Origin of the sequence: Sphingobacterium puteale, assembly GCF_050986225.1 — a bacterium.
GTDB classification, from domain to species: Bacteria; Bacteroidota; Bacteroidia; order Sphingobacteriales; family Sphingobacteriaceae; genus Sphingobacterium; species Sphingobacterium puteale.
The window spans coordinates 4,325,356-4,383,026 of the sequence record NZ_CP158959.1; the positions used below are offsets into that span (position 1 = coordinate 4,325,356).

Consider the following 57,671-nt stretch of genomic DNA (forward strand, 5'->3'; position numbering starts at 1 on the left):
ACTGCTATGGCACTAGCTACAACCCAAGTAATATCCAGTGTGATGATAAACTTGGTCCAGCTGATCGGGATATTTCCCTTCATAGCCGTGGCTAAAACAAATAATGAAAATACAATGAGGAAAACGCCTACCAGGATAAATGGCGTATTATCTCCAGTTTCAAATAACTGTGTAAATACAGAGGGCATGGTTACCAATAAAACTCCTGTCATTCCTGAACTGATCGCATTGGTCAGCAATACATTTTTTAGTGTCATAATTTCTTTTTTTATTACTCAAAAGTACTGTTGTACGGACGGCTTTGGATTATCTATAAGCGACAGGGTATTGACATTATGCGACAATCAGATACAAACTGTAAAACATATCATTAGATTTACAGTATGAATTATAGACAGACCATGTTGCAAGCCTTAATTGCCTTTTGTGGCGAGCGAGGGCTAGATAATGCTAAAATTACTGCATTATCAGGGTTTTCGATCGCCCAGTTAATGAATGGCTCCAGGTTTGATATCTCCGATCAACAGGTGGAAAATCTGTGGAAGAACATTGTTCAGTTTTCCAAAGATGAGCTGATAGGCTTGCATTTTGGAGCCACAATGCAGTTAGCGGCGCTGAATATTGTCGGACAGATTATCCAGACGAGTAGCACTGTGAAAGATGCCCTGCTACAAGTACGATCAATGATGTACCTAGTCACGGATCTTTATACAATGGAAATAGAACTGGGACCTAAAACATGTGTCATCCAATACCTTAAAAATATAGGTTTTGACCATTTCCAGATGACCCAAAGACAATTCGGGTACTTCCTGATAGCGTTTACAATTTATGAATTGAAAGGGCTGTTACTTAAAAATCTGAACCCCACGAAGGTTGGTCTACCAAGCTTTCAGAAAGATCGCTACATGGACTATGAGATAATTTTGAAATGTCCAATAGGAAAAGCAGAACATTATACGGTAGAATTTCCCAAAGAATACCTGGACTTTCCGATCATTACAGCCAACTATGAGGTGCAAACTTTGCTCATTAACCAAATGAACAAATTGCAAAATCCAAACGAGTTAACAGGTGCTCTTTCCAAGAGGATATTCAACTACCTTCTAGCGAACTCTTACCTTTACTCACTCTCGATCGAAGCGGTAGCCGGAAATTTCAATATCAGTGTAAGGACTTTACAACGTAAACTCAAGGATGAGGGAGCATCTTATGTACAAATTGTTGAGGAGGTGCGTAAGTCACTGGCTGTCCATTACATGCAAAACAGTAGTTCTTCCATAAAAGAAATTTCAACCATTTTGGGCTATGCTGAGCCAAGTGCCTTCGTTCGGGCATTTAAAAAATGGACAGGGAAAACACCTACAGCATATCGAACGGCCGGTCTCTAGATTTTCATAACATTACCATCGTTGGGATTATTCCTGCTAAAATAGTGTGGCTTTCAAAAATCATCGGCTTAATATTAAGAGCTTTTACTACAATTTTAATGTCATTGACCATAGAAAGTGATTCCTGATCTAAACAAACTGTTTCTAGCCTTTATATAAATAAACATCGTCAGATAACAAAAGAAAAAAATGAGTATTTACCAGAATATATCAGCCTCATTGTGAGTGAAGCTGATATATCTATAAATAGAATTTAACACTACAGTCCCAACATGTATTTTTGAGGTGATACGCAAACCTATTAGAATGACACCTTGCCATAATTAGCCATAGTCCAATCATCACGCGTCAAACGGCTTATATGTTCCTTACGAACCTCATTCAAAAAGGCGTTATGGCTCCCCTCTTCTGTGTGATGATATCTAAATCCACACTTCTCTTGTGCAATCTGAGATTTGGCATTGCCTTCATAATATCCACTCCAGATATTCACCAATCTTAAATCTTCAAAGCCATGACGCACTACTGCACGGATCGCTTCCGGCATTAAACCTCGTCCCCAGAATGGCACCCCTATCCAGTAGGAAATCTCCCCTTCAGCTTCTGTAATTGGGAAATTGCTGTTCTTCCCCAAAATTAAACCAATCATTCCAATGGCAATATTATCTTCTTTGAGTGCAATCGCAAATACCCCAGCCTGTGCAAATATTGTATTTATTATCTCCCTGCTCTGCTCCACACTCGTATGTGGTGGCCACCCCGCTATTGGTCCTACATTAGCGTCTTTAGCATAATGATATAAATCTGCAGCATCGGTCTCCTTAAATGGTCGCAAAATCAATCTTTCTGTTTCTAAAATCATAATAATCTATTTTTTTATTAGTACGTTGCAAAGATATAGGGACTTTACAGGCTTATATAAACAAAAACTGTGTAAAATGGGTACTTTTGAAAACTATAAAGAAGTATAAGCTGCTAAAAAAATATATTCATAGTGCTTATCGCAAGCCAGCATAAATTATTCGCCAATATGATTAAAGGAAAGGAAATTGTCAGCCTTGGAGAAAGTACCTTGAGAGAAAGTCTCGGTTACCCTTTACCCCTTAGTTACACCAATCTTATCGTTTGCCTTAAAGGTAGCGCGGTGGTGAATGTAGATTTTAAAAATTATCTACTCAAACCCAACGATATCATGGTATTAGCGGAAGACAGTATCACTGTTGTGCAACGTTTATCGAGTGATTTTAGCGCCTTTTACTGTTTTGTAGACAAAGAAATGGCATCGGAGGTCGCTTATGATTTACCAAATGAACTTTTCTTATTTCTGCACCAGTCGCCGTTGTGCCGACCCCAGCCCGAGCAAGCTATTTTACTAAAAATGTGGATAGAACAAATCAAATATATAAAGGCGGCATGTACGCTCCATCAGCATACAATGCTACGAAATCATTTACAAAACATCTTTCTCTATATCGCTGAAGCGATGCCAGTAACGGGGATCAACACAATGCGGCAATATAGCCATACTGAAAGATTGTGTTGGAAATTTTGGGACCTCGTTGGTAAGTATAGTGCTGAGCAACGCAGTGTTGCATTTTATGCCAACAAATTAAACATTACCCCATTTTATTTATCACAAATAATCAAGGATTTCTTGAATGACTCTCCAAAAGGATTGATAGATAGGCAGGTTACATTGAAAATAAAGGCTCTCCTACGTAGCACAGATTTATCCATTAAAGAGATTGCCTACCGTCTCAATTTTGAAGACAGTTCGTATTTGACACGTTATTTTAAGAAACAAACAGGTATGACCTTAACGCAATACAGAAAATAATATAAGGGAACGCTTGATCATTCCCATACCTCCCATTCCCCAAGCTGGAAATCGTACTTTGCGTATTCTCCACTGTCAGTAAATTCTGAAGCGACCATTCCTACTTCAAAAATTGAGTTTTCATTCCAGCTTGCTGTAAAGTAGAGGGCATTTCCTGTTAATAAGGCGGTGCCAAAATCACCATCGGAATGGCTAAAATGTAGACCATGATCATCCTCTCCTGTGATCTTGTAGTTGTAGCTTAAAAGTCGCTCTTTAAGCTCTTGAAACTGTTGTCCAGTAAAAGGAACAAGTTTTTCCTCTTTTTCGAAAAAATCCGCATCATGAGCATTTTCCTCCCTTACCTTTGTTTCAGTCCTGTATAGTGAAATATCGTAACTCATCTGTTTTGAAATGTTTTTATTATTCTTTTTCAATTGGCATATTTTGACAAATGCTGACCGAGTCTTGTGGTAATGTTACTCATAGCCTTTCCAGCAACCGAAATATGCACTTTTAATTTGCTTTATAAATATAGTAAGTAATGATCCTGAATACCAGATAGATTTATGATTCGGGGGGTAGGACTTAATATCTGTCCAAAAGAATCGATTATTTGCAGCATCATTAATTTCAAATTAAGCTTCTTGAATAGACCACACATATCGATTGTAGAAATCTATCGCAACTTGAGGCGAACTTCAATCAATCGATGAGGTTGCGCCTAGAAGTAGGACAAACATCAGCGGTAGAGTTCTTCTCGTAATTCCACCAAAAGTTTTGTCAGCATAGCCTGATCCGGTGCCGCTGGAAGCGTGCTCGATAAAGAAAGATCCTGTATCTCTTTAAAAAGCTGTTGGGAGCGCAGAAAAAGTTCCTCATAACTGTATGTTCCACTTTTAATGAGCAGGAGCTCTTCCCTATTTGGCCGATGTACATGCAATTCACCATTGTACATGATCTCTTTTGCCTGTTCCAACAAGCGGATCGTGTGCATCATGTTTTTGGCATCATACCCCTGACCATGGCCCACTGTACCCTGAAAACGAACCTCATTGCGTTTGGCCACCCAGGTAAAGTACTCATTGTAAGTCTTACAATAGGAAGAATAGGCTTCATGGTTAACAAAGAGATATGCACTGGACGTTTGATCCTTTGCAATCGAGCTACAGGAGACCTCATCGCTTGCTGTGGATGAGATAATACCTTTGTATCCGAACTTTCCTGTCAAATCATAAAACAATGCATACATGCCTTTGGTATGGTCTATCTTTGCCAATCCACAATTTTCCTGTTTCCATTGGCGATTGACCAACCATTGTTTCAACTGTTGACTACCATTCCCTTCGACTACAAAACAGAAATCAAGCAAGCTTTTACGTTCCTTATCCATGGGGTTGTTAATTTTCTTGTTCAATCCTTTCGCCTTATGTACCTGAACCATTGCGTATTGGGCAAAAGTAGTCACCGCCTCGCGAGTCATAAATTCCTGAATCTTAAACCGTTCAAAGATCGGATCTTTGTATAAGAGACATTCATCAGTACTGGCCAGAAGCTCCAATATATTGGGATTGCTTTTGGAAAGGAGTTCCACAAAACGCCCCAATTCATAATAAACCTCATCATTACTCGAATTGGCAATTTGAGCAATATATTTATTTCCAAAAAAATATTCGCGCGGTAAATAAAAGACGCCCTTGATATCGGTATCCGAAGTAGCGGTCGCCAGTCCATAAGCCCGACTTCCGACCACTGCCTCAAACAAGATCAGTCCTTTATCCCTAAGTTCATGTATAGTCATTTCAGTATAGTTTTAAAGTAATCTTCTAGCTCCTCCTTATGGAGCTTAACCATTGGAAGATCATGCACTTCATGTTCCAAATGATTAAATCTTTCTTCCAGATAATCTTTTATTATTTCGGGACAGCTAAAGTTGAAACCTTCGTCTACCTCACTCTTCAATTGTACTAATTTCGCGACTTCGGTCCGTATACCCTTTGGCATTAATCCAGATAAATCGACTAAAGCCATTGGTGCATAAGAACGGTAGGTGATACACCACTCTGCAGCCAGCAAAGATCGCAAGATATAAAACAGGGTCTTGAGTCGTATAGTCCCACCGCAGAGATCGCCGATCTTACTACAAACTATTCCCAGATAATGATGTGCTTGTCTGCGCGCACTAAAATAGTGTTCGATCAATGGCAGAAAACCTTCTTTAAATCCGGAAGTTTCATGATATACAATTGGTGACTGTATCCATTCGAATGGGCTAACATTGCTTTTGTACAACAACGTCAGTACTTTAATTAGATCCCAACCGGATATATCCAGTTCTCCAGTTATCGGATAGCGCAATTCTGTTTCTAACGGAAAAACGCTGGAATAATCTGAAGGTTTCCTTATGTAGAAAAACCGGACATCATAATCACTATCTGTTGAAGGGAATCCCCAACCACGACTCCCCGATTCACAGGCAAACAGTATACTTACACCTTCTATTTCCGCTATTTCATTTAGCCTATTTTTTATCTTTGTTTCCATGTTTGATACTTTTATTTGTTTTTCCTTTTTTGTTGTCACAAATATCAAACTGGGATACTGTAGCCTTTTTGCATATTCAAAAAAATAGATAAAAATTTTTACATCTAACTTATTTACAGTTAGATACTTTTACATAAAAAAAACACGTTACCTAAGCTATTCCTAAAGTACGCAGGTAGAATACGTAATAATGTTGAAAAGAAATATTAGATCATACATTCGCTGACTTTCTTTCCAACGGTATGACGATTTTTATCTATATAATCTAAAAGGGATCGAGGGATCTTACAATCTTTATCCAGCACATCAAATTGAATTTTTAAACATTGGAACAAATAAAATTTTCTATTCTCCAATAGATAGAGAAATGCTACATCTCCAACTTTTAAGTGTCCCTTTTTCTTCGAACAAACCAAGACCCCAAGATCAGTTGTAGAGCCAATACTTTCAGCAATAAGTCGTAAGGTATTTTTATTTTTCAGATAGTTATAATAATTGGAATCTTTAATAAGAGAATTGCTTTTTTTATTCCACTTGAGCGCGATATTATCAGCAATTTTCACCAATACCGTATCAGAGATGAGCTTATTAGCGTCTGTTGTCCCATTCAGATCCTGCTTCGCATAGACATAATTTACGCGAACATCTTTCTTAAAAGAATTAAAAAACAGTAGTGAGCATACAATATATAATAACTTTTTTTCCATCGCGTGATATCTCTTAGTACAATACAGATCTTATTGTTTGACTTGATTTTTTTTGATCACCCATTTTTTTGATCACGAACAACGCTTTTTATATAACTCATTTTCAGCTAAATTACATGGTAGTACCTACAAAAATCAGAGGTTCACCTAGCGTAAATCTGCAAATAAAATAAAAACTATTTTGTACAGATCGATAGCTGCCATAACACGATTGATATCCGCCCCGATTGAGTAAATTTATGTAAGATGCTACTTCCCGAAATCACGATGACAGGCAGCTTACCGTGTTTATCTGAGGCCCAAAGATTTCGAAATGCGTGGTCCCTCATTATGAATTTGGTATGCATTTCCAGCATATATTCCGAAAACAATGAGCAAGTTCCCTTTTATTTAACTTGTATAACGATATCTTAAATAATTTTGGTAAATTAAGAAAAAGAAGGCTCAGTCAAGAAAATGTCTACATTGAAATTTATAAATCACTGGGCATCGTAACCAATTGCTGCTTTCCACAAAGAACAATACAGAAACCAACTCAATAATTGAGAAACGGAGGGAAATTAATGAATATAAAAATTATTGGGTCAGGCAGCTATCTTCCGGACAATAAAATCAATAACGCGAATTTTGAAGATCGTATTTTTTTGGATGAGGCCGGTGAGCCTATCAAATACCCTGAATCCATTATCGGTAAGTTTAAAGATATTACTGGCATTGAGGAACGTCGTTATGCAAATAATGATCAGGTGGCTTCTGATCTAGCGTCTATTGCCGCAGAGCGGGCAATCGTTAACGCTGACATCGATCAAGAGACACTTGATTATATTATCGTCGCACATAACTATGGCGACGTACCCTATGGAAAAGTTCAATCGGATACTGTTCCCAGTCTGGCAACACGAGTCAAGAAAAAATTACGTATACGAAATCCACATTGTATCGCCTATGATCTTTTATTCGGCTGTCCGGGCTGGAATGAAGGCGTGATACAAGCTAATGCGTTTATCAAATCAGGCATGGCTAAACGCTGTATGGTTATCGGTACCGAGACTCTTTCCCGTGTCGTAGATCCATACGATCGTGATTCAATGATCTATGCTGATGGTGCTGGCGCAGTTATCGTAGAAGCGACAACAGAGGAGGCAGGATTAGTATCTTTTGAAAGTGCAACTTATGCATTTGATGAGGCCGACTATCTTTATTTTGGAGGCTCCTTTAACAGCCAACATGAAGAAGGCACCCGTTACATTAAGATGAAGGGACGAAAGATATATGAATTCGCTCTGAGTAAGGTTCCTTTAGCCATGCAAGTCTGCATAGAGAAAGCTAATCTTGACATTAATGCCATAAAAAAGATATTAATTCATCAGGCCAATGAGAAAATGGATGAGGCTATTATTTCGCGATTCTATGGATTATATCATATGCAGCCGCCAGAGAATATCATGCCGATGTCCATTCATAAATTTGGGAATAGCAGTGTTGCAACTATTCCAACACTCTATGATTTAATTAGGCAGGGAAAAATTGAAGGACATTCATTCAATAAAAATGATATTATCTTATTTGCCTCTGTAGGTGCAGGGATGAATATCAATGCATTTACCTATAGACTTTAGCAATTCGTCAACATGTCTAGTCAATTTACTTTCAATGAGCGGAAACAAAACAAGCTCAATCTTATGAAAGGAGTTTTTTAACAAATAAGAGTTGTTTTAAATTTTATACTAAAAGAGCGAGCAAAAGCGTGGTCTAATACTCCACTCTTTATACTCGCTCCAAATTAATAATCTACCATTATTAAATTAAGCTAACTTCTACAATTGCTTATTTCTTTTTTTTACGAAAGACATTATCTGTTAGATCTTTTGAAATCGAGTCTTTTTCTTTTTGATATGACGACTGTGTTTTCTCTTTCGTACTTTTTTCCTTTTTTTGATCTTTACTCATGACTTATAATATTTACATTGTGAGGGTGTTTCCCATAACCATGGGTACATGAATTGTGGGGATTAAACTTGAGTGTGGTTGGTTCTAAACAGAAAATTTCACGATGATATAATTGGAGAAATTTAAAGATAAAACGAGAAGCTTTTATCATGTTTGGTTTGTCGAATGGGTTATATGAATAACAAACCTTATTCATAAAGATACAAATAATAACTGATATCCCATCAATCCCAAAGGTTTATTAACAATAGCATAGCTTTATCAGCTCATCTCCTATCCAGAAAATAGCAAGGTATCCGATTTTTGTGTGGTTTATCGCTTGCGGAACTTGTCTTTGATCATTTTGTTACCTTCCTATAAACAGTAATAATGGTATTTATTTCAGTAATTCATATAACTTTATATACTAGCGTATTTCGCAATTTTGAAAAAGATATAATTTCAATAAGATCCTGAAGAAAAGAATGCGTTAAACTTTAGGTAATATTCTGAAGGAAAAGCATTCACTCAGAAGAAACGGATTAATTGTATCGATCGTGTTAGTATATTGGTAATGCATTAACAGGGCGGCGGCCCGGGATGGTCTACGGCAATTAAAAACAGCCGAGTTAAAGCCGTTGCCGCCTTTGAACCGTATAGCAGCTTCATGTTTCCGAAAGGCGAACTGCCACAACCAATCCAATCCACAGGACTTTTTGGTGAGCTCAAAGCTGTTGAAATTCCATTCGCAGATTTCGAAAAACTCACCAAAATTCCTATCGTGATTTATTACGGAGATAATATTGCCAAACAGCCCACCAAAGTAAGGAATATGGATCACTGGCGTTCGGGATTAGAAATGGCCAGAATATGGGCGGCAACAATCAATAAACATGGCGGTGACGCCACTGTCGTCCATCTTCCCGAGGTCGGTATTCATGCAAATACACACTTCCCCTTTTCTGACCTGAATAATATTGAAGTCGCCAACCACCTATCAAAATGGCTGAAAGAAAAAAGGTTGAGCTCTACTGATTAAATTTAAAATTCGACCAACAGCATAGGTTAGCAAAACTATAGGATAATTTTTCTGAGAGTCAAATTACTTGCCCTAGGACAAGTATTTCAAAGTGAATTTCTTGTAGTTTTATATCATAAATCTGCATTTCTATGCCTGTTGTTTTTTCCGTATCCACTTTAGCATGCCTCATTTTATTTGGACTCGCCTCCCCCAATAAAATGGTGGTGATTCCTATTGTGATATGGGCATTTGCACTCTCAGCGGTATCATCCCTTAATATTTTTCTGATTTTCCCACCTACTTTTGTACTTGTCTTGGTGAGCGCGCTCTTACTGAGTATAAGTTACTATAGATTATCAAAAAATTTAAGCTTGAACGCTTATTATCTGCTTGGTATCCATATCATCAGACTCCCTATTGAATTCATTATTTTTCAACTTTTTAAGCATAAAATGCTGCCTATAGAAATGACATTTTTGGGTTGGAACTATGATCTATTTTTCGGCATTACTGCCGTTCTATTTTTAATCTTTAGTAGCTTCAATCCAAAAATACTAACATCTGTATTTTTCAAAGCCTGGAATATTTTGGGCATCTGTTCACTGCTGATTGTCGTGGTCATTGGTATATTATCATCGCCATTACCTTTACAGTCAATGGCATTTGATCAACCTAATATTGCTGTACTACAGTTTCCTTATGTCTTGCTTCCAACAATCATAGTCCCTATTGTTATATTATCACACTTTCATCTGATGGGAAACAGTGCTATTGCTGAACAGCAAGAATAAACTAATGCTAACAACATAGCCTGAAATCAGCATTTTATCGCTTTTGCTGCAAATTGAACACGGTACCTGCAGGGTCGGTAATCCAATGCATATTTTCCGGAAGTTCCTCAATTTCGTCACAGGTTTCCACCCCACTTGACAATAGATAATCGGTCGCTTCAGCAACATTCGGAACAGTAAGCTGCAACCAAGTTTCGGAATGGGTGTAGTTATCCACACAATCCAGCCAAATAATATTGTGCCCAAACTTCACCTCATGTGTCCTGGAGACTGTTGGATTATCGATCGGCTTCTCCTCGACATCCAATTTCAGAATATCCCTGTAAAAAGCTACCGTCTTTTCATATTTATTTTTGGGAATTTTTATGGCGATATTAATCCCAGCTTCAAATTTTGTGTTCATATTTACTATTTTTAACAAGAATACAAGATAAATAAATTATTTAGTCAAGACGCTTGCCCTATGGCAAGATTTGGTTCAGACAAACAAACTTTTATATGATCCCACAGCTATACACTTTCTTAAAAATCATCTTTATATTTCTTCTTTTTGATATTTTAATATATTTAAGGTTATGCAGACTGGCGGTATGGAAATCACAACCATTAACCGCAAATGTAATCTGGTGGTTATTGAGTATTTTCTCTTATGTCTGCATATTCTTGAGTTTATTTTTCGAGTGGAACAATTTTATCGCCGCTTGTTTCATGTTCTTCCCTATTTCATTGCTACTTGCAAAGACAATCCTTCTTTTCTCCATCGGCGTAGATATACTTTCGGTATTTTTTAGAAATATAGGCAGACGACTAACAAACAATAACACAATACCAGATGCAAATAAAAAGACCATAGGAAGATCTGATTTCATCATCAAAAGTGGTCTTTTGTTAAGTAGTATCCCTTTAGTCGCTTTAACCCGTGGTTTTATATCCAATCTCTATGATTACCAAATCAAACAGGTCAATTTGATTTTACCCGATCTTCCAAAGTCTTTCGAGGGCAAGATCATCGCTCAGATTTCCGACATACACGCGGGCAGTCTTTATAATTTAAATGCTGTAAAAAAGGGTATAAGCCTATTGCTTTCACAAAAGCCTGATATCATTTTCTTCACAGGAGATCTGGTGAATGACTTTGCCGATGAGATGGATGACTACCTCTCCATATTTGGTAAACTAACGGCTCCCTTGGGTGTATTTTCTATTTTGGGAAATCACGACTATGGGGAATATCATTTTAATAGGTTCCATTTCAACCATGAGCGTAAGTTGACCAAACAACAGAACCTGAACAATGTAAAAGATATCCATCGCAAACTTGGCTGGCAGCTGCTATTAAACGAATCGAAGGAGATTGTCTTAAATAATGAAAAAATCACGCTTGTAGGTGTAGAGAACTGGGGGGTGAACAACCCGCACAATTATGGCGATCTCGATCTGGCCATGTCCAAGGTTGATCCTTCTTCACCTATCACCTTCCTCCTTTCACATGACCCGTCACATTGGAGGGCTGAGGTATTACCAAAATATCCGATGATCGATGTCACCTTTAGTGGACACACACATGGTGGTCAATTCGGCTTTAGCAATCCAGATTATCAATGGAGCCCAATTAAATATGCCTATCGTGAATGGGCCGGCCTGTATCAGGAAAAACATCAATCACTTTATGTGAATGTCGGTTTCGGTTACCTGGATTACCCCAGTCGACTGGGATTATTACCTGAGATCACGATATTCCATTTAAAAAGTAAGGCTTAATGCTATGTCATGGACTATAGTATTAAACCTTACAGAAATAAACAGATTTTTTTCAAAAAAGACTTAAAACCTTGAAATTAGGGGATTTATTCCCTACAAACAACCTTTACCCAAAAACTTATGGTCTCAAGTGGTATGCTTTGGGCTGAACAAAAGCGCGGATTCCCTGCGCGGATAGGGTTGAGCCCAGCCCTGAATTTTTTCGTCCAGACCAAGGGACATTGGGACTTACCCGATCGCAACAATTCCAATACACTGTTCCGGTGTTCATTTTTTCCAGTATTGCCATTGCCCTATCCTGATCAGCTGAAAATACGGCTGCAGTCAGGCCATATGTGGTATCCTGCATTAGATGGATCGCCTCATCATCTGAAGTCACCTTTTGGATGCCGATCAACGGGCCGAAACTCTCCTCCTTCATCAATTCCATGTCGTGATTGCAATGCTCAAATACTGTAGGCGCATAATAATAACCTGTATCTTCCAGTGTATGCCCCCCCAGGCGCAAGGTTGCTCCCTTTGCAAGCGCATCTTTTACTTGGGCATCAAGCACAGTGAGTTGAGCGGCTCTGGTTAGCGGTCCGATAAATACATCCGGCATCATCGGATCACCAATCTTATAAGAGGCTACTTCCTCGACAAAAGCTTCAACAAACTGATCGTATATTTTGTCCGATACATAAATACGCTCCACAGCACAACAACTTTGTCCATTGTTGTAAAATGCACCTTCTGCTGCTGAAATGGCGGCTTTCTTAATATCTACGATATCATCGGCAACATAAAGCGGATCCTTCCCGCCTAGTTCCAATTGGACGGGAACTAATTTATGCGCTACTGTGGTCGCAATATGGAGACCAGTCTTATATGACCCTGTAAAAAAATAGCCATCCAGAGGTAGCTCCAATAATTGCTGGCCAATCTCGGCATCTCCGACAACACATTTGAATACATCCTGGGGAATACCCGCTTGATACAGATATTTCTCAAACTGTATACCTGTACCAGTAGCAAACTCCGATGGCTTATAAAGCACGGCATTGCCAGCTACAAGTGCATACAGAAATACATTAAACCCAACATTATAAGGGAAATTCCATGCGGAAATATTGGCGATCAGCCCAAGTGGTTCATACACAATCTTTTCGTGAGTTGCCCCAGTTGTTGTAATGAGTTCCTCAGAAAGCCATTTAACCGAATTTGTCCGAAGATGTTCGATACGGTTCTGCGCCCCTACAATTTCGTTTAGCGACTGGGTAATAGGTTTTCCCGTTTCCTTCGTCAGTATTTCGGCAAGTTCTTGTTTATTGGCCAGAATTAACTGTCCAAACGCAATTATGCAGTCTAAACGTTGTTGTAATGGCACTTTTGCCCAAGAAAGTTGTCCTTTTTTTAAAAGAGCGGCCGCTGTATCTAATTCGGATGCTGTGATAACAGGGATCACAGCATCTACCTCCCCCGTAGCGGGGTTTCTAATTTCTATGTTGTTTTGCATGTTCTAGAAAAACATTAAAAATCAATTCTTCATCCAACAGTTCTCCGGCTTGCGTAGCAGAAAACTCCGGATGCCATTGTACACCCATCACTTTACCTGGAGCTGCTTTGGTATATCCAAATGCCTCGATAAAACCATCATCCGAATGAGCGTATACTTCCAAATCTTGTCCAAGCTGTTTGACCGCCTGATGATGTACGGTGTTTACCTTGGGATTAGCAACATGTCCATACAAATCCCCAAGCAAGGTTCCAGGTACAAAGTTTATGGGATGATTAATCGTATCGTATAATTCTGCCGACCGATGGGCTCCTGCTCCAGGTATCTGTGAAGGAATATCCTGATAAAGTGAGCCCCCAAAATAGACATTCATCAATTGAAATCCCCGGCAGATACCCAATATGGGCTTCTCCTTCCTGATCGCATAATCCAATATCTTTAGTTCATACTGATCCCGGTAAGCGTCTCCTCTCCACTTCCCTATGGGATCCTCACCGTATTGCGCTGGAGCAATATCGCTCCCCCCTTGGAGGATGATACCATCCATCTGATCAATAATATCCGTCAACAGCTCCCCCTCTAAATCGGGAAGCAGCACCGGAAGTACACCTTTTTTCCCTATCCAACGGGCCATATCATTTTCCATATAGCTCAGTGATTTAGGACCAAAGACAGTACGTTCCTTGTCAGGATAAAAGAAGCAGGCGCTTATGCCAATTTTGATCATACTATTTTTTTATTAGAATGCTGTTTCATAAATAGCAAGAAAGTCTTCTGTTGTCACCGGCTTCGGATTTGAAGGATGACAGAAATCCGCGTATGCAAGTTCCGACAATGGTGCAAGATGTTGCTTTTGCACACCGATGGATGATAAATGGGTAGGTAAATCCAGGCGCGTATTCAGTTCAAATAAATAGTCTACGACTTTATCGCCAGCGTTATTGCCAATACCGAGCGCTACTGCCATTTTATCAAAACGATCTTCGAATCCCGCATAATTAAATTGCATACCGTAAGGTAGATTAATGGCATTCGCAAGTCCATGATGAGTGTCTAACAACGAGGAAAGAGGATGTGCCAGACTATGGACAATACCCAGCCCCTTTTGAAAGGCCACTGCCCCCATGAGTGAGGCCAAAAGCATCTTCGAACGAGACTGTAAATCAGATTCCTTGGTTGCCTTTTCAATAGCTGTTGCCACCATCGCCATTCCCTCTAACGCTATACCATCACACATCGGATGATATCCTTTTGCTAAATAAGCTTCCATATTGTGTGTGAGCGCATCCATTCCTGTAGCTGCTGTGACCAATGCCGGAAGATCCATCGTGAGGAGCGGATCCGCAAAGACTATTTTCGCCATCAACCTAGGGCTGAACAAAATACGTTTCTTTTTGGTTTCGTCTTCGGAAATAATAGCGCTACGACCGACTTCACTTCCAGTGCCTGCTGTAGTGGGTACAGTGATCAGATGTGGAATCTCATTGGTTACATAAATATCTCCACCGATAAGATCGTCATAGTCAAAGAGATCACGATGATGATGTGCACGCAATGCTATTGCCCGCGCAACATCAAGTGCGGCTCCACCTCCAACACCGATAATGGAATCCCTATTGTTCCCCCGATAGACATCTCCACCTTGCAGCACATCGGATTTAACCGGATTTTTGTGCAAATCATGAAACACAATCACGTCTATCCCTCTGCCCGTCAATTTACGCTGGATTTCCTTAAAAAAAGGAAGTTCGGCAATAGTTGGATCCGTTACCAATAAAGGGCGGTTAAGACCATTGCGCAATAGGTAATCCGGTAATTCATTGATCGCTCCTGCACCAAAACGAATCGGTGTCGGAAAATTAAAACCATAAATTTTGTCTGTATCCATCTTGCAGTTAAATAATTTCAAAATATCTTTTTGTTTCCCAATCTGTTACTTGTTCTGAAAACTGCCGCCATTCCCATAACCTGGATTTACAGAAGTGGTCAACAAACTTTTCACCGAACAATTCTGATGCTATTTCAGACTGCGCCATCCGGTTCGTAGCCTCATAGAGATTTCTTGGTAAAACGCCATGTTGCAAATCTTTATAACCATTCCCCACAGTATACGGATTGTTCAAGGATAGTTTATGCTTGATACCGTAAAGTCCACTCGCTAGGCAGGCCGCTATGGCGAGGTATGGATTAACATCCGAACCAACCACCCGATGTTCAATACGTGTAGCCTTTGGTCCACCATCGATGACCCGCAGGGCCGTAGTCCTATTGTCTATCCCCCAGGTTAAAGTCGTAGGAGCCCAAGCGCCCTCCGTGAGTCTTTTATAGCTGTTAACAGTTGGTGCAAATAAGGGTAGAATATCCCGCAGACAATACAGTTGTCCAGCAAGAAATTGCTTCATCAGTTCACTCATGCCTAACTGATCGTCGGCATCATAAAATAGATTTTTTTCTTTTTTTAGGTCCCAGAGGCTCTGATGTACGTGACCGCTACAGCCCGGTAGTTCTTTCGTCTGCTTGGCCATAAAGCTAGCGACAATACCATGTTTTTTACCGATCTCCTTTACTGCTGACTTAAAGAGTGTAGCCCGATCTGCAGCTTCAAGCGCATTACTGCATTGAATCGCCGCCTCCATTACGCCAGGTCCAGTCTCAGTATGCAAACCTTCCAAGGGAATACCAAACTGTTCGAGCATCGCAAGAAGATCACGAAAGAACCCATAATTATCAGACATCCGCAAGATGGAATAACCGAACATTCCTGAGGTAATCGGTGTCATTTCTTTAAAGCTGTTCTGTGATGCATTGATATCACCTTTAATAAAATTGAACCATTCAAATTCCTGTGCAAAAATAGGTTTGTAGCCAGCCTGTTCAGACTGTGCTATGATATTTTTTAACAGCGCCCTCGGGCACACATTTTGATCTGTAGCATGTGACGATTCAAAGTCAGCCAGAAAAAATGGGACATCCTCCTGCCAGGGTATCTTTCGGAAGGTATTTCCATCTATACGGGCAGGAAAATCTCCATAACCGGTATGCCAGCCAGTAATCTCCACATTGTCATAAACTTGGTCATTGACATCCCATCCAAACACGACGGAACAAAAGCCGAATTCATTGTCCAATGAAGAGATAAACTTATCACGGTGCATAAATTTGCCTCGCAATACGCCATCAATATCTGCTACGGCGACTTTGACGTGCGTACTCGTACTTGCCTTTAATTTGGAAATAATTTCTTTTTTGTCGATCATGATTTGATGGTTTTATCCTTGTCAAGGAAGATTAAGAAATAGAGATATGATAAGATGACAAGCCCAAAGAATAGTAAGGCTGTCAATGGGTTGTAGTAAATCATAGCAACCAGGCAGATCAGGGCGATGATCAGCGCAAGCATAGGAAATAAAGGATACAAAGGAACTTTAAATGGGCGCTCCAATGCGGGTTCTTTCTTGCGTAAGGCGAAAAAAGACCACATGGAAATAATATAGAGACTGATTGCACCAAAACAGGCAATGGTAATGATCCCAGCCGTCTTCCCCGTCAGTAGCGCGACTATACCAACAGCCATATTGACCAATAGCGCATTAGCTGGTGTTTTAAAGCGTGAATGAACTTTTCCTAAGATAGATGGTGCATATCCTACTCGCCCAAATTCAAAAGTGGCACGTCCCCCGGCCAAAATAATACCATGGAACGACGCAATAAGACCCAACAGCCCTACCCCAATTAGTAATTTGTATAGAATATGGGAGCTATCAATGACGTTGGCAATAGCAAGAGGTAAAGGAGAATCCGAGGCCTCGGTACTTCCCGGTGGATAGACAACTGCTTCCCAACCAGCGACACCAACCGCTGATAAAAATGTAATGATACACAACACGACCAAAGTAACGATAGCTGACCCAAAACCGATCAATACATTTTTCTGCGGATTGATGGTTTCCTCAGCCACATTGGCGACCCCTTCAATGGCTAGAAAAAACCAGATGGCAAATGGAATGGATGCAAAAATGCCTGAATACCCATTGGGAAGTGCATTTTGTTGAAGATTAGAAAATTCAAATGCTGGCAGCGTCACACCGGCGAATATCAATAATTCAATAACCGCAAGGACTGTCACAACCAATTCAAACGAAGCAGCGAGTTTCACACCTAAAATATTCATTGCTGTAAAAATCAGATAGGCTCCGATCGCAAAAGTAAGATAGCCTACCCCAGGATGAAGCAAATGAAGGTAAGCACCTATCGCCGCTGCAATGGCCGGCGGTGCAAAAACGAATTCTATATTTTGAGCAATCCCTGCGACAAACCCCAATTGTTTCCCCAGGCCCCTATTGGCATATTCAAAAGCCCCCCCAGCTTTCGGTATGGCACAAGCCATTTCTGTATAACTAAAGGTAAAGGTGAGGTACATAATTATGACGAATATAGTCGCAATGGCTAAGCCTAAGGTCCCTCCTTCTGCCAGACCAAGGTTCCATCCGAAATACATTCCTGAAATTACATACCCTACCCCCAATCCCCACAACATGACGGGGCCAAGGACTTTCTTTAATTGGGGATCACTCATAATTCTTTTTCTAGGTTGGTAACTGATATTAAGTAATATGAATTTACTACTTTAAATTAAATTATAGTGTTAAATACCTGCAATTAAACTTATTTTAGTAAAATTATATTGAAATATTATTATTTTTAGATTTACTATTCCAACGACAGGCTTATACCTCTTTGTTTTTAGATTTAAATTACTACAACAATGAAATTAGATGAAAAAGATCTTATGATCTTGGACCTTTTGCAACAGGATGCCAACATGAGTAACAAGGAAATTTCCGATCGAGTCAACTTATCCATGACTCCTGTATACGAACGGATTAAGAAGTTGACGGCTACAGCTGTGCTCAAACAAAAGGTATATTTGCTGGATCGAAGAAAACTGGACCTGAACCTGATGGTTCTTGTATCGATCAGTATGGAAAAGCATTCAAACGAAAGTGCTTTGCTATTTATGGAAGAAATACAAAAATTTCCGGAAGTGGTCGAATGCTTCCATGTGACAGGAGCTTTTGATTATCAGCTCAAGGTTATGGTCAGAGATGTCGACCATTATCATGAATTTAACTTCAATAAGCTTGCAACGATTAAAGGAATCAGACATATGGAAAGCTATTTTGTCATGAAAGAAATTGTCAACGCAACACGACTTCCACTTTTCCTTTAACGATCTTCATCTGGCAAACTAAAATGTGCTTGCAAATTTTCAGACCGAGATCTGCGTTTACTTTAAGTGTGCTCCAAGCCTTGCTGCTTAGCTTTCCACTCCTTGTACTTTTCCCGCATACAATGACCACATGGTCTATATCCATGGCTGACGGCATCAGCCTCATCCCGAAAGAAAACACGATGTTCGACTTTCATCCGTTTACCCGTGGCACAGTTTAGACGACCGTAAATCTTAGCCTTTTTATATCCGCCCAAGGTAATTTCCCCCTTTCGAATGAAGGAACTTAAGGACTTGGTTCTTTCAGCCGCTGTCCCTCCCAAATCCATATGTCTGATCATATTTCGTTTTTAATTTTTGTTCTATTGTATACATACCTATAATTTAAATGGGCTATTTTTTACCTGCAAGAATCTCCTATCTTAGCTAAGACTATCATGGAATATAATCCCAAGGCTATGCCGGTGCCCCTTGTGCAATGGACTAACACCATGCTTCATATGGACCCGATAATAGCCTTTGGAGCCTTTCGCTGCGCGAAAATTAGTCGTAAAGATGATCATATCGCCGCGCTTGGGTTTTAAGACATTAACCTTAGACTGCGCCCGTGGTATCTGTTCCGTGATAACAAACTCACCACCGATATAATCCTGATCCACCTGATCCAACAGCAATACGATTTGCATGGGAAAGTAAATTTCACCGTATAGATCCTGGTGTAACGTATTAAATCCGCCTGTATTATACTTTAAAATAAGGACGGTAGGTTCCACCTGTCCATGCTGCTGACAAAGTTCTCGCATGGCAGCATGCGAAGCCGGAAATCTTCGTTCCATATTAAGCTCCTCCATCCATTGATTGGCGACTGGTGCAATCAATGCGTATACTTTTTCCCTTATTGTCGTAATCAGCTCGGGCAAGGGATATTGAAAGTATTTATATTCCCCCAAACCAAAGCGATAACGCTCCATTACAATAGTCTTTCGATACCTATTGTCAGCACCGTAAGCTGCTACCAATTCATCACATTCGACTTGATTTAATAGATCAGGTACAATCACAAAGCCCTTATCATGCAATTCCCTGGTGATGACTGTCCAATCCCTGACCAGCAATCTCGATACTATATTTTCCATGACGATAATTTTCAAAAGCTCAAAATTAGGCCTATCAATCAAGGTAAAAAATCCGAAACCTGCTGTTTTTCCTTTTTTCGAGATATATCATCAATCTTGACAAAATGCGCAACAAATTATCACCCATATCGAGCACCATTTTTTGCTAAAACGATCGATAGGTTAAATGGAAAGAGCCAGGTGGAATACCTAGCTCTAGTACAAAAAACTTAATTTTGTTAATCCGTCTAACTTTTGAGCTTCACTTCAATAGTGGACGATTCCTATTTTTTTATGTTGTTGACACTATTTATTTAATGAAGCCATATCAATGACAAACCGGTATTTTACATCACTGTCCAATACACGTTGGTAAGCCTCATTCACATAATCGATGTCAATCAATTCGGTTTCTGGAAGGATATTATGTTCAGCACAAAAATCAAGCATATCCTGTGTTTCCTGTATACCACCAATGCTTGAAGCCGTCAAAATTTTATTTCCTCCCATAATCGAGCGTCCGTTAATTTCCATTGGCGCTGCTGGGATACCAACACAGATGTATACACCTTTGGTTTTTAGCAATGCCAAATAGAGATTATAATCATGAGGCGCCGATACGGTGTCTATGATAAAATCAAAATAGGCTGAAAACTCCTTCAACTCCGAAGACTCATGTGTATTTAAAAACTTCTGGGCACCCAAAAGCGCCGCATCTGCTTTTTTACGGGGCGAATGGCTTATCATCGTAACTTCAGCTCCCATGGCGACAGCGATCTTTACTGCCATGTGGCCTAAACCACCTAACCCTAGCACGCCAACTTTATGCCCCTTGCTAATATTCCATCGTTTCAAGGGCGAGTAAGTGGTGATCCCCGCACAAAGTAAAGGAGCCACCTTTTTGATATCAAGCGATTCCGGCACATGCAAGACGAAGTCCGCATCAGCCACAATATTATCGCTATACCCACCATAGGTGCAAGAGTGATCGTGCATCACATCCGTGCTATTATAAGTCCACACCGTTTTCTTCTCCGAACAAAACTGTTGCTGATCCGATTTACAATTATCACACTCACCACAGGATGCCACCATACAACCAACACCGGCTAGATCACCTTTTTTAAACTTGGTCACCGCACTGCCTACCGCACTGATGCGGCCAACGATCTCATGCCCTGGAACAATTGGATATTGTGTCCCACCCCACTCATCATGCACCTGATGAATATCTGAATGGCAAATACCACTATACAAGATATCGATTAGCACATCATTTGAACCAAGTTCTCTTCTTTCAAATTCCCAATATTCAAGCGGGGAATTGCCATCCTTCGCCGCGTAACCTTTCGATTTAATCATTCTTTTGTTTTTTATAAAATACCAATTGGATCCAAATTATCAATAAATAAGATCCATTTACCACGTTGTGCGAAGTTAATGGGGATTTGCCCGAAAAAAAGAATCTTTCAGGCATTATTTACATTGAACAAACAATGAAAATCGCAAAATGTTCTTGGTCAACCGCTCTGAACAGTCAATTTGATCCCTTTCAAATTTTAATCCCTTTCAAAATCAATCTCATAACCCCTGATCATCTTCATGAGCTTTCTTTAGAAGAACCAATCTAGCATTCTCTAAATACTGGACAGGTAATATACCTTTTAGAGCAAAGAAAAAGATAATAAATCGTGAGATCATCCACAGTGTATCTGCTGGATTTTCCACCTTTTATAGTCTATTCTCCGTTTAGTACGAAGAAATTTATTTACATCAAGTCGATCCTTAAATACGGTAGACTTAATTGATTATTTCCCCATTACTGTCTGCCAAACGGTCACGGAACCGCTGAAGCTCTTCGGGGCTCGGTCTGCCCCAGTCGCTTACTTCACCGATGATTTTCAATGCCATTGTGGAACGATAAGAACGTGTCGGATTACCTGGGAATTTTTTATCTGTTAGATTTGGATCATTTTCATAGCTTCCCATAGGTTCAATAATATAAACGCGTTCGCGACCATCGCCTCTTGCCAAAGCTGCCGCGAGTCCAGCTCCGTTAACTAATGCAGTGAAATAAATATGATTCATGGTAAGTTCAGATTGATAGTTGGAATTACCTCCCGCTGTTAATAACGCACCCACTGGTAACTCAGCTTTTGTACCATGATAAAAAGGACCGGTATCTGATGGTTTTTCACCCAAGACCTCAGCCAGATCAGCATATCCATGAGACTTATCACTATCCCCCAGCGCTTCATAGCATTTGGCCAGGTTCAAACAAAGATTTGGCAAAGCACTCTTAACCGTATCATCATTTAGTTTTAATGCATGGCTCAAGGCGGCCTCCAACCATGTCAATCTGTCGGAAATAGCCTCTTGATTCCTGGCGATATAATAAGCCGCAAGAAAGTGTTCGTGATCGTCTGTGGCTTCGTTCCAAGCTTGCATAAATAAGTTAAGGGCTTCTTCAGTATGCTTGGCTTCTTCCATGCTCATACCCTGAAGACAAAGTTTAACAACGTTGTTGAAAGGTGAAAATTCCATACGCGTATCTTTTTTTATATCGCCGAATGTACCGTTGGCACAGGGAGATTTAAAATCCACATGCACCGGTATCTGCAGGATTAAAGTTCTACATATTTTTATACATTTCCGTATGTTGTTCGTAAATCGTATTGCATCGACCTTCGTACAATTCGTAATTATTCCTAAAAACAACAGATTGACCTAAAGGTTTTACCCCCTTATATTGTCGCAATTGCACCTCATCCGTGCTTCTAAACTTCGCTAAATTTGAATTGATAATCAAACACTTGAAACAATGAGAAAGATCCGAATTTTCGAACACATCTCCCTTGATGGCATCATCGAACACGATGGAGATTACGCCTATGGCGCATGGACAACTGCCTATAGAAGTCCCGCAGGAGCGGAAATGCTCTTTCAGGCATATGGCTCAGACTTCGACCTTCTTTTAGGTCGTCAGACTTATGATATCTTTAGTGGCTTCTGGCCCAATGCGGGAGATTTCCCTATGGCCAATGCCATAAATGCTGCAACAAAATATGTCGCAACACACCGTCCCGACAGTCTAACCTGGGGGCCAGTAAAAAATTTGGAAGAAGACATTGTCGCCGCGATTCATGCCCTCAAGTCAATGGATGGTCCCGATCTGATTGTTGTAGGTAGCTCTACACTGACCTCGCTATTACTTGAGCAGGGTCTCGTCGACGAAGTGGTGCTCATTACCTACCCCGTTTTGCTGGGACAAGGCAAGCGCCTACTCTCAGATAAGGTGTACGCCCAGGAACTTGTCTTCCTCGACTCAAAGGCAACCCCGACTGGCATATTCATCAATAGCTATAAATATATTGGACCGCTTAAAAGATAATATTCCTACAATGGATAAGCTCCCCTCTTAGCCAACTTTATACGGGTTAGGAGCTAATATTTCCTAGTTTTAGGGGATAAATCATGTCATAAAAGTCTACCCTCTTTTTTCAGGAATGGTTAAAATCATTGATTTAAAACTATCGTTTATATAATCATTACCTTACTCATTTGAATATGCCTACTTTCTTGTATATTTGATTTTAAACAAATCATCTCTATGAAAAGAACCTTATTATTCATTGCTATTATTTGCAGTACTTCCTTTGCTTTTGCGCAAAAAACAACCTATAAAGTCAGTACACAATCATCAATAATCAAATGGGATGCGAAGAAAGTCGTCGGTGGTCATGTTGGTACCATTGCCTTGAAAGACGGAACGATCCAAACAGATAAAGGTAAAATTACCGGTGGTGGATTTACCATTGATATGAATTCGATGGCATGTACTGATGCGCCAAAACTAACTGGCCATCTTAAAAATGAAGATTTCTTTGATGTACCGAAGTATCCAACAGCAAAATTCATTATCAGCAAAGTGGATAACAGCAAGGCTACTCCAGTAATCACAGGGAATCTTACCATTAAAAACAAAACGAAAACGATATCTTTTCCCGCAAAGGTAACCAGCACCACTGACGGACTTTCGGCCGAAGCATTAGGTGTAAAGGTAAATCGATTGGATTTTGATATCCAATATCGTTCGGCCAGCTTTTTCTCTGACCTCGGGAATCGGGCGATTGAGGACGAATTTACATTGGACATTCAGATCAAAGCCGCAAAATAGCTATGATAACAAACAATGATGTAGCAAAAAAACTGCGACATCATTGTTTGTCTAAAGCAGCTCGATCCCCTGAGCGATATATTTACGCATCTGAGGGCTCGTTGATTCATGTTCTGTCACAATGATATCAAGCTTTTTGGTTTTATCGATGATAAAGCTTGACTCCGTATCAAATTTATCGGAAGTACACAATCCAACGATGCGAACACTCTGTTTCATCATTGCACGTTTCGTTTCAGCATCTTCCTGATAATTACAGGACAAATTTTCAGGGGTAATTGAACAAACGCCCAAAAAGTATAAATCAGCTTTAAAATTGGCAATGCTTTCCAACGTAGTATTGCCAAAAGTGGTGAAGGCGGACTTATAAAGTCGGCCTCCCAAAAATATGATATCGATAAAAGGATGGTCTTCGATCACACTCGCGACAGGAAAACTATTTGTAATGATAGTGACTTTAAGATCCTTTGGTAAAATTTTAGTCAACTCCAGGATAGATGTACCCCCATCGAAAAAAAGTACCTGATCATCTTTTATTAATGATAAAGCTTTTTGTGCAATAATCTTTTTCTGTTCCAGCCCTGCTTTCTCGCGATCACGATAATGATATTTTTTTTGCACAATGCTGTGAGCTCCCCCCCTTACTGCGCGAAGAAGATCCCGATCATTCAATTCCTTAATATCTCTCCGTATGGTATCTTCGGATACCGAAAGCTTTTTGCTTAAGGTGTGAAATGAAACCGAACCCTCCCTATTGGTGATATCTAAAATGGTTTGTAGACGATCGTACTTTAGCATAGGAACAAATATATAGATTTTACCAGAATAAAATGAATTGCAAAAATTTGCTATAATTGCAATATTTTGCAATTATATAATTACATTTGTGCAATAATAAAGATAAAACTTATGATAAAAAAGACAATTTCCATTGATATGGACGGTGTACTTGCAGACATCCAACGACACTATCTTTCACATTATTTTGAAGAAACTGGTATACGGATAAATGAAAACGATATCATAGGGCTGAAGGAAGCGGATTGTTTACCTGATCAGACGGCAGTCTTACGGTATTTGCATACACCAGGTTTTTTCCGCAGTATTCCTGTTGCACAAGATGCACAAGACGTGGTGAAGGAATTACAAAACTATTATGAGATTTTTGTCGTATCTGCCGCAATGGAATTTCCCAATAGTCTTTTAGAGAAACGGGAATGGCTACAAGAATATTTTCCATTTATTTCGTGGAAGAACATCGTATTCTGTGGGAATAAAGGTATTATCGACACCGATTTTCTTATTGACGATCATCTAAAGAATCTAGACAGTTTTTCTGGAAAAGGGCTTATGTTTAATACATTTCACAATGTCAATGAGCACCGATTTGAACGGTTGAAGAACTGGACTGATGCACATCGTTTTTTTGTTGCTGAGCTGCAAAATAAAACGTTCAACTGAGTATTTATAGCTGGCCAATCAAAAGGGGTAATTGCCCAGCTATAATTTGCAATAATTTATTTTCTAGCCTGGAATTTCCAATAAGTCCAATAAGACACAGAAAGTGAAAGCATAAGAAAAGCAACGACGATAAGCGAGACTGAAATTCCATAAAATTGGGCAACTCCACCCAACAAGGCGGGCCCCAACAACTGCCCCGAGTGCCCCAATGTTGACATAACCGGAATACTTGCTGATGCCCCAACCCCTTTTAAATTTCCGGCATGACTAAATAAAATCGGAACAATATTAGCAGCACCAAAGCCCAATAGGATAAATCCGGCTAATGCACCCCAATAAGAAGGTGATAAAACAGCTACCAGCAAACCGAATACCGCTAAGAGTCCGCCTCCGACCACAACAACCCGATGATCTAAGCGGACAACAAGTACATCGCCAAAAAGTCGCATTGTTGCCATGGCAATGGAAAAGGCAGCATACCCTATCCCCGCAATTTCAAGCGGTGCATTTTTTTCCTCATGCAAAAATACCGCACTCCAATCCAACATTGAACCTTCGGAGAGATAAGCACAGAAACAGAGCATGCCCAGAAATAAAACATGCAAATTTAACCAACCAGCCCATTTGGACTGACCTGCAGCCATTTTCTTGTCATCATGATGACTATTAATGCGTATTTCATCATCATGCGCATACAACCTACGATACATAACGAACATAATTACAACGATCAGTAAGGAGATCAATAACATGGCATAGGTAGCCTGAAACCCTAACTTTATCAACAGCCCTAATCCGAGCGACCCCGTTAATCCTCCCACACTAAAGATACCGTGCAGACCGGATAAGATCGGCCGATCAAAGAGTTTCTCGATAAGGATTGAGTGCGCATTTGCGGAAACTTCTATTCCTCCCATACACATACCAAAAAAGAATAGTGTAATCCCCATTGTTATGATGGAATTAGCAATTAACAACATCGGCAGTATCAATGCGAGCGTGATACCCGAAAGAAAGATAATTTTTCTTGTTCCAAATTTATTCAGAAGGATGGTCGAAAATGGCATAATAAAAAGAGCTCCGCCGCCGATAAGAAGCATCAAAAGTCCCAATACACCATCATCTATTCCAAGCCGTTGCTTAACATAAGGAACGACAGGTGCCCAACTGGCGAGTCCCAACCCACACACAAAAAAGATAAACCTGACAGCATTTCTCGCTGTATCCGGACGAATGGGTAATGATTTAATTTCCATATAATTTGAGATAAACTAAAATAGTATAGCGATAGACTTGTCTAGGCTTAGTCGTACAAAACTATCAATAATAAATCAAAACAGAAGCATATTATTGCACAATATTGCAAAAAATGCAAATTAAAGCAATAAAAGCAACCAATCCCATTAAATAATACTGTCATTAGTAATCGTTTATAATTTTTATTTCAGGGATTAATATTTCCCTACATTTTTTGGCACATTAATCTTCACCCTCTATTTTTGCTATAATTGTGATTTATACCTAAATTGCTATTAGAAAGTGAATTCTTTCCAACAAAAAGGCTTGAGTCATCCGGTATGGGCAAAACGTTTATTTTACCACATGAACTATAAAACGATAGGCTATTTTCTTTTATCAACACTAATTATAGGGTCACTCTATACAAATGGTTGGTTTAATATATCTTATACATTCCGACAGCTTACAGGGATCATATTCATCATAGCTTACTTTGCAGGAACGGTCTTCTTCATTCGCGCACCTATTTTGAGAGATATACAATTAAAAAGACATCTCTTAATAAGATTGGGTATCTTAATACTAACTGGCCTTATTATCATTATTTCTCAATGGTATATGCATAAAGAAAATGATCACCTGGGTGCTGGCTATTTATTTTATTTCGAAATGCTCGGTTTTGGAATTCCGCTCCTCATTTATACAGTAATAGAATTAATTTGGTTATTAGCGAAGAAGAAATATGCAGCGCTGTGCATCAATCTGCTGTTGGCGATGGGAATCTATTGTATTGTTATCTTTAGCGGACTCTTCGGTTTTTAAATTGGCTGTAGTTTTCCCCGAGGCAGATCCAAATATTTTAAGATCACTAGAAAATAAACTTGTTCCGACACCTTTGCGAAGCCAACGGCCGTAAGTCGTGCTTCTTTAGAAATGAACGGGCTTATTCTCCATAAATAAACTAAAAATATGCAAACTCGAGCAGAAAAATTACAGCAGATTATGGATTGGGCACAAAACAATACGGATATTCGGGCAGTTCTCCTAACGAGCTCCTTGGTAAATCCACTGGCACCAGTTGATGAATTAAGTGATTTAGACCTCGAACTTGTATTTGATGACAATACCAAGTATGTCGCCGATAAGAATTGGCTAAATAACTTTGGCTCTCCTATCGCTATGATTGAAGAGGATGAAAGCTACTTTGATAGCAAACATGCCATGAAAATGGTTTTATATACAGATCACATAAAAGTTGATTTTAAGTTATATAGTAAGCCTAATTTTTTGGAAGAGGTGCGTCAAAGCCCGTTATGTGAAGATTGGGATATTGGTTATCAAGTACTCCTTGACAAAGAGGGCATAACGGAAGCGATCCAAAAACCCTCCTATCGGGTGTCAATCATAAAAAAACCTACCGAGCAAAAATTCACACAGCTACTCAATGATTTTTGGTGGGACTGTACTTATATCGCCAAGTGTCTCGTAAGAGAGGATATTTTTTATGCAAAATTTATGTCCGAAAACAATATACGTACCGATTATCTGGTACCGCTGATTGAGTGGTATATCGCTAGCCAGCATGATTGGAATATCACAACCAATAAACATGGACGCCTATTTAAAAAATACCTGACCGAGCAAACCTGGGGAAAAATAATGCGGACTTTTTCAGCCGGTGATATCAATGAAAATTGGACGGCGCTATTCGCAATGGCCGATCTTGTCGCAGAAATTGGCAGGGAACTAGCGAATAAATTGGGCTATATATACCCTATAAAACTCGAACAGGATATCAGGATATATCTCAATGCCATAAAGACGAAATGAATTTGATTAATTTTTTAATATCTTTAATTATTGTATTTTCCAGAACTTAAAATTGATCACTATGATGATAAAAACACTAACATTGAATATGTTCTTCCTGCTATTGACCATGAGCGTTTTCTCGCAAAACCATGCAGGAATAAAATCGCTCCTAAACAAGGATTCAGAATTTATTTTCCCACAGACAGTGCAAAAGATCGAAGCAGCATTAAATGCGAAAACGGTCTACTATGAAGATGCCAATGAAGAAAAATATGCCAAATGGTTGACCAATTCCGGTCTGGAACTCTATACTAGTCTTGGAAAAAATAATACCATCAATGAAATCTTTTTTGATATCCCAGAAGATCAAGTGCTTGTTGTCGAGGGCTTGCCTTTTAATCTTGTGATGAACAAAACCACACTTAAGGAAAGTGCAGCTAAATTCAGTAAATATGCAGCCAAAACGCAAAAAATGGAGGAAGGAAGTACCTTTCCAGGTGGTTCAAAACTTACCTTTAAAAAGGGAAAACATTATGCTACTTTAATTTTTGACAGTAAAAATCTACTGAGATTTTTAGGCCTTACCACTGAACTTATTGGACCTGGCGTAAATTAAATAAGTAACTGGGAGACTTTGATTCTTATCAAAGTCTATACCGGAGAGAGATGGCCCGCCAGATATGATTTGCAAGATCCTGATCCAATTCATGCTGTTGAAAAGACCATCTCTCTTTGTTCTTAACCAAAGTCTGCAATAGACCATCTAACAGAATATCCAATGCTGTTTCTTCTTTTGTCGGACACTTTTTCAACAATTGAATCTGAAAATCTCTTTCCTGATATGTAATTCGGAAAATCTGTCCTTTATATGCTGTATTTAACTGTCCAATCGTATCTTCCATGGCATCTAACTCAAATTTAGTCTAATCTGTCAAACCGTATGGTCAGCCTATCTATAGCTCTTAACCACATTGGAGCATCCATACACCTCTCCTAAATATCCAAAATAGACTTATGAATAAGTGTTCACATGCTAAATAAGTATGTAAATATAAAGATAAAAAACAGTATTATACTAATTATTTTAGTATAAAATAATCTAATTTTTTAATCCCGATTATTCGATATCTTCGCTTCTATATATCCATTACAGTGTCCAATCCGCGCTTCAAGCCCTCAAAGGTCGACAACTTACTTACAGCCATCAAAATCCCTTTTATGTACGGTTCTGCGCCATTGCCTGCATCGTGACGAAGGATCAACGTTTCGTCCTTTTCACCAAATATCGCCTCAACACCAAGAATATGTCCCGGTAAACGCACAGAATGCACCTGTATACCATTTATGCTTGCTCCACGCGCATCCTTTCGTCCGACGGTATCATCAATTGCTACCGCTAACTTTGGTGTCTGAATTTTGGAAAGGCGATATGCAAGTTCAGCTACGGTGCCACTTGGGGCATCAGGCTTATCCCCGGAAGCATAATCAATAATTTCAAAATGTGGGATAAATTTAGCCGCAATTTCCGCAAACTTCTGTAGAAGCACTGCCGTGATTGCAAAATTACCGGCAGCTAATATTGCCGTATGATGCTCATCTGCCACCGCTGCTATTTCTTTAAAATCAGCATCAGTTAGCCCCGAAGTTCCCAATACAACCCGCTTCCCTCTTTTTAACGCTGCAATAACATTGCTCTTGGCAATTTCTGGTTTGGTAAAATCAATCATCACGTCAAAATCCACTAGATCAAGCGCATCTGTTATATTATCAAATAATGGAATCGGCCCGTTTCCCAGATTTAAAATTGATGCTAAATCAGCACCACCTTTGGAGCGGGACAGACCGCCCACCAATTGTAAGCCCTTTTCCTGCGTTATCTTTTTGCTTAGCTCGGTTCCCACCCATCCTGTTGCACCCGCTATAAATACCTTTATCATAATTCCTTTTTTTGGTCGTCCAACGCTCAGATGTTACTTCTTTATGGCCACTATCGCATAGACCATTGGAATTTTGTCCTCAAGTAGTTCAATCCGATATTTATTCTTTTCAAATTCAATCGTCCCGTTAAAACAATTATAGGGGGAATAATCAAATTCATCAAGTTGCGCGATTTGCAGTCCATTTTTTATCAGACTATTGACCACTTCACTTATACCGTGATTCCACATGACATACTCCTCTGTTATAGCCGCATTTCTATCCGCATAAGTTCCGTTTGCAGTTTCTATAATAGCTCCTGAATTAAAATATCGATAACCTATTTTTTCAAAATTATCATCAAACATCCAAACAACAGGATGGAACTCAACAAAGACAAATTTCCCATTGGGCTTCAAAAATCTGGAAATAACCTTTGCCCATTTATGTAAATCAGGCAACCAGCCGATTGTACCATAACTCGTAAAAACATAGTCAAATTGCTGATCCAAATGATTCAGCAGATCGTATAGATCACAACAGATAAAACGAACATCGGCATTTGTCTGTTCAGCAATTTTTCGTGCACTTTCAATAGCCTTATCGGACAAGTCGACCCCAGTTACTTCAGCACCGAGCCGGCTCAGTGAAATTGTGTCTTGACCAAAATGACATTGCAAATGTAATATTGTTTTCCCCTGAATATCATCGAGCAGATCTAGCTCAATCTCATTCAAAGAACTTCTCCCCTGAAGAAAACCCGGGAGATCATAAAATTCTGACTTGAGGTGTGAATCCGTTCTACTATTCCAGGACGCTCTGTTTATATCCAAATAATGCTGTTCTTTATTCATAGCTTAAATCTACCTATTTTATCCGTATTATTTATATCATTAACCCATGCTTAAAGAAGAATTAATGTTCTTAACAGCTGTAATACTTCATTGTTTTAAGAAGGTCAGATTAATATTAGAATGCTGATAACGTCCTAACCTATTATTTTCTGTTAATTTGAGCCTGTTGTCCGTAAGCACAAATGTCAGTCCTGTAAAATCGTAATAACTCCAATAAGCTCTTGTAAAAAAGTGGAATGAACGAAAAGGAATATGATCAAAGTCAAAAAAATAACTGTGCGCTGTATTCACACTGTCTATGATTAAAAGCTTATTGCTTTTAGGTTTTTCAATAATTAAATATTGGTACAATGGAATCTGGTCGTTTTCCGTTTTTATCCAACCAAAGTCTCCATCTGTTACACAGGCTTTCACCGCCAATTTTTCAACTCTTCCATTAGCTAATTCAAATGCCTGATAATATTGTGGTTCGGCAATATTGTCAAAGTATATTTTCACGCTATTGGTATCAAGTTCCTCATTGGTTTGATATAAGAGGAGAAATTCCGTACTCGTAGACCAATCTGTTTTAAAATCAAGCTGCGATGGCATCTGAGAGAAAAAAGTCAGGGTATCATTTTTAATTACAAAGGACCCTCTAGATTGATTCTCATAGCCCACATCCTCCCCCGCTTTCAAGGGAAGGTTTGTTTCCTTATAAAAATAACTATGATCCCTGAAGTTCAGCACCAATTCATTGGTAGAATCGCTTTTATATGTTATGATTTCAGCATGATGATCAACCAGATGAGATGTGTCGCCGCCTGTTTTCTGGCCATTATTCCCACAAGATTGCGATGCAAATAGTACAAGCAGCAGTATTTTATAATTTTCCAGTGCTAACATGACGTTCAAATTTTAAAATAAACATGATTCATTTATGATCCCTTTGCCTCAAAAACCCATGAAAATCAACTATTTCGCCTTTTCAATTTTTATATCAGACGGTCCATCTCCATAGTATGTAGGTTTCTGTTCGACCATCTTTGGATTACCATTTTCGTCTTTTTCCAATTTTTTAATACCCGTTCTTGGTGGACGTTTGGTATCCAGATCCATCTCGAAAGAAATTGTAATTTTATCATTTATCCCAAGACTGTTTCCTTCATTATCAAAAACCTGCAAATCATCCGCTGTAAACTTATCAGGAATATACATACCGTTTTTATTGTCCTTGTAGCCCAAATCTATACTACCGATATAATCTCCTCTTCCCTTTGGTTCAGAAAACAACGAAACAGCAATTTCCATATCGCTTCGGACTGTTACGTCACTGTTAAGGTAAGGGTACCCTGTCAAGCTAAAGCGCTTGCCGGCATTATCCTTGTTTTGATCTAATTTTTCAAACTGATCCGCATTAATTGGAGTTGCCGGTTGATCCTTTCCACCACCACAACTTGATATCGCAAAAGTTGCAGCCGTTAGCAGAGTCATCACTGTCATTTTCATTGTTTTCATATTATTATCATTAAAAGTAATACCTTAATTAAACCATTATGTTGTTGTAGCCGTCTCCTGAGATAACAAACCCAACAATCAAATATAGCATAAGCAGGCACCACTTTTAGACCGGTCTAATATTCGCCTGAACCCAATGAATATCCGTCTATCAATGACAATGTTCCGAAGCTATGCTCGCACAGGAATTGACTTAATTTAAGCGTTTTCACCCCTTACAGATTGTTCACTACTACTTTATCCGTTTTTATGAAATCCTTATTTTATCAATACTGCAAATAATAATATAGTTGCGTACCTAATGAATAAGCTAATCCTAGCAATATCATGACTGGTAAAACATATAATAAGGAATAATATTTGGCAATAAAATCAAAAGATCCCTTACTGCTCCTTACCCCCTCTTTTTCAAAATAGTTTTCCATATCTTGCTTTGCCGAAACTGGAAGATAGTGAATATACTGCTGGCCTGTTTTTAAGGTTATTCGCAAGACAAAGTACAACCTTAACGAATCAAATATGCGAAAGAATTCAATATCTTGAATAGCGATGTTTTTCCCGTTCAAAATGATTTGGTTATCCTCAAAAATTATAGCATCTGCGCTCGATTTTATTTTTGACACAAATAATGAATACGGGAAACCTATGACTAAAATTGCATTCCATAAGGGATGAATATTGCGAATTAATAGTGTGCTAGCGAACATGAGCGCGAAAGAAATCAAAGCGACATATAAGCTATACAAAAGTATTCGATCAAAGTTAAAAGCTTCAGCTTGTAGTGGCTGCTTCATATACAATTATCTTTTCTGGATTAACAGCAGGCTATTTTTCAAATTGCCCCTTATCAAAAGCCGAACAGGTCTTATTTTATCTGACTGCTGGGATAAAGCTAGCTCACTACCGCCACAATAATAGATTTATTTACAATTCGCCATCGTCCTTTTACAATATGTCTGTTTTCATGATTTTAAGGGTTCAGTATCAGCCTACAATCTGCTCTCTCAAATTTTCAACCCAATGGTTGTTTTCAATACCCATTTATCAATGATTGCTATGACGGGCAATAAGTTAATCCCCAAGTCAGTCAGGCTATACTCGACTTTCAGCGGAAGTCCTTGATAAATTTTCTTCACGATAATACCAGCTTGTTCCAATTCATGAAGCTGCATATTGATTACTCTTGGGCTTTCATCACGAATAGCACGATGCAATTCACTGGGACGTTTTATACATTTGCTGATACCATCCAATATACAGGAATCGCGTTTAAAAAACCTACAATAAAGCGAATTATTTTTTATCATCTCCATTGACATTATTACTAATCTTAGGAACAGATTTTCAGGTAAAAAACAAAAATAATGCCGTATTACACAAGATTTCCTTAAATTGTATCCGCTTGATTTAACAGGTGTATAATACAATGGATATATTGGATTTGGATAAAGAATATTGGGACAATCGCTATAAAAACAGGGAGACGGGATGGGATATCGGTTATGCCTCACCGGCATTAATCGAATATGCGGAGACGGTGATTCCCAAAGACGCTTCTATTTTGATCCCCGGCTGTGGAAATGCATACGAAGCGAAAGCACTACTTGACAAAGGGTTTAAAAATATCACTTTACTTGATATCGCACCAACATTAGTCAATCAGGTTCAAAAAGAGTTCGGTGAGACTGCACAGATCCGGATTATCTGCGAAGATTTTTTTGACCATGGTGAAAAATATAATTATATTCTCGAGCAGACTTTTTTTTGTGCATTAGATCCGATTCTACGCGAAGAATACAGCAACAAAATGGCCGATCTGCTCCATCCACACGGCATTCTTGCAGGTTTATTGTTTAACAGAACATTTGAATCAGCAGGCCCACCCTTTGGCGGAAACAAAACGGAATATCAACTACTGTTTCAGGTAGACTTTGATATTTTAATAATGGAGACCTGTCTCAATAGCATACCGCAGCGACAAGGAAGCGAGCTTTTCATCGAATTGAGACAAAAAAAAACTACTTCCCCGGCATAACCTGATAAGTCGGGTCATCCTTAATATTAACGACAGCAATTCCCGTCGCATTTTTGAGGAGGGAGCGACAATCCTCGCTGAGATGCCAGAGTTCCACCTTCTTTTGTTGTGCGGCATAGCGCTCTGTAATTTTATTTAGTGCATCCACTGCAGACATATCTACGACCCTACTTTCTTTAAAGTCCACAATGATATGATTAGGATCCTCTTGAATATCAAACTTATCCAAAAAATTTGCTGTGGACCCAAAAAACAATGGCCCATATATTTCATAATGTTTTATACCTTCCGGGTCAACATATTTTCGCGCCCGTATACGCTTTGCATTATCCCAGGCAAAGACCAATGCAGAAACCACAACACCGACAAGTACCGCTAAAGCCAAATTGTGCAATAGCACCGTTATACCGGCAACAAGAATACCAACGAAAATATCGGATTTCGGGAACTTATTGATAATCCGAAAACTCACCCATTGAAAAGTGCCGATAGCAACCATCATCATCACACCGACAAGTGCCGCCATGGGGATTTGCTCAATAAAAGGAGCTCCTACCAAGATAATCAGCAGAATTGTCATCGCCCCTATAAAAGCGGATAACCGCGTCCGTGCGCCCGCATTCAAGTTAACTAAAGTCTGGGCGACCATCGCACATCCTCCCATACCACCAAAAAATCCATTAACCGCATTTGCCAGCCCTTGAGCTATAGATTCGCGATTAGCATTCCCTTTACTGGCGGTAATTTCATCAACCATATTAAGTGTCAGAAGCGACTCAACAAGTCCCACACCTGCCATAACCAAGGAATAAGGAAAAATTAACTGCAAAGTTTCCCAATTCCATGCAATATCTGGTACACGAAAATGCGGCAGTGATCCACTGACTGAGGCAATATCCACCACCTTTTTGGTTTGTATCCCAAATAGGGATACCACAGCAAAAACGACCAAAATAGCAATCAGCGAAGCGGGAATTGCTTTAGTAAGCCGCGGGAAACCGATAACAATCAACATGGTCAATAACGTAAGTCCTCCCATAATATATAAAGTGGAACCGGACATCCAAACCGCGCCGTCCCCACTGTTTACTTTAAACTGGACAACTTGCGCCATAAAAATAATAATCGCCAATCCATTCAGAAATCCATACATAACAGGTTGTGGTATCAAGCGGACAAATTTTCCCCACTTAAAAAGACCGACCAAAAATTGCAAAATACCGGCCAGAACCACAGCTGCAAAAAGGTAATCGATACTGTGGCTTGCCGCAAGTGCCATCAGTACAACAATAGTAGCTCCGGCCCCACCGGATACCATACCCGGTCTTCCGCCAAACACAGCAGTTACAAGCCCCATTAAGAAAGCTGCATACAGGCCTGTCAAAGGAGGCAAGCCCGCTAATATAGCAAACGAAAGGGATTCAGGTATCATGGTCATGGCAACCGTCAAACCGGCAAAGAGTTCGTTTTTCAAATTGACCGTCCGTATGTTAAAAAATTCAAAGGTATTGTTCATATAAAATCAGTTGAACAGTTGTAAAGCATTGCAAAGGTAACATTCCATCGTGCATATCAGCAACCTAAATGCAGCTAAAAGAAGAAAGAAGGCGTCATCGTAAAAACACTTTTACCTTATATTTGTTATTGAATACAAGTTTTATTGCAAAACAGTATATTGACCCGTATGAATCAAAATCCAAGGTTTTATCGCTATATTTTATTTTTGCTTTTGAATGTATTTACTACTTTTTTTGGCACCCTAATCTTAGCCCAGCCTACCGTCTTTGCCTCAATTCAAACAAATCAAAGTAGCCTCCAATATGGCTCTTTAAATACGACATACTCCATTTCATCAGTAGATAGTGCCGCTCCAGCAGTAAGGTGCGCAAATTTGAAAGACAGCATGGCAGTATCGAAACAACAGGCAAGATGGATTTCGGATAGGATCAATGCCAAACTTCCCGACAGTGTCGTCAATTATCAAAAGAAAAACTTTTTGCGGGCGGGTATAGAATGGTTTTCCATTCAGGCAATACCCGCATCCGTTAATTATTTCATTCGTAAAGATCCGGTCTCCCATATTTCATTCAAAAACTTCTTCAGTCATTTGAAGTTTTCAGCTTGGACTTGGGATGATAATCTCTTTGCTACCAATCAGATTGCCCACCCCTACCATGGGCAGTTCTATTTCAATTCATTCCGGTCCAACAATTTTAGCTTCCTACAGTCGACATTAGCTACTGTTGCCGGAAGTTATGTCTGGGAGACAGCCGGTGAAACGGAACCACCTTCGATCAACGATATCATTAATACCAGTTTTGGAGGAACAATCCTCGGCGAAATGACCCACCGTCTTTCACATCATATTCTGGCAAGACCCAGCCTCACGAAAGGGCAACGCAATAAAAAGGAAATATTAGCCATGCTGATCAATCCAATAAACGGATTAAACAGATTGCTTGATGGCCGTTGGGGAAATACGATAAAAGGCGCTGTCATTGACAGTTCGCTGGTTCATACGGAAGTTGAATTGGGAATCCGGAGATTTGATGCCAAAGAACACAATGTCTTAAGCCGCGGAAAGAATGATATTTATGCGCGAGTCAAGCTAATATATAACAACGATGATATAGACAAGAAGAAACCGTTTGATGATTTTTTCCTGAATCTTGAGATTGGTTCAGACGATAGTTCCATCGTAAATGCTGTCAATGTTTCCGCCTCTCTTTATGGGAACCGTATATTGTCCAACGTAACGGGGCGACACCGTGGGATCGTCTCAGCTCATTTTGACTTTCTGCGAAATGAAGCCTTCTATTATGGATCACAGAGTATCAACTACAACATTTATTCCAATTTTAATGTGGGCCACCATACCAAGTTGACCACCCTCCTTTCTGGTGGCCCGGTAGTTCTGGCAGCGGTGCCAGATCCATATCTTCATTTCGGCGAAAGCCGCACCTATGATTATGGTCCTGGAGCAGATGTTCGGGCATCGGCAATCCTAAGTACACTCAATCGCTTCAAATTTGGAATAGAGTACCGCGGCGGCTATTTTGTCACCATCAGTGGCAATAAATCTCATCATTATCTTCATACCGCATCGACCAGTGCTTCAGTACGGATCTGGAAAAACTTTGGTATCAATCTCTACTCAGGATATTTTAGGCTGGAAGGCCATTATCAAAACCATAACAACGTGAATAAAGATTATCCTTTTATACGTTTGGCCCTGGCCTATAACTCTGAATATTAAAAAGCCTTAACCGGATTGCGGTAAAGTTTTTTTAGTTTGTCCAATATTTTTTCAGTGCCTCTTTTAAACGAGGGTCATAGCCATAAATATCGGGGAAAGAAACGATCTTACCGTCATCATCAAGCCAAGTGGTATAATAAGTAAGATACACGGGCATCCGACGTTTTAGTGTTACCCAACGCGATTTAGAAATGGAGTCGGTTGTGATTTCTTTTGCAATCTTTTCGGCCTGTTTCTCATTATTGACCAGATAGCTGGCCAAGTCTACGGGTTTTTCAACACGTACACAGCCGTGACTCACGGCACGGTTAGCCTGCCCGAACATTTGTTTGGCAGGCGTATCATGAAGATAGATCGAATAGGCATTTTCAAATAGAAACTTCACATTTCCCAAAGAATTGTCCGAGCCAGGGTTTTGCTTAAACCGGAATTTCTCCACCGAATCCGCATTCCAATTGACCGCACTTGGATCAACTTGTTTTCCTTTATAATAAGCCACCATATTACGCGAAGCCAAATAATTCGGATTGTTCCGCACGCTAGCTAACAATTCCTTTTTTACAATGCTGCTGGGAATATTCCAAACAGGATTAACCTGCATTGCATCTAGGATACCCTGCATGACAGGCGTTTCATGGTTTTCACCTTTGCGCGTATAGGCAGGGTTATCAGTTTCACCAACACATACATTCATCAATTGACTGGTTTTACCATCTTCCATGATGCGCAATCGCTGTTCTGGAATATTGACAAAAACATACTTTTCTGGAAAAGTCTCCCCCATCCAGCGTAGTTTCTCCAATACCATCAGCACTTTAGCCCTTTGCTCATTATTCAGATTACCATTTTCCAACAAATCCTGAAATTGAATATAATATTGGTTCTTCGGTTGTATATCTGCCATCAAGGGGGCTATCTTGACACTGTCCAGCAAGTGAACAACCGCTGTATAATTCATGCGCTTTTGGGGCACAAAATATCTTCCATATAGACGTTTTGGATTGAGCACACCGTACTTCATGCTGCTGACATAAGCCACAAGACCGTCTGTTCCCAAAAGATCCAGCTTGGCTAGAAGAGGGTAAGATTCCGCGACATCCTTTGGTTTCAGTTTCCGCAGAGAAAATAAGGTTTCTTTAATCTCCGCAGTATGGTAGTAACTGCTACGTATCCCATGTTCTTCACTTCGATCAAAATAACTCAATAGGGTATCGATGCTTCCGTCAAATAGATGTTCAGCGATTAAAGTCATTCCTGCCGTAGAATCAGACAATTTCTTCATCCAGCTCGGGTTATGCAGGTTGGCTTTCTGTTTACCATAGACTTCCTGAAACACCTTTACATAAGCTGTTGTATCAAATTCCTTATAAGATTTTTGTTCAAAACCTTTTGCCAGCACATCACCATAAGTGGGCGAATTCTCTTTGCAAGAAAAAAATACAATTGAAACGAAGGAAATGAAAACTAAAAAACGTGACATACTAAAAATAATGAAAAAGAAATGGCTTCTCAATAATGAAGCCACTTTCTGGGACAAAGATAAATAATTCTTATTGGCAAACGAATCTTCCCTGTCATCGAATCACTACAGCAATGAATTACTGGTATTTTTGGAGGAAATCTTCGAGGAGTTCCACCATTGCCGTGTTCCCTAAAAATGCAGCTGTCCGTTGGTGCAACGTCTTGGGTTCAATATCCAAAATACGTTGATACCCATTCGTCGCCTTTCCTCCTGCTTGTTCTACAATAAATGCAATTGGGTTACATTCGTACATCAATCGTAATTTTCCATTCGGATGTGCTGAAGTTGTTGGGTAAAGAAAGATCCCTCCTTTCAGTAGATTGCGGTGAATGTCAGCAACCATAGATCCAATATAGCGCGACGCGTAGGGACGCTGGGTAGCCACGTCTTCCATTTGGCAGTATTTGATATATTGCTTGACACCATTGGGGAATTTAGAGTAATTTCCTTCATTGATCGAATAAATAAGACCCGCTTCCGGAATCTTCATATCGGGATGGGACAGACAGAATTCCCCTATGGAAGGATCTAAAGTAAAACCATTCACCCCTTTGCCTGTGGTATATACCAACATGGTTGAGCTGCCATAAATGACATAACCTGCGGCCACTTGCTTGGTACCGTGTTGCAGAATGTCGTTGCTATTACATGATACTCCTGTATCCGAAAGCCGACGATAAATGGAAAAAATCGTACCTACGGAAACATTAACGTCTATATTACTCGAGCCATCCAAGGGATCTATACAAACAATATACTTCGCATTTTTTGAAACTCCAGATTGCATATAAACTGGATTTTCATGTTCCTCCGAAGCTACAACGCAGCATTCACCGCCACTTTGAAGCGCTTTAATAAATTGCTCATCAGCATACACATCCAGTTTCTTCTGTCCTTCACCCTGAATATTCGTTTGCCCGGCATCTCCTAAAATATCGACCAATCCTGCCTTATTAACTTCTCTGTTAACAATCTTTGCCGCTATTCCGATATCACGTAAAAGCCTGGAAAGCTCACCTTTTGCATAAGGAAAATCGGCTTGTTTTTCAATAATAAATTGACCTAATGTTGTTATACCACTCATAATAGTGTTTTATTGGATATTTGTTGCACAAAGCTAAAAAAGTAAAATAGATTTTAGCAAGACAAATCCCACAGCCCGCTAAACTTTAGCAGACAAAATACGCAATCGATTGCGTATATCTTTGAAAACTTTCTTTTGCTAAAACGATTACCACCTATAAAAAGATAACAAAGCTTCAGAAGAAGTAGATATCTTCTAAATTTCGAGAAATAAAAAAAAACAAAAAATGATAAGTATTTGGTAATTTTGGCAAAACATATTGATACAATGCAACAACTCATACAGCTCGTTGAAAAGGAAAAACTAAGTAGTCAACCCGTTACACAACATACCTTGATCATTGATGATAAGCAAGTCATTCATGGTGCACTTTTTTTCATTAAAACAGCACGTAAGACGTTCAAAATAATGGTTCCTGCTCCTTTTTACGAGGCGTTACTTGACAATCAATTAACAATCCAGCGCTTAATGAAACATCCCGAAGCCATGCTACTTTCCTAGATAAAAGACTATCTGACTAAAAGCACGTCATATTCACTCCTCAGAGGATGAATTTAACGTCTCTAATATATCCCATAAAGTGCTTACAACAGGGATAATTCCTGTAAAACAAATCGCTCCATTTATTTGTTTATTTTATGTGGCACATCACGGCAATTATTTACCCAATACACTGATTTTCCATTGGCACGACGGACACACCGGATTGAAATATTACAAAAAAACAGTGTAAAAGTATAACATTCGCCAAGCGATAACCCCTAAATTTATTTTACAATAAAATGCTATGCGATACCAATATAGACTTTCAGGAATGTCCTGTGACGGATGTAGAACCACTATTGAAAATGCGATTAATCAGCTTCCCGAAGTTCAGGCTAAAGTTTCACTAGATCCACCGTTGTTGACGATAGAATCTCAGAAAGAAATACCGGTCAAGCAACTCCAGGAAACCCTATCCAGATTAGGTAACTACCAAATCACCGAACCGGGTCAGCCAACAGCTTCCTTAAACGAGAATGACTCATCAAAGCTGTCCCCTTCGGGCAAGTATTACTGCCCGATGCACTGCGAAGGAGAGAAAACATATGAACAACCCGGGCGTTGTCCGGTTTGCGGCATGTACCTCGTACCTGTCGAACAGGCACAAAGCAAACACGAGCACAATCATGGAAATCATTCCGATCATTTGGTTCCACCTGTTGCAAACAAAAAGATGGAACATGAACAGCAGCATCAATCTATAGCACAGGGCCACAATCATCACAAACAAGATGAATTGGTAAAACATGGGCACGATGGTGACAGGCACAAATATGGACACAGCGAACATGCCGCCATCGCAATACCCAACCGGCAGAAAGCGGGTCCAGCAGGAAAATATTATTGCCCGATGCACTGTGAAGGCAACAAACTTTATGATCAACCGGGCAACTGTCCAATTTGCGGGATGAATCTGGAGAAAGTTCCCGAATTAAATAAAACAACACAATATACCTGTCCGATGCATCCGGAAATTGTTCGGGATCAGCCCGGAAATTGCCCCATCTGCGGTATGGATCTTATTCCGATCGCGGGAGGGAGCGACGATGATGAAGACCGAATATATAAAGATCTCCGCATGAAATTATGGTTGTCTATTTTATTTACGGTTCCAATATTTATTCTCTCTATGGGAGAAATGCTTCCCGGAAATCCAATCGCCAACATCATTTCACCAAATTTGTCAGGCTGGATACAATTATTTCTGTCCCTGCCTGTTGTCTTCTACACGTGTTGGTCATTTTTCAAGCGTGGATGGGTTTCTTTCAAAACCTGGCGACTGAATATGTTCAGCCTGATTGCTCTTGGCGCGGGTGCAGCATTCGTATATAGCCTTGTCGGTCTGTTCTTTCCCCAGATTTTTCCGGCTGACCTAAAAAATCATCACGGTTATATTGCACTATATTTTGAGTCCGTTACCGTCATCCTAACATTAGTTCTCCTAGGTCAGGTGATGGAAGCCAAAGCGCATTCCAAAACCAATTCAGCGATCAAGGAACTCATTAAACTCAGTCCTTCCGACGCCACTCGGGTCGAAAATGGGACTGACGTAAAAATTGGAATCGATCAGATTAAGATCGGTGATATCCTGAAAGTAAAACCCGGAGATAAGATTCCTGTCGACGGTCAGATTACGAGTGGCAGCACAAATATTGATGAATCCATGCTGACGGGTGAGTCCCTGCCAGTCGAAAAACAGGAAGGTGACAAGGTCAGCTCTGGTACAATCAATGGCGAACGGAGTTTTCTGATGAAAGCTGAACGTATCGGTTCAGACACCTTATTGGCTCAGATCATTCAGATGGTCAATGACGCTAGCCGAAGTAAAGCACCAATTCAACGCCTTACGGATAAAGTATCTGAAATATTTGTTCCGATCGTAATTGTAATTGCTCTGTTGACATTCTTTGTTTGGTGGATCTGGGGACCTGTACCCTCCCTAGCTTATGGATTTGCCAATGCATTGGCCGTTCTTATTGTTGCCTGCCCTTGTGCCCTCGGTTTGGCAACACCGATGTCCGTTATGGTCGGTGTCGGCAAGGGAGCCAAAAATGGCGTACTGATCAAAGATGCGAGTGCCTTAGAAAAAATGAACCGGGTTGATGTTGTATTAACGGATAAAACAGGAACAATAACCGAAGGCAAACCTACAGTTGATGACATTCAACCCAGCCCTATTAGCAGTATCAATGAAATACTATCTTTAGCCGCCTCCCTCAACAGCAACAGTACCCATCCACTCGGACAGGCTATTATTGAAAAGGCCAAAAAGGAAGGCAATAAAATAGAGCAACAAGTTACCAACTTCGAAAACATTTCCGGACAAGGTGTCAAGGGAGATATAGACGGCCAGTTGATTGCTCTCGGCAATCAGCTGTTGATGGAATCCATGCAGGTGGCCATTCCGGACGGGATACGTAAGGCCGTCGAATCAGCCCAATCTCATGGCAAAACCGTTTCCTATCTATCGAAAGGAAATGATTTACTCGGCTACTTTAGTATCTCCGATCAGATCAAGGCCTCTTCCAAACAAGCTATAAACTACCTGCTTCAGCATGATGTTGATGTCATTATGCTTACAGGTGACAATGCACATACGGCAAAATCCGTCGCGGAGCAAGTCGGGATCAGGCATTTCAAAGCAAATGCATTACCGAAAGATAAATTGCAGGAAATACACCGTTTGCAGGAACAAGGACATGTTGTCGCAATGGCTGGTGATGGTATCAACGACGCTCCTGCCCTTGCCCAAGCCGATATCGGTATCGCCATGGGAACAGGGACAGATGTAGCAATTGAAAGTGCATCGCTGACCTTGCTTCAGGGCGACCTAATGGGCATTGCCAAAGCCAAAATACTGAGCCGGAAGCTACTCCGAAATATTAAAGAAAATCTAGGGTTTGCTTTTATCTACAATATTCTAGGTATCCCGTTAGCGGCAGGGCTTCTGTATCCGAGCTTCGGTATCCTCTTATCCCCCATGATAGCAGCAGCAGCAATGAGCTTTAGTTCCGTTTCAGTGATTTTAAATTCTTTACGTTTAAACCGCGCAACAATTGGAATAGATAATAAGTAAATAAAAAGAAAAGCGCTTGATAGCAACGAAAAATAGATAATTACCTATATTCGCCATTCCTAATGACATATATTTATCATCATTATGCGCAATATACTCTTAATACTTTTGTCGGTCATCGTAACGTTGGTTTGTGTCAAAAATTCACAAACTGTCGATATTGATCTCTTTGTAGAGGGCAAGATAGCATTATGGAAACTCCTTCTGACTTTTTTTGTGATGGGTACTATTTTCGCTTTTTTGTTAAAAGGCAGTAAAAAAAAAACAGCATCAGGAACATACGGCAATATTTGACGAATCGGAAGAGGATTATGAAGAGCCAAAATCCAAATTATCCGATGAAGATCGTGATTTTCTGTCCTAGCAATAAAAAATAAACCACTAAAAATGAAGGTTTAAACACATTAAACGCATTTTTATCACAGAAATAGTTGCTTGGAATAGAGATTAACCCTATCTTTGCATCACTTCAAACAAGGAACAGTTGTTCAAAAAGAAGTACGATTCCGTAGCTCAGCTGGTAGAGCAATACACTTTTAATGTATGGGTCCTGGGTTCGAATCCCAGCGGGATCACAAAAAGCGCACTAAGGTGCGCTTTTTTCGTTTAATTCATATCTTTTTTGGGATCATACCGAAAGTTTTGGGGGTACAATTTTTTAAGCATACAATTTCATTACTCTATATAGGAAGAATGTGGTGTCCCTTACGCCACGAAAGACACTCCTGAAAGCTTTGAGCTTTGCATTGAAAGACTCTGCTGAAGCATTGGTACTTCTGTTGTCGAAGTAGTGTAGGATATGTTGATGATGCGCTGCAATGGATCTTGCTACGCTCTCAAATGAAGTGATGCCCGCATTCTCAACCTGATTATGCCACAGTCCCAGTTTGGTAAATGCTATCTTTTTGTCCTTGCATTTATTGAATATGTCACCTAGGGAAATTCCCAGGTCATAAGCCAGCTTTAGTTTGGGAAACCGTATGAACAACAATTCAGCACGGTGTTTCTGGTTTTCGGACCATCGGCTTGGATGCTTGAACAAGAGGTGTCTGGATCTAGCCAGTAACTGTTTGAGGGTGTCCCCATTAGGCAACAACTCGGGCTCATATGGGATTCCTCCCTTTCGTGATTCCATTATCTTCTTACTTTCGGCATCCAATACTTCCCAGCGATACTTGATACGGAGTTCCTGCACTGCATCATATGCTAACTTTTGGACATGGAACCGATCGACCACACGCCTGGCATTCCTGAAACATCTACGGATTGCCTTAGCCATGTTCGGTGCCATATCCATGGTCACCTCCTTTACCCTGTTCCTTGAACGTAAAGGTATTCGCTCAAGAACAGTCATGATATCCTCGGCCTTTGTACCCTTAATAGTTGCCAGAATCGTCCCTTTACGCCCTTTTGCCGATTTACTGCTAACAATGGTATATAATTCACCGTTGCTAAAACTAGTCTCATCGATGCTCAGGCGTTCGGAGATGTTCCCGGGAAAAAGAGTCCATCGCTCTGCATGTGGCTTTTGGTCCCAATCATGGAAGTCACTGAGATGGTTCTTGTATTGATCCTGAAGTTGCTTGCCGTCCATCTGGAAGAATAATCCTACCAATTGGGCACTTACAGGATAGTTATCCAAATATCCTCTTTAAAAAAAGCCCGAATTCAGTCGTCATTCGAGCACCTTCACGCACTAGGTTCCAATCTCTTGTGATAATCTGTCCGGTATCTAAGACTGTCCAGCGACGGCGGCGGATATGTAGTGTAACTTTCTGACCTCTAATGGGAAAATCTGAAATCTCTGTGGATGGCATAAAACCCTTTGACTCCAACTTGCTGTTCTCATAGCCTGTTGGAGCAATATTAAGCTCATCTAAATAAATGTGGAGTTGATTGTCAACCTGATCGACTTCTAAAATCTGAAAGTATTCTAAAAGCCCTTCGGGCATCAATAGTGATAGTAATTTGCGTTCGGCGTCTTGCAAGGGAGATCTGTATTAAAGATGCTAAATTAGCAAATTTTTGATATTCCCCCAAGAATTCTGATTGATCCATTTAAAGTCATCTAAAACCATACCACCTGGTGTCCATTGTGGTGTCCATTTTCATGGCTTACTTTTGGACAAATTAAATTCAAATCCTCTTACTCATTTTTCATATCTTAAATTAGTGAAGCTAAAATAGGTACAATACCCTTTAAAAATAAATATGATCTAGGTATGGTAAATTCAATTTGACCGGACGTAAGCGAAAAGCCTGTCAGACAAGTGATAAAAGAGCAATTGCAATTCTTGATGTAGGGAATGATCCCATAAAATTCCCTACCATCAATTTAAACAACCATTTTATTTTTTGAACCCAACACTATTAATTTTATTGGATTCTACTAAACTTTTAAATAACTCTGATGCCACTATTTTATTATCATAAATTGATCGGGCAATATTATATTCATAACCATACTCTTCTAAAGGAGTTTTATTTAAAACGGATTTAATAAATTTAAAAGAACCATCAACTGGATGTTTTGTGTAAACTGATTTGTCCAGGTCATAGCATTCTACCTTATTAAAAATATTTAAAGCGAAATAATTTTCATTTTTTACACCTTTATAAACGAATGTCGTATTAAATATTTGCACATCGCTTTTAAAATGTTCTTCAATTAGATCTTTGAATCGTTCACTAATTAATAAACCTCCGCCTACAGTTTCCAATACATCCAATTCTATCAAATTTTCATAGGGAATTGTACTATTCTCTGCATCCTCATAGATCAAAGGTGATACTATATCTTCATTAATAAACTTTCCAATTCCAATGTAGGATCCGTTTATTGAGTTTGAAAGACTAAATTGAAGTGGGTAATTAGCCTTACTTTTAATTAAAATAAAAAAATTCATATGTCTTAGCTTTAAATTGACATGCAGTAAAACCGGGTCTGTCATATCTAACATTATCACAAATTAGGGCATCATTATTCTTTTGAAAGAACAAGTCTTCTCCTCTTCCCAGTATTTTAATTTTATAGGAAGTTGCATCTTCTTCTTGCCTTTTCATTCCTGTATTCCTTCGGCTTGCACTTTGCTGAACTTGCCGTTGCTTTCTACCTTGTATGTTTCTTTTTCAAGAACAGGCTCCTCGCTCATCCAATTTGAGTTTGTTATCACAATTTTGTCTTTCTCAATTTTACTGTTTTTACTAAACGCAGATTCGGCCACTTCATCGTAAGCAATAACCAGCTTGTCAATTATCCGGTCTTGCTTATCAAAGGTTATCAATGTGGTGAACAGCTCATTTTCGCCAGCTCTGTAAGTAATCACCACTGAACTGAAACTGTCAGAGAAAGGGATTCTATAGTTGAGCCTGAAGTTTGTAGCATCTTTACGTCTGGGATCGAAATTGATCTTTTTCAGCAAACCATAGTCGGGCATCCCAGATTTCTCAAAATTTTCGAATCTGGTACTATCAATGATAGGAAAATGTCGAACCTTGAGCCCAGTAAGCATATCGGCTGCGACAGACTTCAACCTAACAACGGTGGTATCATTTTCAATAAAATAGTATCTTATCCGTTCTCCGGCTTGCCTCCTGACAGATGGTATAGTGTCAGGTTTAAATCCTTCTTTTATAAATATGAGGTTACCTAGCCACTCCGGGCTTCTGGCCAGCCTAAAATATCCGGTACTGTCGGTCGTTGCTACCGAACTGTTCTTCCTTTCTTCCTCAAATATGGTTACATCTTGAATCGGCTTTTCGTTTTCATCCAATACTTTTCCCTGATAAAAATTATTGGCCGAATTGCAGGAAATAAGTGTCAGTATCACAATAGAAAATATGGGGTTCCTTAGGATCATATCAATTGGTTATTTCCGTGATTAACATATCAAAGTCTTTGCCAAAATTTTAAGATTAAAAGTACTAACTTTAACAATTAAAAATTTTCAGGTTTGCTTGGTTACTACTAATGAGCCGTTATCTTTGTAACATAGTTAACGACTTAACTAAAATAGTTCATTTAGAATCATTTTGTATGATGTCCATCTCTTTAAATAAGAATACAAAACACTGAATATAAGATCACTGCAAAAATATTAATAATCCCAGCGGGATCACATAGGGAAAGTTAATTTACCAACTGGAACTTTACCGCCCCATCAGATAGCGTTGTCAAAAATTAGAAAACAGGTTGATCATGTTATCCGTGACTGGATTGCCGATTTTGGAATATCTGTAATTGAAGTAAGCGGCATTTTATCCAATCGAAGAGATCAGGTAATCGCTAGAATCTCAACATAGTATACGAACTATTGCTGATCAACGATTCAATTTTTGCGTGGCTGTTATAAAAGTTTAAGCGCAATTCTTTAAGGCTCACGACTGCAGAGTTATTCCAAAAGATCGTTTTTTTGTTTAGAAAACATCAGTCATCAATTGCCTTTACTCAACAAATTTAGCCCCTTAAAAAATGTAGGGAACTGTGTATCCATATGGTCGAGATTTGAATAGCTATCAAAAATCAGAGTTTCACGACCAATATTTTTATACAAGGTATCAGCGATCTCATCGAGCTTTAAGCCGTTTGGGTCAGCTGAGTTTTCAAGCCCCCCCATAAGTGATATAAACTTTTATGGGATTCGAAAAGTTTTTTTTGTACTGCCTGGTTAGGGAGAGTAAGTAATAATCGTTATAATGAAGAGAGGGACTGGCAGCAATAAATTTATTTATTTTGCTAGCTGGAGCGCTTGATCGCTTTAAAAATGAATAGAGGGTAAAATATCCCCCAAGAGAATGTCCGTAAAGTATGACATCTGTGCTATCTACTCGATAAGATCTGGAAATCCGGCCATAAAGTTCCTTATCAATAAAACTCAAAAAATGCTCAGCACCGCCACTTATACTCATTTCGTATTCCGCTTTTGCAATTGGATACGTGTAGTCGCGTTGCCGCAAAGAATCCATTACGGGGATATCTTTATAGCCAATTCCGACAAGTATTACCTGAGGAGATAAACCTACATTTCCATAATCCCGCAGTGCTTGAGCAAATATGTCAAAGTACAGATTTGCATCCAGAAGGAATATGATGGGATATTTGTTTTCCGAAATATGGTATTCCACGGACAAACTAACCTTGATTTCGAAATCATCTTTGACATTAACTGAAGTTATCTTAAAGGAATCTATTGTCAATCCTGTAGCGATGGAATCAGTCTTTCGGGATTGGCAACCAATAAATACCAAAAGAAGCGAAATAATTAAGTAAGCGAAACGGGATCTCATATTATGTTTATATTGATTAGTTTAAAAATACTTGATCCGTCTGTATATTATAGTATATTTAACATTACTTAACCAAATAACAATCAACAATTTAACAACTTCCATATCTTAAGTTCATTAAATAAAAAATTCAACGGAAGTTCATATAAATCAATCTCCTCATTTAGAAGCATTATTCTCCTATCGGATCTAGATAATTGCTTTTTAAGGTACCTTTTTTTTAAGACATCAACAGTGTATATTTTTTAGGGATTATTACAATAAAATAATGCCCTGCGTACAGTACAAAGTAATACTTAGTCAATACGGTACTTATTATGTATTTAAGCCTGCTTTTCCCATGCTTCACCACTGATAAAAAACCCCTGATTTCATGGATACTAAATCCGCATAGGTTATCGTATTTTTGATATACCAGACAAAACATAAACAGATGCACACTTCTTTCACTCTTGTTTTCACATTAATATGTGCTTTCACTTATGCACAAACTAAGCCTATAACCAATAATTTGCCTTACCCCGATTTAATTCCTGTCTTGGTAAACGATAGTCTATATGGCTACTGTGACAGTATTCTTGACATAAAACTGTCCCCTATTTACGAAAGCGCAGAACTATTTGAAGAAGATTTTAATTTCCAGATCTTCCACGTCAACAGACCCGAAATCATCAAGTATGGATCAGCTGAATATGCATGGGTTCGGCGCAACGGCGAGCGGTACCGTATCAACAAGAAGGGCGATCCGGTTTATAAATACGATGCCGCAGACTTCAAAAATGGAGAAACAATTGTGCAGCTTTTTAAAAACTCCGCGGTACATACAATAGATAAGATAGACGATAAAACGCTATTGCAACAAATAAAAAATGATCAGACCGGTCAGATCGCGTTCCCTGATAATCAGTCCATCGACGATTTTAAAGAAAAAAATAAGGCATTTATCGACGATGGAATCCGACTAATTTATTATCCTAAATTCACTGAAATACCGTACACTTATTTTTCCAATGAGCAAACGCAACTCCAGGGAATAAAAAATAAGGAAACCGGAGAAATTACGATCAAAGCAAGTTATGCCTCTATTGAAGAATACTACAATAACCGCTTACGCATTCATCAATACCCCTTGTTTGTCGCCTATCGTGGGGATCTCAATAAATACATATATGTGGGACTCAACGGGACCGAATTTGTACTGTATTCATCTCAAATAGAATAAGCACTAGATTTATAGTTTTCAAAGTTGAATCAGACACGAATTTTTTAGAAAATGCATAAAAAAAAGGCAAAAACAACAGGTTGCTATAATATCTGGCCATGTTGCTATAAAAGAATTTTTTTGCGGTTTACGGACCATTATTTTCGTAAAAAATTCACAATATGCTTAGATCATTATCCTTTTTTTTACTTTCAATTTCACTCGGCAGCAACGCCCTCGCACAAAAGCGCTATACATTATCAGGAACAATTACAGATGTGTCAACTGGTGAAACCCTGATCGGCGCTACGGTCAAACTACGCGAGCTCCCACAGTCCGGAAGCTCAAGCAATTCTTATGGCTTCTATTCCATCGCCGCGCCGGAGGGTAGATATATACTTTCCAGTTCCTATGTCGGATACAATACCCGCATCGACACAATTGAATTAAACAGGGATCAAGCTCTCAATCTTACCTTGCGGTCGCAAACCTTATTGGATGAGGTTGTGATTTCATCCGACAGACCTACCAATAAAAATGTTTCCTCGCCACAAATGGGCGTCGAAAAACTCAATATGAACCAGATCAATCAGCTTCCCGTCGTGTTGGGGGAACGCGATATTCTAAAAAGCATCACACTCATGCCTGGAATTAAAACTTCTGGTGAAGGAAATATAGGTTTTTATGTCCGTGGTGGCGGTGCTGACCAAAATTTAATTTTACTGGATGAAGCAACGGTCTATAATGCCACTCACCTACTCGGTTTTTTCTCCACATTCAATTCAGATGCCATCAAGGATGTCAGCATCTATAAGGGGGGTATGCCAGCCGAATACGGCGGCCGGTTATCTTCGGTGCTCGATGTCAAAATGAATGAGGGTAATAACAAAAAAACTACGGTTCAGGGTGGCATCGGACTAATTGCTTCCCGCATTAAGGTTGAAGGTCCGCTCGTGAAAGGCAAAGGCTCATTTATGTTATCTGCCCGTCGCACCTACATGGATCTTTTTATGAAAGCTTCTTCAGATACCACAATCAGTAAAAGTACCCTATATTTTTATGATATCAACGCAAAAGCGAACTATAGATTCAACGATAAGAATGCCATCTATCTCTCCGGATATTTCGGTAAAGATGTATTGGGACTAGAGGATATTTTCGGAACCAATTGGGGAAATGCGACCGGAACACTTCGGTTCAACCATATCTTCAACAACAAGCTGTTTTCAAATACTTCACTCGTCTATAGTAATTTTAACTATGTTGTCGAAGGCTTGGACCGTAATGATGGATTTAAAGCCACCTCAAAGATTGCTGACATCAATTTTAAGCAGGATTTCCAATATTATGCAAGCGTAGATCATAGCCTAAAATTTGGTTTACATGCAACACGTCATGATATTGCACCGGGAGATATTACGACAACGGCAAGTTCAAGTTTCAACAATAAGCATGTAGAACATCGCTTTGGTTACGAAATGGCAACATATGCCAGTGATGACTGGAAGGTAAATGACAAGTTAAATATGGCATATGGCCTCCGTTTGAGCTCGATATTACTGGTTGGCCCGGGTACATTTAGCAGTTATGACGCCACAGGTAACATCATCGCTTCTCAGCGATATAAATCAGGAGAGGTGGTACAGCATTATCTCAATTTGGAACCGCGTTTTAGCTTAAGTTATCTTCTAAATGAGCTGCAATCCATCAAGGCCTCCTACAATAGGAATACACAAAATATTCATCTCCTGACAAACTCCACTAGCTCTAGTCCGACGGATCTCTACGTCATGAGCAGCAAGAATATCAAACCTGAAATTGCTGATCAGATTTCCACAGGTTATTTCCGAAACTTCAAAGATAATGTATATGAGTTTTCTGCAGAGATCTATTACAAAAATTTACAAAACCAGATCGATTACAAAGACGCGGCACAATTACTCGTCAATCAAGACGTAGAATCCCAGCTGGTGTATGGTGTAGGCAGAGCCTATGGTGTCGAATTATTTTTGAAGAAAAAATATGGCCGTTTCAACGGTTGGGTAGGCTATACCTGGTCCAAAACCGAACGTAAATTTGATGAGATCAACGCGGGAAAATATTTTCCCGCAACGCAGGATCGTACACATGACCTTTCTCTTGTCGGGATCTATAAGCTCAATGAACAGTGGAGCTTCTCCAGTAATTTTGTCTATGGCACCGGTCGGGCTGTTACGTATCCAACAGGAAAATATAATGTCGGCGGTAATACCACCTTCTCCTATTCGGAACGCAATGCATATCGTATGCCCGCATCACATCGTTTGGATATTGCGGCTACCTTTGAAGGAAAACCGGGAAAACATTATCAATCAAGCTGGACCTTTGGAATTTACAATGTTTACGCACACAAGGACCCCTACAGAATCGCATTTAGAGATAGTAAAACAGTCGCTAATGCGACGGAAGCAGTACAAACAAGCATTTTTGGCATACCTATCCCCTCTTTTACCTGGAATTTTAAATTTTAATAAGTATTGCTACAGAGGATGAAATACTCCTATTCAGCACACAACAACACTGATAGACATAAACAGGGTAACTCCCTTATAATTTCTTAAACACAAACCGAGCATAACGAGCTCATAAAATATTTATTACAAATGAAACATACCGTTGTTATCGTCAGTATATTTTTTCTTACAGTCCTAATGTCGTCTTGTGAGAAAGTCATTGATATCCATACCAACGACGAAATAGGTCGATTGGTTATTGAAGGCTTCATCAATAACACCACATCACAGCAAGAAATAAAACTGAGCCGCAATGCTGCCTTCTCCGGCGGCAACAACTATCCCCCTGTGAGCGGTGCAACTGTCATCGTCAGGGATCAGAAACAACAGGAATATACGTTTATGGAAACTGAGTCCGGAACATATAAAGCACAGCAATTTTCAGGAATCCCCGGAGAAACATATACCATGGAAGTACGCATCGATCAGGAAAAATATCAGGCTACTTCGCGAATGCCACAAATCGTTACATTGGATTCTGTCTCGGTCGAAAATCCAAAATTCGGTGATAAGGAGAAGCGTAATATTAAAGTATTTTACAAAGATCCGGCGGATCAACTCAATCAATATAGATTTGTTGTTTTTCTAAACGACAAGCAATTGAAAGATATTTATGCCGTAAACGACGATTTCAACAATGGCAATGAAATCAGTATAACTTTGCGACCGGATGATGTGGACATTTTTCCGGGGGATCGTATCCGGGTGGAAATGCTCTGCATCGATAAAACCATATACAACTACTGGTATAGTCTAATGCAACAATCTGGTAATTCTGGTGTGACACCAAGTAATCCGCCTACAAATATCAGCCCTGTAGCACTGGGCTATTTTAGTGCGCAGACCTTTTCCGCCAGAAGTGTTCAAGTTGATTAATTTTGATGCTAATTCACAGTAAGGGTTTCGTCTTTATAGAGACATCTCTTACTGTGAAACAGTATATGGTTCTTCCCTAGCCGGCTTTTTATCTGTTGATAGTCTGCTTTTTTATACGTTCCAACAGCTCATCTTTAAAACTTGCACCTAATGGCATCTCAAAGCCTGCAATCGTCACCCAGTGATTGTCTACACTCTCTACTTTATTGAGATTGACCACAAAGGATTTATTGATCCGCACAAAATCTGTATTGGGTAGCTGGTTGAAAATGGTTTTTATATTCATCGCCACCATTAGTTTTTTATCTTTTGTGTGAATCATGACATAATCTTTCATAGCTTCAATATATTGGATTTCATTGAGCTCCAAACGAAAAAGCTTACGGTCGGCCTTGACAAAGATATGATCATTGGTTGTAGCAGGGCCTTTATCCTGCACCTTTTGTTGAAAATGGCTTGCCGCTTTATCCAATGCTTTCTTTAAGCGATCCTCAGCAATAGGTTTTAACAAATAATCCAGAGCATTTAGCTCATAGCTTTCCAAAGCATAATTGGGATATGCTGTTGTAAATATAATCTGGATATGAGGTGGAATAAATTGGGCAAAATCCCAGCCGCTTTCTTCCGGCAGATTAATATCCAAAAAAATCAAATCAAGTTGTTGTTCCTCCATCACCATTCGGGCATCCTCGGTATTACCATACATGCCCAGGCATTCCAAAAAATCATAGCCTTTCAGTAATTTTACCAGCCCCCGCCTTGCTAAAGGTTCGTCTTCAATCACAATGTATTTAATACTTAACTTGTCCATCATCTTATTATGCTCCTATTGGAATACTTAAAAACACCTTATATCTATCACCGAAATCTTCAATCTTCAAATTATATTTAGCTGGGTATAGGATTTCTAACCGCTTTTGGATATTACTCAAGCCAAGACCACCATAAGTCGCAGCCTGTATCTTTTTTTTCTTAGCGTTAACACAGCTAAAACAAATATGCTTTTCCTTAAGCGAAAAACCTATCTGAACATGTTGCCCGCCTTCCATCGCCTGATGCGCGCCATGTTTGACGACATTTTCAACAAAAGGAATAAACAAAAAAGGTGGTACCTGCAGTTGCTCCATCTGTTCGTCAATGCTAAAGTCTACTACAAATTTATCCCTACGAATGTCCTCCATAAAAAGGATATTTTTTAAAACAGCGATTTCTTTTCCAAGTTCGATCGAGTCGCCCTTTGATAGATAAAGTTGGTTTCTGAGCACATCACTAAGCTTGAGTAACACTTTGGAAGCCAACTTTGGATTCTCATCAATCAGAAAATTGATATTATTGAGCGTATTAAATAAAAAATGAGGATTAATCTGACTTTTAAGCTGCTCCAACTGAATCGTCAATGTATTGTTCTCAAACTCCTTGAATCGAATTAAGTTGACAATCCACACCTTAAACAGCTTCAAGCTACTGACCGCAGCGATAAAAACCGTCAATAAAATAACAATGATCAAATAATCTTCCCAGTCCAGATAAGACCGGTCCGGCTTTTGGATAAACCGCAGTTCCTGTCGCTCCAAATACATCAACGCTAAAAAAATAAATGTATAAGCGACCAGAAGGCTTCCAGCATAAGCCAAAAAACGACTTCTTAGCACAAAGACAGGGATTAGAATATAATGATTAATGTAAAAAAGACTCAGCAAAATCGTAATGGAAAGCAAAGTTTCGAAAAGACGCCAAAGGCTGCTTGTGGGATCTGCTTCTGCTTTTTTACTCGGCAAGAAATGAATGCCCACAATTGCCAGGATCAATAAACAATGTCGAATCCAACGATATTTTTTATCGACAACAAAATCTATAAAAAGACTGTTTTCGTAACCGATGATTACCTGTGAATTTTTCATGTCAACGATCCATCAAAAGATATTTATTCCATGCAATCCGTCGTCCACCTAAACGAATATCACCTCCCATATGCTTTTTTCTATTTTATCCTATTTTCTTTTAGCCAAAGCAACATAAAATCTTTACATCAAAACAAAGATAAAAAACTGTAAATCTATCTATTACAACGCAAAAAAACTTCACAACACACAAAAAGGAGCAACTGATATGACAAGGCTACAACTGCATGCAAGTTTTAAAAATAGCCATAACTCCCAACATTTCAAAATGCGTTTTTCTATGATACCTGACTTAGGTCTCGCCTCCTACACTATTCCATACCTGGGCTGCACTGATAAAAATTTTCTCTTCAGGGCTGTCGTGCAGCAGTACAGCATTTATTTTGTTAACTTTAGCCATTATGGTTGGAAATCAACCAGTCAACACAGACGACATTCAGAGAAATTAAGATGGAAAAGCTGCTATCCGAAATGAACAGATACTTCCCGCTCAGCGAGCAGACGATGGCGGCATTGAGAAAGATCTGTCAGCCTAAAAGCTTTAAGAAAAATGAGCTGATCTTACGCGCTGGCGATTATGCAAAATATTATTACTTCGTAAACACAGGGTTATTAGGCTATTATAAATTAGACACAGCAGGTAATATTATTTACAAATTATTTTTTGAAGAAAACAGCTTTTGTGCATCTACAGCAGCTATCATTGAAGAAAAACCAAGTAATTTCAATATTGTTGCCCTTGAAGATGTGCTGTTGATGCAATATTCAGCAAGAATTTTCCGTGAACTGGTGGTACAACACCATGATTTAGCACTCTTCCAAATCGCCTATCTGGAAAAAAACTGGGTAGTAAAAAAAGAGCCACTTGAAATCACTCTGAAATGGGAATCTGCTAAAGAACGTTACCTTGAGCTCTACAACAATCAATCTCTCTTTAAACGCCTCAAACAACACCATATCGCTTCATACCTTGGTGTGACCCCTACCCAGCTAAGTCGTATTCGTAAAGAATTAAAACAATAATTCCATCAACATTTGTACATGTTTTTAAACAATATCCTTGAGAATTTTGCAGTATAAATAAATTCTTAAGCAATGAAAATAGGAATCACCTTTCTCTTGTTGGCACTCTACTGCTCCGTTAGTGCCCAACACAACATCCATCGGAAAGTCTACAGTACCAAAATGCATAAAAATGTAGATGTGATCATCGTAACGCCTGATATCCAAAAAGATGTACGTTATAAAACCGTGTATATCTTACATGGTTACAGTGGCAATCCCATGAGAACAATTGAACAGGATATTCCTGATTTATCTCAAAAAGCAATTGAATTCCAAACGATTTATATTATCCCGGATGGAAATTATAACTCATGGTATGTAGATAGTCCCTTGAATGCACAGCTGCAATACAGTACCTTTATCGGAGATGAGCTAATCCGTTATATCGATCTGCACTTTCCCACACAGGAAAATAGAAATGCAAGAGGCTTACTCGGTTGGAGCATGGGGGGATTTGGTGCTTTACATATCGGTGTTGCTTATCCCAAAGTCTTTTCCATCATCGGTAGCTCCTGTG

58 protein-coding genes and 1 tRNA gene (2 of these 59 only partly in view) are annotated in these 57,671 nt (G+C 39.4%); 23 read left to right on the forward strand and 36 right to left on the reverse strand.

Annotation, left to right across the window (positions count from 1 at the left end):
* On the reverse strand, nt 1–257 hold the 5' portion of the coding sequence (locus tag ABTV71_RS18490; RefSeq protein WP_433900634.1) for a hypothetical protein. 112 nt of this gene lie to the left of the window's left edge; the window shows 257 of its 369 coding nt (coding positions 1–257); its start codon is at nt 255–257; its stop codon lies off the left edge, out of view.
* Between the two features lie 126 nt (nt 258–383).
* On the opposite strand from ABTV71_RS18490, the gene ABTV71_RS18495 reads away from it, so the two are divergent.
* A complete protein-coding gene (locus ABTV71_RS18495; protein WP_433900635.1) occupies nt 384–1,391 on the forward strand; it encodes a helix-turn-helix domain-containing protein in 1,008 nt (335 codons plus the stop codon).
* Between the two features lie 301 nt (nt 1,392–1,692).
* On the opposite strand, the gene ABTV71_RS18500 is transcribed toward ABTV71_RS18495, so the two are convergent.
* Complete coding sequence (locus ABTV71_RS18500) at nt 1,693–2,253, reverse strand: GNAT family N-acetyltransferase (RefSeq protein ID WP_433900636.1); 561 nt, start codon at nt 2,251–2,253, stop codon at nt 1,693–1,695.
* A 168-nt stretch (nt 2,254–2,421) separates the two neighbouring features.
* On the opposite strand from ABTV71_RS18500, the gene ABTV71_RS18505 reads away from it, so the two are divergent.
* The gene (locus tag ABTV71_RS18505; RefSeq protein ID WP_433900637.1) at nt 2,422–3,228 is read left to right on the forward strand and encodes a helix-turn-helix domain-containing protein; all 807 of its coding nucleotides are present in this window, start codon (nt 2,422–2,424) and stop codon (nt 3,226–3,228) included.
* 17 nt (nt 3,229–3,245) lie between these two features.
* Here the strand turns inward: ABTV71_RS18505 and ABTV71_RS18510 are convergent, their stop codons facing one another.
* The 4 genes from ABTV71_RS18510 to ABTV71_RS18525 form a co-directional block, all read right to left on the reverse strand.
* On the reverse strand, nt 3,246–3,611 hold the full coding sequence (locus ABTV71_RS18510; RefSeq protein ID WP_433900638.1) for a hypothetical protein: 366 nt from the start codon (nt 3,609–3,611) through the stop codon (nt 3,246–3,248).
* A gap of 338 nt (nt 3,612–3,949) precedes the next feature.
* Nucleotides 3,950–5,008 carry a DNA polymerase beta superfamily protein gene (locus ABTV71_RS18515; RefSeq protein WP_433900639.1) on the reverse strand — a complete coding sequence of 353 codons (1,059 nt, stop codon included), beginning with the start codon at nt 5,006–5,008 and terminating at the stop codon, nt 3,950–3,952.
* Nucleotides 5,005–5,751 carry a nucleotidyltransferase domain-containing protein gene (locus ABTV71_RS18520; protein ID WP_433900640.1) on the reverse strand — a complete coding sequence of 249 codons (747 nt, stop codon included), beginning with the start codon at nt 5,749–5,751 and terminating at the stop codon, nt 5,005–5,007. Before ABTV71_RS18520 ends, ABTV71_RS18515 begins: the two co-directional genes overlap by 4 nt.
* 206 nt (nt 5,752–5,957) lie before the next feature.
* Nucleotides 5,958–6,458, reverse strand: a complete 501-nt coding sequence (locus tag ABTV71_RS18525) for a hypothetical protein (RefSeq protein ID WP_433900641.1) — start codon at nt 6,456–6,458, stop codon at nt 5,958–5,960.
* A gap of 563 nt (nt 6,459–7,021) precedes the next feature.
* Between ABTV71_RS18525 and ABTV71_RS18530 the strand changes: the two genes are divergently transcribed.
* The 3 genes from ABTV71_RS18530 (at nt 7,022) to ABTV71_RS18540 (ending at nt 10,199) form a co-directional block, all read left to right on the forward strand.
* Nucleotides 7,022–8,077 (forward strand): 3-oxoacyl-ACP synthase III family protein, encoded by a 1,056-nt coding sequence (locus ABTV71_RS18530; RefSeq protein WP_433900642.1) that lies wholly within the window; start codon nt 7,022–7,024, stop codon nt 8,075–8,077.
* A 977-nt stretch (nt 8,078–9,054) separates the two neighbouring features.
* Nucleotides 9,055–9,426 (forward strand): hypothetical protein, encoded by a 372-nt coding sequence (locus ABTV71_RS18535; RefSeq protein WP_433900643.1) that lies wholly within the window; start codon nt 9,055–9,057, stop codon nt 9,424–9,426.
* 131 nt (nt 9,427–9,557) lie between these two features.
* Nucleotides 9,558–10,199 carry a hypothetical protein gene (locus ABTV71_RS18540; RefSeq protein WP_147430544.1) on the forward strand — a complete coding sequence of 214 codons (642 nt, stop codon included), beginning with the start codon at nt 9,558–9,560 and terminating at the stop codon, nt 10,197–10,199.
* Between the two features lie 34 nt (nt 10,200–10,233).
* Here ABTV71_RS18540 and ABTV71_RS18545 read toward each other — a convergent pair whose 3' ends face one another.
* Nucleotides 10,234–10,602, reverse strand: coding sequence for a VOC family protein (locus tag ABTV71_RS18545; RefSeq protein WP_120257032.1), 369 nt, complete (start codon nt 10,600–10,602; stop codon nt 10,234–10,236).
* Nucleotides 10,603–10,846: 244 nt separating this feature from the next.
* Nucleotides 10,847–11,071 (reverse strand): hypothetical protein, encoded by a 225-nt coding sequence (locus ABTV71_RS18550; RefSeq protein ID WP_433900644.1) that lies wholly within the window; start codon nt 11,069–11,071, stop codon nt 10,847–10,849.
* A gap of 13 nt (nt 11,072–11,084) precedes the next feature.
* Here ABTV71_RS18550 and ABTV71_RS18555 point away from each other — a divergent pair, with 13 nt between their 5' ends.
* Entirely contained in the window at nt 11,085–11,960 is an 876-nt protein-coding gene (locus ABTV71_RS18555) for a metallophosphoesterase (RefSeq protein WP_433900645.1), read from the forward strand.
* A gap of 118 nt (nt 11,961–12,078) precedes the next feature.
* On the opposite strand, the gene ABTV71_RS18560 is transcribed toward ABTV71_RS18555, so the two are convergent.
* Genes ABTV71_RS18560 through eat form a run of 5 tightly spaced genes read right to left on the reverse strand, consistent with a single transcriptional unit; the run spans nt 12,079 to nt 18,031 of the window.
* Complete coding sequence (locus ABTV71_RS18560; RefSeq protein ID WP_433900646.1) at nt 12,079–13,455, reverse strand: aldehyde dehydrogenase family protein; 1,377 nt, start codon at nt 13,453–13,455, stop codon at nt 12,079–12,081.
* A complete protein-coding gene (locus ABTV71_RS18565) occupies nt 13,433–14,182 on the reverse strand; it encodes a gamma-glutamyl-gamma-aminobutyrate hydrolase family protein (protein WP_223582810.1) in 750 nt (249 codons plus the stop codon). Before ABTV71_RS18565 ends, ABTV71_RS18560 begins: the two co-directional genes overlap by 23 nt.
* A gap of 12 nt (nt 14,183–14,194) precedes the next feature.
* Nucleotides 14,195–15,343, reverse strand: a complete 1,149-nt coding sequence (locus ABTV71_RS18570) for an iron-containing alcohol dehydrogenase (protein WP_433900647.1) — start codon at nt 15,341–15,343, stop codon at nt 14,195–14,197.
* A 7-nt stretch (nt 15,344–15,350) separates the two neighbouring features.
* The gene (locus ABTV71_RS18575) at nt 15,351–16,712 is read right to left on the reverse strand and encodes a glutamine synthetase family protein (RefSeq protein WP_433900648.1); all 1,362 of its coding nucleotides are present in this window, start codon (nt 16,710–16,712) and stop codon (nt 15,351–15,353) included.
* Complete coding sequence (eat, locus tag ABTV71_RS18580; protein ID WP_121126965.1) at nt 16,709–18,031, reverse strand: ethanolamine permease; 1,323 nt, start codon at nt 18,029–18,031, stop codon at nt 16,709–16,711. Before eat ends, ABTV71_RS18575 begins: the two co-directional genes overlap by 4 nt.
* Nucleotides 18,032–18,220: 189 nt before the next feature.
* Between eat and ABTV71_RS18585 the strand changes: the two genes are divergently transcribed.
* A complete protein-coding gene (locus ABTV71_RS18585; protein WP_120257026.1) occupies nt 18,221–18,685 on the forward strand; it encodes an Lrp/AsnC family transcriptional regulator in 465 nt (154 codons plus the stop codon).
* Nucleotides 18,686–18,747: 62 nt separating this feature from the next.
* Here ABTV71_RS18585 and ABTV71_RS18590 read toward each other — a convergent pair whose 3' ends face one another.
* The 4 genes from ABTV71_RS18590 to arr form a co-directional block, all read right to left on the reverse strand.
* On the reverse strand, nt 18,748–19,026 hold the full coding sequence (locus tag ABTV71_RS18590) for an Ada metal-binding domain-containing protein (protein WP_433900649.1): 279 nt from the start codon (nt 19,024–19,026) through the stop codon (nt 18,748–18,750).
* 81 nt (nt 19,027–19,107) lie between these two features.
* Nucleotides 19,108–19,821 (reverse strand): 2OG-Fe(II) oxygenase, encoded by a 714-nt coding sequence (locus tag ABTV71_RS18595; protein WP_433900650.1) that lies wholly within the window; start codon nt 19,819–19,821, stop codon nt 19,108–19,110.
* A gap of 285 nt (nt 19,822–20,106) precedes the next feature.
* Entirely contained in the window at nt 20,107–21,162 is a 1,056-nt protein-coding gene (locus ABTV71_RS18600) for an NAD(P)-dependent alcohol dehydrogenase (RefSeq protein WP_120257022.1), read from the reverse strand.
* 438 nt (nt 21,163–21,600) lie between these two features.
* Nucleotides 21,601–22,014, reverse strand: coding sequence for an NAD(+)--rifampin ADP-ribosyltransferase (gene arr, locus ABTV71_RS18605; RefSeq protein WP_433903720.1), 414 nt, complete (start codon nt 22,012–22,014; stop codon nt 21,601–21,603).
* A 607-nt stretch (nt 22,015–22,621) separates the two neighbouring features.
* On the opposite strand from arr, the gene ABTV71_RS18610 reads away from it, so the two are divergent.
* Nucleotides 22,622–23,191 carry a dihydrofolate reductase family protein gene (locus ABTV71_RS18610; protein WP_433900651.1) on the forward strand — a complete coding sequence of 190 codons (570 nt, stop codon included), beginning with the start codon at nt 22,622–22,624 and terminating at the stop codon, nt 23,189–23,191.
* A gap of 219 nt (nt 23,192–23,410) precedes the next feature.
* Nucleotides 23,411–23,977: a YceI family protein gene (locus tag ABTV71_RS18615; RefSeq protein WP_121126960.1), complete on the forward strand. Its 567-nt coding sequence runs from the start codon at nt 23,411–23,413 to the stop codon at nt 23,975–23,977.
* A 51-nt stretch (nt 23,978–24,028) separates the two neighbouring features.
* Here ABTV71_RS18615 and ABTV71_RS18620 read toward each other — a convergent pair whose 3' ends face one another.
* Nucleotides 24,029–24,775, reverse strand: coding sequence for a DeoR/GlpR family DNA-binding transcription regulator (locus tag ABTV71_RS18620; protein WP_433900652.1), 747 nt, complete (start codon nt 24,773–24,775; stop codon nt 24,029–24,031).
* A gap of 111 nt (nt 24,776–24,886) precedes the next feature.
* On the opposite strand from ABTV71_RS18620, the gene ABTV71_RS18625 reads away from it, so the two are divergent.
* Nucleotides 24,887–25,438: a 5' nucleotidase, NT5C type gene (locus ABTV71_RS18625; protein WP_433900653.1), complete on the forward strand. Its 552-nt coding sequence runs from the start codon at nt 24,887–24,889 to the stop codon at nt 25,436–25,438.
* Nucleotides 25,439–25,494: 56 nt separating this feature from the next.
* Here the strand turns inward: ABTV71_RS18625 and ABTV71_RS18630 are convergent, their stop codons facing one another.
* Nucleotides 25,495–26,694, reverse strand: a complete 1,200-nt coding sequence (locus tag ABTV71_RS18630; RefSeq protein ID WP_433900654.1) for an MFS transporter — start codon at nt 26,692–26,694, stop codon at nt 25,495–25,497.
* Nucleotides 26,695–27,040: 346 nt separating this feature from the next.
* Here ABTV71_RS18630 and ABTV71_RS18635 point away from each other — a divergent pair, with 346 nt between their 5' ends.
* The 3 genes from ABTV71_RS18635 (at nt 27,041) to ABTV71_RS18645 (ending at nt 29,105) form a co-directional block, all read left to right on the forward strand.
* On the forward strand, nt 27,041–27,499 hold the full coding sequence (locus tag ABTV71_RS18635; protein ID WP_433900655.1) for a hypothetical protein: 459 nt from the start codon (nt 27,041–27,043) through the stop codon (nt 27,497–27,499).
* Between the two features lie 147 nt (nt 27,500–27,646).
* A complete protein-coding gene (locus tag ABTV71_RS18640) occupies nt 27,647–28,507 on the forward strand; it encodes an AadS family aminoglycoside 6-adenylyltransferase (RefSeq protein ID WP_433900656.1) in 861 nt (286 codons plus the stop codon).
* Nucleotides 28,508–28,568: 61 nt separating this feature from the next.
* The gene (locus ABTV71_RS18645; protein ID WP_433900657.1) at nt 28,569–29,105 is read left to right on the forward strand and encodes a hypothetical protein; all 537 of its coding nucleotides are present in this window, start codon (nt 28,569–28,571) and stop codon (nt 29,103–29,105) included.
* 28 nt (nt 29,106–29,133) lie between these two features.
* Here ABTV71_RS18645 and ABTV71_RS18650 read toward each other — a convergent pair whose 3' ends face one another.
* The 7 genes from ABTV71_RS18650 to ABTV71_RS18680 form a co-directional block, all read right to left on the reverse strand.
* Nucleotides 29,134–29,391 carry a hypothetical protein gene (locus tag ABTV71_RS18650; RefSeq protein ID WP_121127372.1) on the reverse strand — a complete coding sequence of 86 codons (258 nt, stop codon included), beginning with the start codon at nt 29,389–29,391 and terminating at the stop codon, nt 29,134–29,136.
* 234 nt (nt 29,392–29,625) lie between these two features.
* Nucleotides 29,626–30,426: a 4-hydroxy-tetrahydrodipicolinate reductase gene (dapB, locus tag ABTV71_RS18655; RefSeq protein WP_433900658.1), complete on the reverse strand. Its 801-nt coding sequence runs from the start codon at nt 30,424–30,426 to the stop codon at nt 29,626–29,628.
* Nucleotides 30,427–30,459: 33 nt separating this feature from the next.
* The gene (locus ABTV71_RS18660) at nt 30,460–31,260 is read right to left on the reverse strand and encodes a class I SAM-dependent methyltransferase (RefSeq protein WP_433900659.1); all 801 of its coding nucleotides are present in this window, start codon (nt 31,258–31,260) and stop codon (nt 30,460–30,462) included.
* A gap of 87 nt (nt 31,261–31,347) precedes the next feature.
* Entirely contained in the window at nt 31,348–32,145 is a 798-nt protein-coding gene (locus ABTV71_RS18665; protein ID WP_433900660.1) for a hypothetical protein, read from the reverse strand.
* Between the two features lie 69 nt (nt 32,146–32,214).
* Nucleotides 32,215–32,757 (reverse strand): hypothetical protein, encoded by a 543-nt coding sequence (locus ABTV71_RS18670; protein ID WP_121127375.1) that lies wholly within the window; start codon nt 32,755–32,757, stop codon nt 32,215–32,217.
* 266 nt (nt 32,758–33,023) lie between these two features.
* Nucleotides 33,024–33,551, reverse strand: coding sequence for a hypothetical protein (locus ABTV71_RS18675; RefSeq protein WP_433900661.1), 528 nt, complete (start codon nt 33,549–33,551; stop codon nt 33,024–33,026).
* Nucleotides 33,552–33,761: 210 nt separating this feature from the next.
* Entirely contained in the window at nt 33,762–34,064 is a 303-nt protein-coding gene (locus ABTV71_RS18680) for a winged helix-turn-helix transcriptional regulator (protein WP_183078870.1), read from the reverse strand.
* A gap of 119 nt (nt 34,065–34,183) precedes the next feature.
* Between ABTV71_RS18680 and ABTV71_RS18685 the strand changes: the two genes are divergently transcribed.
* Nucleotides 34,184–34,792 (forward strand): methyltransferase domain-containing protein, encoded by a 609-nt coding sequence (locus ABTV71_RS18685; RefSeq protein ID WP_433900662.1) that lies wholly within the window; start codon nt 34,184–34,186, stop codon nt 34,790–34,792.
* Here the strand turns inward: ABTV71_RS18685 and ABTV71_RS18690 are convergent.
* Nucleotides 34,776–36,308 (reverse strand): SulP family inorganic anion transporter, encoded by a 1,533-nt coding sequence (locus tag ABTV71_RS18690; protein ID WP_433900663.1) that lies wholly within the window; start codon nt 36,306–36,308, stop codon nt 34,776–34,778. The genes ABTV71_RS18685 and ABTV71_RS18690 overlap by 17 nt on opposite strands.
* A 387-nt stretch (nt 36,309–36,695) precedes the next feature.
* Here ABTV71_RS18690 and ABTV71_RS18695 point away from each other — a divergent pair, with 387 nt between their 5' ends.
* Nucleotides 36,696–38,048, forward strand: a complete 1,353-nt coding sequence (locus tag ABTV71_RS18695; protein ID WP_433900664.1) for a DUF3943 domain-containing protein — start codon at nt 36,696–36,698, stop codon at nt 38,046–38,048.
* Nucleotides 38,049–38,079: 31 nt separating this feature from the next.
* Here the strand turns inward: ABTV71_RS18695 and ABTV71_RS18700 are convergent, their stop codons facing one another.
* Together ABTV71_RS18700 and fbp are read right to left on the reverse strand one after the other, a co-directional pair.
* Nucleotides 38,080–39,528: a L,D-transpeptidase family protein gene (locus tag ABTV71_RS18700; RefSeq protein ID WP_433900665.1), complete on the reverse strand. Its 1,449-nt coding sequence runs from the start codon at nt 39,526–39,528 to the stop codon at nt 38,080–38,082.
* Between the two features lie 118 nt (nt 39,529–39,646).
* Nucleotides 39,647–40,654 (reverse strand): class 1 fructose-bisphosphatase, encoded by a 1,008-nt coding sequence (gene fbp, locus ABTV71_RS18705; protein WP_433900666.1) that lies wholly within the window; start codon nt 40,652–40,654, stop codon nt 39,647–39,649.
* 267 nt (nt 40,655–40,921) lie between these two features.
* Here fbp and ABTV71_RS18710 point away from each other — a divergent pair, with 267 nt between their 5' ends.
* The 3 genes from ABTV71_RS18710 (at nt 40,922) to ABTV71_RS18720 (ending at nt 44,848) form a co-directional block, all read left to right on the forward strand.
* Nucleotides 40,922–41,155 (forward strand): hypothetical protein, encoded by a 234-nt coding sequence (locus tag ABTV71_RS18710; RefSeq protein WP_433900667.1) that lies wholly within the window; start codon nt 40,922–40,924, stop codon nt 41,153–41,155.
* 286 nt (nt 41,156–41,441) lie between these two features.
* Nucleotides 41,442–44,273 (forward strand): heavy metal translocating P-type ATPase, encoded by a 2,832-nt coding sequence (locus ABTV71_RS18715; RefSeq protein WP_433900668.1) that lies wholly within the window; start codon nt 41,442–41,444, stop codon nt 44,271–44,273.
* A 502-nt stretch (nt 44,274–44,775) separates the two neighbouring features.
* Nucleotides 44,776–44,848, forward strand: a tRNA-Lys gene (locus tag ABTV71_RS18720).
* 83 nt (nt 44,849–44,931) lie between these two features.
* Here ABTV71_RS18720 and ABTV71_RS18725 read toward each other — a convergent pair.
* The 5 genes from ABTV71_RS18725 to ABTV71_RS18745 form a co-directional block, all read right to left on the reverse strand.
* On the reverse strand, nt 44,932–45,915 hold the full coding sequence (locus ABTV71_RS18725) for an ISAon1 family transposase (RefSeq protein ID WP_433900038.1): 984 nt from the start codon (nt 45,913–45,915) through the stop codon (nt 44,932–44,934).
* A complete protein-coding gene (locus tag ABTV71_RS18730) occupies nt 45,908–46,261 on the reverse strand; it encodes an ISAon1 family transposase N-terminal region protein (RefSeq protein ID WP_433900669.1) in 354 nt (117 codons plus the stop codon). The genes ABTV71_RS18725 and ABTV71_RS18730 overlap by 8 nt, the downstream gene beginning before the upstream one ends.
* 360 nt (nt 46,262–46,621) lie before the next feature.
* Nucleotides 46,622–47,179, reverse strand: a complete 558-nt coding sequence (locus tag ABTV71_RS18735; RefSeq protein ID WP_121123517.1) for an imm11 family protein — start codon at nt 47,177–47,179, stop codon at nt 46,622–46,624.
* A gap of 153 nt (nt 47,180–47,332) precedes the next feature.
* Nucleotides 47,333–48,133 carry a carboxypeptidase-like regulatory domain-containing protein gene (locus tag ABTV71_RS18740; RefSeq protein ID WP_433900670.1) on the reverse strand — a complete coding sequence of 267 codons (801 nt, stop codon included), beginning with the start codon at nt 48,131–48,133 and terminating at the stop codon, nt 47,333–47,335.
* A gap of 742 nt (nt 48,134–48,875) precedes the next feature.
* Complete coding sequence (locus ABTV71_RS18745; protein WP_433900671.1) at nt 48,876–49,559, reverse strand: alpha/beta hydrolase; 684 nt, start codon at nt 49,557–49,559, stop codon at nt 48,876–48,878.
* 433 nt (nt 49,560–49,992) lie between these two features.
* On the opposite strand from ABTV71_RS18745, the gene ABTV71_RS18750 reads away from it, so the two are divergent.
* From ABTV71_RS18750 to ABTV71_RS18760, 3 genes are all read left to right on the forward strand, one after another.
* Nucleotides 49,993–50,781, forward strand: a complete 789-nt coding sequence (locus tag ABTV71_RS18750; RefSeq protein WP_433900672.1) for a hypothetical protein — start codon at nt 49,993–49,995, stop codon at nt 50,779–50,781.
* A 161-nt stretch (nt 50,782–50,942) separates the two neighbouring features.
* Nucleotides 50,943–53,270 carry a TonB-dependent receptor gene (locus ABTV71_RS18755; protein ID WP_433900673.1) on the forward strand — a complete coding sequence of 776 codons (2,328 nt, stop codon included), beginning with the start codon at nt 50,943–50,945 and terminating at the stop codon, nt 53,268–53,270.
* Between the two features lie 132 nt (nt 53,271–53,402).
* Nucleotides 53,403–54,188, forward strand: coding sequence for a DUF4249 domain-containing protein (locus tag ABTV71_RS18760; protein ID WP_433900674.1), 786 nt, complete (start codon nt 53,403–53,405; stop codon nt 54,186–54,188).
* An 88-nt stretch (nt 54,189–54,276) separates the two neighbouring features.
* Here the strand turns inward: ABTV71_RS18760 and ABTV71_RS18765 are convergent, their stop codons facing one another.
* Both ABTV71_RS18765 and ABTV71_RS18770 read right to left on the reverse strand, forming a co-directional pair.
* On the reverse strand, nt 54,277–55,002 hold the full coding sequence (locus ABTV71_RS18765; RefSeq protein WP_433900675.1) for a LytR/AlgR family response regulator transcription factor: 726 nt from the start codon (nt 55,000–55,002) through the stop codon (nt 54,277–54,279).
* A 4-nt stretch (nt 55,003–55,006) separates the two neighbouring features.
* Nucleotides 55,007–56,089: a sensor histidine kinase gene (locus ABTV71_RS18770; RefSeq protein WP_121123532.1), complete on the reverse strand. Its 1,083-nt coding sequence runs from the start codon at nt 56,087–56,089 to the stop codon at nt 55,007–55,009.
* Between the two features lie 450 nt (nt 56,090–56,539).
* On the opposite strand from ABTV71_RS18770, the gene ABTV71_RS18775 reads away from it, so the two are divergent.
* Nucleotides 56,540–57,112, forward strand: a complete 573-nt coding sequence (locus ABTV71_RS18775; RefSeq protein WP_433900676.1) for a Crp/Fnr family transcriptional regulator — start codon at nt 56,540–56,542, stop codon at nt 57,110–57,112.
* Between the two features lie 72 nt (nt 57,113–57,184).
* A protein-coding gene (locus ABTV71_RS18780; RefSeq protein ID WP_121123534.1) for an alpha/beta hydrolase crosses the window boundary here: on the forward strand, nt 57,185–57,671 show its 5' portion. The gene runs 332 nt beyond the window's last position; the window shows 487 of its 819 coding nt (coding positions 1–487); its start codon is at nt 57,185–57,187; its stop codon lies beyond the right edge, outside the window.

Coding starts and splice junctions, on each gene's coding strand:
- ABTV71_RS18505 (WP_433900637.1), top strand. CDS start 2,422: ATGATTAAAGGAAAGGAAATTGTCAGCCTTGGAGAAAGTACCTTGAGA.
- ABTV71_RS18535 (WP_433900643.1), top strand. CDS start 9,055: ATGTTTCCGAAAGGCGAACTGCCACAACCAATCCAATCCACAGGACTT.
- ABTV71_RS18690 (WP_433900663.1), bottom strand. CDS start 36,308: ATGAACAATACCTTTGAATTTTTTAACATACGGACGGTCAATTTGAAA.
- dapB (WP_433900658.1), bottom strand. CDS start 30,426: ATGATAAAGGTATTTATAGCGGGTGCAACAGGATGGGTGGGAACCGAG.
- ABTV71_RS18710 (WP_433900667.1), top strand. CDS start 40,922: ATGCAACAACTCATACAGCTCGTTGAAAAGGAAAAACTAAGTAGTCAA.
- ABTV71_RS18760 (WP_433900674.1), top strand. CDS start 53,403: ATGAAACATACCGTTGTTATCGTCAGTATATTTTTTCTTACAGTCCTA.
- ABTV71_RS18665 (WP_433900660.1), bottom strand. CDS start 32,145: ATGTTAGCACTGGAAAATTATAAAATACTGCTGCTTGTACTATTTGCA.
- ABTV71_RS18650 (WP_121127372.1), bottom strand. CDS start 29,391: ATGGAAGATACGATTGGACAGTTAAATACAGCATATAAAGGACAGATT.
- ABTV71_RS18675 (WP_433900661.1), bottom strand. CDS start 33,551: ATGAAGCAGCCACTACAAGCTGAAGCTTTTAACTTTGATCGAATACTT.
- ABTV71_RS18660 (WP_433900659.1), bottom strand. CDS start 31,260: ATGAATAAAGAACAGCATTATTTGGATATAAACAGAGCGTCCTGGAAT.
- ABTV71_RS18530 (WP_433900642.1), top strand. CDS start 7,022: ATGAATATAAAAATTATTGGGTCAGGCAGCTATCTTCCGGACAATAAA.
- ABTV71_RS18615 (WP_121126960.1), top strand. CDS start 23,411: ATGAAAAGAACCTTATTATTCATTGCTATTATTTGCAGTACTTCCTTT.
- ABTV71_RS18545 (WP_120257032.1), bottom strand. CDS start 10,602: ATGAACACAAAATTTGAAGCTGGGATTAATATCGCCATAAAAATTCCC.
- ABTV71_RS18565 (WP_223582810.1), bottom strand. CDS start 14,182: ATGATCAAAATTGGCATAAGCGCCTGCTTCTTTTATCCTGACAAGGAA.
- ABTV71_RS18745 (WP_433900671.1), bottom strand. CDS start 49,559: ATGAGATCCCGTTTCGCTTACTTAATTATTTCGCTTCTTTTGGTATTT.
- ABTV71_RS18600 (WP_120257022.1), bottom strand. CDS start 21,162: ATGATTAAATCGAAAGGTTACGCGGCGAAGGATGGCAATTCCCCGCTT.
- ABTV71_RS18765 (WP_433900675.1), bottom strand. CDS start 55,002: ATGATGGACAAGTTAAGTATTAAATACATTGTGATTGAAGACGAACCT.
- ABTV71_RS18680 (WP_183078870.1), bottom strand. CDS start 34,064: ATGATAAAAAATAATTCGCTTTATTGTAGGTTTTTTAAACGCGATTCC.
- ABTV71_RS18625 (WP_433900653.1), top strand. CDS start 24,887: ATGATAAAAAAGACAATTTCCATTGATATGGACGGTGTACTTGCAGAC.
- ABTV71_RS18510 (WP_433900638.1), bottom strand. CDS start 3,611: ATGAGTTACGATATTTCACTATACAGGACTGAAACAAAGGTAAGGGAG.
- ABTV71_RS18590 (WP_433900649.1), bottom strand. CDS start 19,026: ATGATCAGACATATGGATTTGGGAGGGACAGCGGCTGAAAGAACCAAG.
- ABTV71_RS18715 (WP_433900668.1), top strand. CDS start 41,442: ATGCGATACCAATATAGACTTTCAGGAATGTCCTGTGACGGATGTAGA.
- ABTV71_RS18640 (WP_433900656.1), top strand. CDS start 27,647: ATGCAAACTCGAGCAGAAAAATTACAGCAGATTATGGATTGGGCACAA.
- ABTV71_RS18610 (WP_433900651.1), top strand. CDS start 22,622: ATGAGAAAGATCCGAATTTTCGAACACATCTCCCTTGATGGCATCATC.
- ABTV71_RS18520 (WP_433900640.1), bottom strand. CDS start 5,751: ATGGAAACAAAGATAAAAAATAGGCTAAATGAAATAGCGGAAATAGAA.
- ABTV71_RS18585 (WP_120257026.1), top strand. CDS start 18,221: ATGAAATTAGATGAAAAAGATCTTATGATCTTGGACCTTTTGCAACAG.
- ABTV71_RS18635 (WP_433900655.1), top strand. CDS start 27,041: ATGAACTATAAAACGATAGGCTATTTTCTTTTATCAACACTAATTATA.
- ABTV71_RS18515 (WP_433900639.1), bottom strand. CDS start 5,008: ATGACTATACATGAACTTAGGGATAAAGGACTGATCTTGTTTGAGGCA.
- ABTV71_RS18755 (WP_433900673.1), top strand. CDS start 50,943: ATGCTTAGATCATTATCCTTTTTTTTACTTTCAATTTCACTCGGCAGC.
- ABTV71_RS18685 (WP_433900662.1), top strand. CDS start 34,184: ATGGATATATTGGATTTGGATAAAGAATATTGGGACAATCGCTATAAA.
- ABTV71_RS18540 (WP_147430544.1), top strand. CDS start 9,558: ATGCCTGTTGTTTTTTCCGTATCCACTTTAGCATGCCTCATTTTATTT.
- ABTV71_RS18595 (WP_433900650.1), bottom strand. CDS start 19,821: ATGGAAAATATAGTATCGAGATTGCTGGTCAGGGATTGGACAGTCATC.
- ABTV71_RS18670 (WP_121127375.1), bottom strand. CDS start 32,757: ATGAAAACAATGAAAATGACAGTGATGACTCTGCTAACGGCTGCAACT.
- ABTV71_RS18750 (WP_433900672.1), top strand. CDS start 49,993: ATGCACACTTCTTTCACTCTTGTTTTCACATTAATATGTGCTTTCACT.
- ABTV71_RS18775 (WP_433900676.1), top strand. CDS start 56,540: ATGGAAAAGCTGCTATCCGAAATGAACAGATACTTCCCGCTCAGCGAG.
- ABTV71_RS18630 (WP_433900654.1), bottom strand. CDS start 26,694: ATGGAAATTAAATCATTACCCATTCGTCCGGATACAGCGAGAAATGCT.
- ABTV71_RS18770 (WP_121123532.1), bottom strand. CDS start 56,089: ATGAAAAATTCACAGGTAATCATCGGTTACGAAAACAGTCTTTTTATA.
- ABTV71_RS18695 (WP_433900664.1), top strand. CDS start 36,696: ATGGCAGTATCGAAACAACAGGCAAGATGGATTTCGGATAGGATCAAT.
- ABTV71_RS18570 (WP_433900647.1), bottom strand. CDS start 15,343: ATGGATACAGACAAAATTTATGGTTTTAATTTTCCGACACCGATTCGT.
- ABTV71_RS18735 (WP_121123517.1), bottom strand. CDS start 47,179: ATGAATTTTTTTATTTTAATTAAAAGTAAGGCTAATTACCCACTTCAA.
- ABTV71_RS18575 (WP_433900648.1), bottom strand. CDS start 16,712: ATGATCGACAAAAAAGAAATTATTTCCAAATTAAAGGCAAGTACGAGT.
- eat (WP_121126965.1), bottom strand. CDS start 18,031: ATGAGTGATCCCCAATTAAAGAAAGTCCTTGGCCCCGTCATGTTGTGG.
- ABTV71_RS18550 (WP_433900644.1), bottom strand. CDS start 11,071: ATGATGAAATCAGATCTTCCTATGGTCTTTTTATTTGCATCTGGTATT.
- ABTV71_RS18645 (WP_433900657.1), top strand. CDS start 28,569: ATGATGATAAAAACACTAACATTGAATATGTTCTTCCTGCTATTGACC.
- ABTV71_RS18740 (WP_433900670.1), bottom strand. CDS start 48,133: ATGATCCTAAGGAACCCCATATTTTCTATTGTGATACTGACACTTATT.
- ABTV71_RS18620 (WP_433900652.1), bottom strand. CDS start 24,775: ATGCTAAAGTACGATCGTCTACAAACCATTTTAGATATCACCAATAGG.
- ABTV71_RS18495 (WP_433900635.1), top strand. CDS start 384: ATGAATTATAGACAGACCATGTTGCAAGCCTTAATTGCCTTTTGTGGC.
- ABTV71_RS18700 (WP_433900665.1), bottom strand. CDS start 39,528: ATGTCACGTTTTTTAGTTTTCATTTCCTTCGTTTCAATTGTATTTTTT.
- ABTV71_RS18500 (WP_433900636.1), bottom strand. CDS start 2,253: ATGATTTTAGAAACAGAAAGATTGATTTTGCGACCATTTAAGGAGACC.
- fbp (WP_433900666.1), bottom strand. CDS start 40,654: ATGAGTGGTATAACAACATTAGGTCAATTTATTATTGAAAAACAAGCC.
- ABTV71_RS18560 (WP_433900646.1), bottom strand. CDS start 13,455: ATGCAAAACAACATAGAAATTAGAAACCCCGCTACGGGGGAGGTAGAT.
- ABTV71_RS18525 (WP_433900641.1), bottom strand. CDS start 6,458: ATGGAAAAAAAGTTATTATATATTGTATGCTCACTACTGTTTTTTAAT.